This window comes from Mesorhizobium denitrificans (assembly GCF_003403035.1).
Lineage (GTDB): Bacteria > Pseudomonadota > Alphaproteobacteria > Rhizobiales > Rhizobiaceae > Mesorhizobium_G > Mesorhizobium_G denitrificans.
Map to the genome: position 1 here is coordinate 1 of NZ_QURN01000006.1, position 56,923 is coordinate 56,923.

General features: G+C 58.2%; 58 protein-coding genes, 1 tRNA gene and 1 pseudogene (1 of these 60 cut by a window edge). 52 read left to right on the forward strand and 8 right to left on the reverse strand.

Annotated features, from left to right (window positions below):
- Positions 1-112 precede the first annotated feature (112 nt).
- Positions 113-1,360: an amidase gene (locus DY251_RS08540; RefSeq protein ID WP_281004450.1), complete on the forward strand. Its 1,248-nt coding sequence runs from the start codon at positions 113-115 to the stop codon at positions 1,358-1,360.
- 3 nt (positions 1,361-1,363) lie between these two features.
- On the opposite strand, the gene DY251_RS08545 is transcribed toward DY251_RS08540, so the two are convergent.
- On the reverse strand, positions 1,364-1,981 hold the full coding sequence (locus DY251_RS08545; protein WP_116623479.1) for a TetR/AcrR family transcriptional regulator: 618 nt from the start codon (positions 1,979-1,981) through the stop codon (positions 1,364-1,366).
- Between the two features lie 430 nt (positions 1,982-2,411).
- Between DY251_RS08545 and DY251_RS08550 the strand changes: the two genes are divergently transcribed.
- The 12 genes from DY251_RS08550 to DY251_RS08605 all read left to right on the forward strand — a co-directional run bounded on the left by DY251_RS08550 (position 2,412) and on the right by DY251_RS08605 (position 14,804).
- Positions 2,412-3,218: an amino acid ABC transporter ATP-binding protein gene (locus DY251_RS08550; RefSeq protein WP_116623480.1), complete on the forward strand. Its 807-nt coding sequence runs from the start codon at positions 2,412-2,414 to the stop codon at positions 3,216-3,218.
- A complete protein-coding gene (locus tag DY251_RS08555; RefSeq protein WP_116623481.1) occupies positions 3,215-3,859 on the forward strand; it encodes an amino acid ABC transporter permease in 645 nt (214 codons plus the stop codon). The genes DY251_RS08550 and DY251_RS08555 overlap by 4 nt, the downstream gene beginning before the upstream one ends.
- Positions 3,856-4,515, forward strand: a complete 660-nt coding sequence (locus DY251_RS08560) for an amino acid ABC transporter permease (RefSeq protein ID WP_116623482.1) — start codon at positions 3,856-3,858, stop codon at positions 4,513-4,515. Before DY251_RS08555 ends, DY251_RS08560 begins: the two co-directional genes overlap by 4 nt.
- Positions 4,516-4,569: 54 nt before the next feature.
- Complete coding sequence (locus DY251_RS08565; protein ID WP_116623483.1) at positions 4,570-5,391, forward strand: substrate-binding periplasmic protein; 822 nt, start codon at positions 4,570-4,572, stop codon at positions 5,389-5,391.
- 104 nt (positions 5,392-5,495) lie between these two features.
- Positions 5,496-6,746: an aromatic ring-hydroxylating oxygenase subunit alpha gene (locus tag DY251_RS08570; protein ID WP_116623484.1), complete on the forward strand. Its 1,251-nt coding sequence runs from the start codon at positions 5,496-5,498 to the stop codon at positions 6,744-6,746.
- An 89-nt stretch (positions 6,747-6,835) separates the two neighbouring features.
- A complete protein-coding gene (locus tag DY251_RS08575) occupies positions 6,836-7,156 on the forward strand; it encodes a non-heme iron oxygenase ferredoxin subunit (RefSeq protein WP_116623810.1) in 321 nt (106 codons plus the stop codon).
- A gap of 37 nt (positions 7,157-7,193) precedes the next feature.
- On the forward strand, positions 7,194-7,985 hold the full coding sequence (locus DY251_RS08580; protein ID WP_116623485.1) for an aspartate/glutamate racemase family protein: 792 nt from the start codon (positions 7,194-7,196) through the stop codon (positions 7,983-7,985).
- A gap of 154 nt (positions 7,986-8,139) precedes the next feature.
- Complete coding sequence (locus DY251_RS08585) at positions 8,140-9,390, forward strand: NAD(P)/FAD-dependent oxidoreductase (RefSeq protein ID WP_116623486.1); 1,251 nt, start codon at positions 8,140-8,142, stop codon at positions 9,388-9,390.
- Positions 9,387-10,529: an aromatic ring-hydroxylating oxygenase subunit alpha gene (locus tag DY251_RS08590; RefSeq protein ID WP_116623487.1), complete on the forward strand. Its 1,143-nt coding sequence runs from the start codon at positions 9,387-9,389 to the stop codon at positions 10,527-10,529. Before DY251_RS08585 ends, DY251_RS08590 begins: the two co-directional genes overlap by 4 nt.
- 124 nt (positions 10,530-10,653) lie before the next feature.
- Positions 10,654-11,880, forward strand: a complete 1,227-nt coding sequence (locus DY251_RS08595; protein ID WP_199498809.1) for a M24 family metallopeptidase — start codon at positions 10,654-10,656, stop codon at positions 11,878-11,880.
- An 84-nt stretch (positions 11,881-11,964) separates the two neighbouring features.
- Entirely contained in the window at positions 11,965-12,258 is a 294-nt protein-coding gene (locus DY251_RS08600; protein WP_116623811.1) for a DUF1330 domain-containing protein, read from the forward strand.
- A 518-nt stretch (positions 12,259-12,776) separates the two neighbouring features.
- Positions 12,777-14,804 (forward strand): alkyl/aryl-sulfatase, encoded by a 2,028-nt coding sequence (locus DY251_RS08605; RefSeq protein WP_116623489.1) that lies wholly within the window; start codon positions 12,777-12,779, stop codon positions 14,802-14,804.
- A 216-nt stretch (positions 14,805-15,020) separates the two neighbouring features.
- Here DY251_RS08605 and DY251_RS08610 read toward each other — a convergent pair whose 3' ends face one another.
- Positions 15,021-15,458: an RrF2 family transcriptional regulator gene (locus DY251_RS08610; RefSeq protein WP_116623490.1), complete on the reverse strand. Its 438-nt coding sequence runs from the start codon at positions 15,456-15,458 to the stop codon at positions 15,021-15,023.
- 181 nt (positions 15,459-15,639) lie between these two features.
- Between DY251_RS08610 and DY251_RS08615 the strand changes: the two genes are divergently transcribed.
- The 9 genes from DY251_RS08615 (at position 15,640) to gdhA (ending at position 23,032) form a co-directional block, all read left to right on the forward strand.
- Entirely contained in the window at positions 15,640-15,915 is a 276-nt protein-coding gene (locus DY251_RS08615) for a hypothetical protein (protein WP_116623491.1), read from the forward strand.
- Positions 15,912-16,871, forward strand: coding sequence for a c-type cytochrome (locus tag DY251_RS08620; RefSeq protein ID WP_116623492.1), 960 nt, complete (start codon positions 15,912-15,914; stop codon positions 16,869-16,871). The genes DY251_RS08615 and DY251_RS08620 overlap by 4 nt, the downstream gene beginning before the upstream one ends.
- Positions 16,872-16,874: 3 nt before the next feature.
- Positions 16,875-18,560, forward strand: coding sequence for a cbb3-type cytochrome c oxidase subunit I (locus DY251_RS08625; protein ID WP_116623493.1), 1,686 nt, complete (start codon positions 16,875-16,877; stop codon positions 18,558-18,560).
- Positions 18,561-18,609: 49 nt separating this feature from the next.
- Positions 18,610-19,302 (forward strand): iron-sulfur cluster repair di-iron protein, encoded by a 693-nt coding sequence (ric, locus tag DY251_RS08630; protein ID WP_116623494.1) that lies wholly within the window; start codon positions 18,610-18,612, stop codon positions 19,300-19,302.
- 24 nt (positions 19,303-19,326) lie between these two features.
- Positions 19,327-19,683 (forward strand): YbaN family protein, encoded by a 357-nt coding sequence (locus tag DY251_RS08635; protein WP_116623495.1) that lies wholly within the window; start codon positions 19,327-19,329, stop codon positions 19,681-19,683.
- A gap of 82 nt (positions 19,684-19,765) precedes the next feature.
- Entirely contained in the window at positions 19,766-19,996 is a 231-nt protein-coding gene (locus DY251_RS08640) for a hexameric tyrosine-coordinated heme protein (RefSeq protein WP_116623496.1), read from the forward strand.
- A 79-nt stretch (positions 19,997-20,075) separates the two neighbouring features.
- Positions 20,076-21,326 carry an MFS transporter gene (locus tag DY251_RS08645; protein ID WP_245415906.1) on the forward strand — a complete coding sequence of 417 codons (1,251 nt, stop codon included), beginning with the start codon at positions 20,076-20,078 and terminating at the stop codon, positions 21,324-21,326.
- A 59-nt stretch (positions 21,327-21,385) separates the two neighbouring features.
- Positions 21,386-21,658: a hypothetical protein gene (locus DY251_RS21255; protein WP_137113607.1), complete on the forward strand. Its 273-nt coding sequence runs from the start codon at positions 21,386-21,388 to the stop codon at positions 21,656-21,658.
- Between the two features lie 18 nt (positions 21,659-21,676).
- Positions 21,677-23,032 carry an NADP-specific glutamate dehydrogenase gene (gene gdhA / locus DY251_RS08650; RefSeq protein WP_116623498.1) on the forward strand — a complete coding sequence of 452 codons (1,356 nt, stop codon included), beginning with the start codon at positions 21,677-21,679 and terminating at the stop codon, positions 23,030-23,032.
- A gap of 276 nt (positions 23,033-23,308) precedes the next feature.
- On the opposite strand, the gene DY251_RS08655 is transcribed toward gdhA, so the two are convergent.
- A tRNA-Ser gene (locus DY251_RS08655) sits at positions 23,309-23,398 on the reverse strand.
- Positions 23,399-23,877: 479 nt separating this feature from the next.
- Between DY251_RS08655 and pqqB the strand changes: the two genes are divergently transcribed.
- The 7 genes and pseudogenes from pqqB (at position 23,878) to DY251_RS08690 (ending at position 28,586) form a co-directional block, all read left to right on the forward strand.
- On the forward strand, positions 23,878-24,807 hold the full coding sequence (pqqB, locus tag DY251_RS08660; protein ID WP_116623499.1) for a pyrroloquinoline quinone biosynthesis protein PqqB: 930 nt from the start codon (positions 23,878-23,880) through the stop codon (positions 24,805-24,807).
- Entirely contained in the window at positions 24,804-25,562 is a 759-nt protein-coding gene (gene pqqC / locus DY251_RS08665; protein WP_116623500.1) for a pyrroloquinoline-quinone synthase PqqC, read from the forward strand. The genes pqqB and pqqC overlap by 4 nt, the downstream gene beginning before the upstream one ends.
- Entirely contained in the window at positions 25,559-25,858 is a 300-nt protein-coding gene (pqqD, locus tag DY251_RS08670) for a pyrroloquinoline quinone biosynthesis peptide chaperone PqqD (protein WP_116623501.1), read from the forward strand. Before pqqC ends, pqqD begins: the two co-directional genes overlap by 4 nt.
- Positions 25,855-26,949 (forward strand): pyrroloquinoline quinone biosynthesis protein PqqE, encoded by a 1,095-nt coding sequence (pqqE, locus tag DY251_RS08675; RefSeq protein WP_116623502.1) that lies wholly within the window; start codon positions 25,855-25,857, stop codon positions 26,947-26,949. Before pqqD ends, pqqE begins: the two co-directional genes overlap by 4 nt.
- Before the next feature lie 175 nt (positions 26,950-27,124).
- Positions 27,125-27,556: pseudogene (rplU, locus tag DY251_RS08680) on the forward strand (50S ribosomal protein L21); the annotation flags it as partial.
- A 49-nt stretch (positions 27,557-27,605) separates the two neighbouring features.
- Positions 27,606-27,875, forward strand: coding sequence for a 50S ribosomal protein L27 (gene rpmA, locus DY251_RS08685; protein WP_116623504.1), 270 nt, complete (start codon positions 27,606-27,608; stop codon positions 27,873-27,875).
- A gap of 123 nt (positions 27,876-27,998) precedes the next feature.
- Positions 27,999-28,586, forward strand: a complete 588-nt coding sequence (locus DY251_RS08690) for a GNAT family N-acetyltransferase (RefSeq protein WP_116623505.1) — start codon at positions 27,999-28,001, stop codon at positions 28,584-28,586.
- A gap of 89 nt (positions 28,587-28,675) precedes the next feature.
- On the opposite strand, the gene DY251_RS08695 is transcribed toward DY251_RS08690, so the two are convergent.
- Entirely contained in the window at positions 28,676-29,545 is an 870-nt protein-coding gene (locus DY251_RS08695; protein ID WP_116623506.1) for an endonuclease/exonuclease/phosphatase family protein, read from the reverse strand.
- 71 nt (positions 29,546-29,616) lie between these two features.
- Between DY251_RS08695 and obgE the strand changes: the two genes are divergently transcribed.
- The 12 genes from obgE (at position 29,617) to DY251_RS08755 (ending at position 41,791) form a co-directional block, all read left to right on the forward strand.
- On the forward strand, positions 29,617-30,615 hold the full coding sequence (gene obgE, locus DY251_RS08700; RefSeq protein WP_116623507.1) for a GTPase ObgE: 999 nt from the start codon (positions 29,617-29,619) through the stop codon (positions 30,613-30,615).
- On the forward strand, positions 30,615-31,742 hold the full coding sequence (gene proB, locus DY251_RS08705) for a glutamate 5-kinase (RefSeq protein ID WP_116623508.1): 1,128 nt from the start codon (positions 30,615-30,617) through the stop codon (positions 31,740-31,742). Before obgE ends, proB begins: the two co-directional genes overlap by 1 nt.
- A gap of 3 nt (positions 31,743-31,745) precedes the next feature.
- Positions 31,746-33,026 carry a glutamate-5-semialdehyde dehydrogenase gene (locus DY251_RS08710; protein WP_116623509.1) on the forward strand — a complete coding sequence of 427 codons (1,281 nt, stop codon included), beginning with the start codon at positions 31,746-31,748 and terminating at the stop codon, positions 33,024-33,026.
- A 56-nt stretch (positions 33,027-33,082) separates the two neighbouring features.
- On the forward strand, positions 33,083-33,676 hold the full coding sequence (locus DY251_RS08715) for a nicotinate-nucleotide adenylyltransferase (RefSeq protein WP_116623812.1): 594 nt from the start codon (positions 33,083-33,085) through the stop codon (positions 33,674-33,676).
- Positions 33,677-33,801: 125 nt separating this feature from the next.
- Positions 33,802-34,200 (forward strand): ribosome silencing factor, encoded by a 399-nt coding sequence (gene rsfS, locus DY251_RS08720; RefSeq protein ID WP_116623510.1) that lies wholly within the window; start codon positions 33,802-33,804, stop codon positions 34,198-34,200.
- Between the two features lie 38 nt (positions 34,201-34,238).
- Positions 34,239-34,721, forward strand: a complete 483-nt coding sequence (gene rlmH / locus DY251_RS08725; protein ID WP_116623511.1) for a 23S rRNA (pseudouridine(1915)-N(3))-methyltransferase RlmH — start codon at positions 34,239-34,241, stop codon at positions 34,719-34,721.
- 136 nt (positions 34,722-34,857) lie between these two features.
- Positions 34,858-36,177, forward strand: coding sequence for a murein hydrolase activator EnvC family protein (locus DY251_RS08730; protein WP_116623512.1), 1,320 nt, complete (start codon positions 34,858-34,860; stop codon positions 36,175-36,177).
- A gap of 1 nt (position 36,178) precedes the next feature.
- Entirely contained in the window at positions 36,179-37,504 is a 1,326-nt protein-coding gene (locus DY251_RS08735) for a S41 family peptidase (protein ID WP_170971349.1), read from the forward strand.
- Positions 37,505-37,619: 115 nt separating this feature from the next.
- Positions 37,620-38,786, forward strand: a complete 1,167-nt coding sequence (locus DY251_RS08740; RefSeq protein ID WP_116623513.1) for a divergent polysaccharide deacetylase family protein — start codon at positions 37,620-37,622, stop codon at positions 38,784-38,786.
- Between the two features lie 7 nt (positions 38,787-38,793).
- Positions 38,794-39,309 carry an RNA pyrophosphohydrolase gene (locus tag DY251_RS08745; RefSeq protein ID WP_116623514.1) on the forward strand — a complete coding sequence of 172 codons (516 nt, stop codon included), beginning with the start codon at positions 38,794-38,796 and terminating at the stop codon, positions 39,307-39,309.
- Between the two features lie 81 nt (positions 39,310-39,390).
- A complete protein-coding gene (gene alr / locus DY251_RS08750) occupies positions 39,391-40,515 on the forward strand; it encodes an alanine racemase (protein WP_116623515.1) in 1,125 nt (374 codons plus the stop codon).
- Between the two features lie 22 nt (positions 40,516-40,537).
- Positions 40,538-41,791, forward strand: a complete 1,254-nt coding sequence (locus DY251_RS08755) for a D-amino acid dehydrogenase (protein ID WP_116623516.1) — start codon at positions 40,538-40,540, stop codon at positions 41,789-41,791.
- A gap of 237 nt (positions 41,792-42,028) precedes the next feature.
- Here DY251_RS08755 and DY251_RS08760 read toward each other — a convergent pair whose 3' ends face one another.
- Positions 42,029-42,910: a LysR family transcriptional regulator gene (locus DY251_RS08760; protein WP_116623517.1), complete on the reverse strand. Its 882-nt coding sequence runs from the start codon at positions 42,908-42,910 to the stop codon at positions 42,029-42,031.
- Positions 42,911-43,050: 140 nt separating this feature from the next.
- Here DY251_RS08760 and DY251_RS08765 point away from each other — a divergent pair, with 140 nt between their 5' ends.
- The gene (locus DY251_RS08765) at positions 43,051-44,547 is read left to right on the forward strand and encodes a CoA-acylating methylmalonate-semialdehyde dehydrogenase (RefSeq protein WP_116623518.1); all 1,497 of its coding nucleotides are present in this window, start codon (positions 43,051-43,053) and stop codon (positions 44,545-44,547) included.
- Between the two features lie 64 nt (positions 44,548-44,611).
- On the opposite strand, the gene DY251_RS08770 is transcribed toward DY251_RS08765, so the two are convergent.
- A complete protein-coding gene (locus tag DY251_RS08770) occupies positions 44,612-44,998 on the reverse strand; it encodes a DoxX family protein (protein ID WP_116623519.1) in 387 nt (128 codons plus the stop codon).
- A 75-nt stretch (positions 44,999-45,073) separates the two neighbouring features.
- Positions 45,074-45,733, reverse strand: a complete 660-nt coding sequence (locus DY251_RS08775; protein ID WP_116623520.1) for a GntR family transcriptional regulator — start codon at positions 45,731-45,733, stop codon at positions 45,074-45,076.
- Between the two features lie 84 nt (positions 45,734-45,817).
- On the opposite strand from DY251_RS08775, the gene DY251_RS08780 reads away from it, so the two are divergent.
- From DY251_RS08780 to DY251_RS08820, 9 genes are all read left to right on the forward strand, one after another.
- Positions 45,818-46,711: a dihydrodipicolinate synthase family protein gene (locus DY251_RS08780; RefSeq protein ID WP_116623521.1), complete on the forward strand. Its 894-nt coding sequence runs from the start codon at positions 45,818-45,820 to the stop codon at positions 46,709-46,711.
- 37 nt (positions 46,712-46,748) lie between these two features.
- Positions 46,749-47,996, forward strand: a complete 1,248-nt coding sequence (locus tag DY251_RS08785) for an NAD(P)/FAD-dependent oxidoreductase (protein ID WP_116623522.1) — start codon at positions 46,749-46,751, stop codon at positions 47,994-47,996.
- Positions 47,997-48,006: 10 nt separating this feature from the next.
- Positions 48,007-49,008 carry a 4-hydroxyproline epimerase gene (locus tag DY251_RS08790; protein WP_116623523.1) on the forward strand — a complete coding sequence of 334 codons (1,002 nt, stop codon included), beginning with the start codon at positions 48,007-48,009 and terminating at the stop codon, positions 49,006-49,008.
- Positions 49,009-49,281: 273 nt separating this feature from the next.
- Positions 49,282-50,184, forward strand: a complete 903-nt coding sequence (locus DY251_RS08795) for a branched-chain amino acid ABC transporter permease (protein ID WP_116623524.1) — start codon at positions 49,282-49,284, stop codon at positions 50,182-50,184.
- 3 nt (positions 50,185-50,187) lie between these two features.
- Positions 50,188-51,567 (forward strand): high-affinity branched-chain amino acid ABC transporter permease LivM, encoded by a 1,380-nt coding sequence (gene livM, locus DY251_RS08800; RefSeq protein WP_116623525.1) that lies wholly within the window; start codon positions 50,188-50,190, stop codon positions 51,565-51,567.
- The gene (locus DY251_RS08805; protein ID WP_116623526.1) at positions 51,567-52,961 is read left to right on the forward strand and encodes an ATP-binding cassette domain-containing protein; all 1,395 of its coding nucleotides are present in this window, start codon (positions 51,567-51,569) and stop codon (positions 52,959-52,961) included. Before livM ends, DY251_RS08805 begins: the two co-directional genes overlap by 1 nt.
- Positions 52,961-53,689 carry an ABC transporter ATP-binding protein gene (locus DY251_RS08810; RefSeq protein ID WP_116623527.1) on the forward strand — a complete coding sequence of 243 codons (729 nt, stop codon included), beginning with the start codon at positions 52,961-52,963 and terminating at the stop codon, positions 53,687-53,689. The genes DY251_RS08805 and DY251_RS08810 overlap by 1 nt, the downstream gene beginning before the upstream one ends.
- Positions 53,690-53,748: 59 nt before the next feature.
- Complete coding sequence (locus tag DY251_RS08815) at positions 53,749-54,096, forward strand: DUF6867 family protein (protein ID WP_116623528.1); 348 nt, start codon at positions 53,749-53,751, stop codon at positions 54,094-54,096.
- A gap of 134 nt (positions 54,097-54,230) precedes the next feature.
- Positions 54,231-55,346 (forward strand): branched-chain amino acid ABC transporter substrate-binding protein, encoded by a 1,116-nt coding sequence (locus DY251_RS08820; RefSeq protein ID WP_116623529.1) that lies wholly within the window; start codon positions 54,231-54,233, stop codon positions 55,344-55,346.
- A gap of 81 nt (positions 55,347-55,427) precedes the next feature.
- Here DY251_RS08820 and DY251_RS08825 read toward each other — a convergent pair whose 3' ends face one another.
- Positions 55,428-56,462, reverse strand: coding sequence for a class I SAM-dependent methyltransferase (locus DY251_RS08825; RefSeq protein ID WP_116623530.1), 1,035 nt, complete (start codon positions 56,460-56,462; stop codon positions 55,428-55,430).
- A 318-nt stretch (positions 56,463-56,780) separates the two neighbouring features.
- Between DY251_RS08825 and DY251_RS08830 the strand changes: the two genes are divergently transcribed.
- Positions 56,781-56,923, forward strand: the start of a protein-coding gene (locus tag DY251_RS08830) for a putative bifunctional diguanylate cyclase/phosphodiesterase (RefSeq protein WP_425373290.1). Its footprint extends 1,819 nt past the window's final position; 143 of the gene's 1,962 nt are visible here — the first part of the coding sequence; its start codon is at positions 56,781-56,783; the stop codon falls past the right edge of the window.

Sequence of the window (56,923 nt, forward strand, 5' to 3'; positions counted from 1 at the left end):
AACCGGAAGCATCTTGATGACCCCACGTTAAGGGGTCCCGTTTGGACGAAAATCACCCCTTAAGCAGGGTCCTCATTCCACGAAAAATCACAGACTGGCTGCAGAGGCTAAGCTGAAGGGCACATTCGGTGCCGTGCCGTTCCTTCTCAAGGACTCCGGGCTGGCCTCGACACAACTTGCCTCCGATGTGGGATCGCGCCTGTTTGCCGGCCTGAAGGCGAAGATAGATTCCACGCTCAATACCCGCTTCGTCGCCGATGGCTTTCTTTCATTCGCGAGAACGACCGTCCCGGAATTCTGCATGGCGCCAACCACCGAAGCCGTACAGAACGGAGGGCCGACACTCAACCCTTGGGACCGTACGCGTTCGGCCGGCGGATCGAGTGGCGGCGCCGCGGCCGCCGTCGCGTTGGGCGTCGTGCCGATCGCGCATGGAAGCGATGGCGGCGGTTCCATACGTATTCCAGCATCATGCTGCGGCGTCTTCGGGCTGAAGCCTTCTCGCGGTCTCATACCGTATGGCCCCGCCCTCGGTGAAGGATGGAGAGGCCTGGCTGTCGATGGCGTTTTGTCGCGCACGGTTCGTGACACCGCAGCCGCACTCGATGGGATAGCCGGCATGGAACTCGGCCAGCCTTATGCGGCGCCGGCGCGCCCTGCATCATATCTGAGGTTCATCGAAGGTGAATTCGATCGCCCGCTCAGGATTGCGAAGTGGACGCACAGCTGGAACGACATCGATGTTGCGCCTGAATGCCTCGATGCGGTTGCCGCTGCCGAGCGTCATCTCCTGGCTCTGGGTCACGAGGTGATCGACGCACCGCTTCCTCCGTTGAAATACGACGCATTCGTGGATGCGATCATCGACGTGATGGCCGCAAGCGTGACCATGACGGTCAATGGCTATCTCCGACTTGTCGGTCCGAAGCATCTGCCGGCCCTTCTCGAGCCAGCCATCCTCGATGCCTATCGCTTGGGCGAGGCCATGCAAGCGGAGACGTACGCCTTGGCGATCAACCGCTTTCATTCGGTTGCCCGCCTGATGGAGACTTATATCGCTGCCTGCGATGTCATTTTGACGCCAACGCTGACCCAGCCACCCGTCAAGCTCGGCGAAATTTCCATGGACAATGATTTCAGGTCGTTCCGCAGGAAAGCAGGTCGCTACACGACCTTCCTTGCTGTCATCAACGCATCGGGCCAACCCGCCGCAAATGTGCCGCTCCATTGGACCGATGGGAATTTGCCAATCGGAGTACAGCTTATCGGTCGGTTTGGCGCGGAGGCGACGCTTCTGCGATTGTCCTCCAACCTGGAGGGCATCGCGCCATGGCGGGATCGACGGCCTCCGCCTTCGTAGAGCCTATGAGTTGGCCGGTACGCGGCATCCGTCCAGGACGAGGCTGGCATAGTAGTCTGCGATCCTGTCAGGTGTCAGCGGGCCACCCGACTTGTACCAGGCAGGGGTAGAGTTGCAGATGCCGATAATGCTGTTCACGACAAGCGTCGTAGGAATGTCCTGAAAAATGCCCTGCTCGACACCTTTTTGGTAGACCTGCTTGAACAGCTGGTCATATTCCCTCTTGCGCTTGGTAATAACCTTCTGCTGCGCGTCCGTTAGTTCACCTTGGTCGCGGAAATAGATTGCCGACCAGGCCGCGCGATCCAGTACGTTGAGAGCATGCTTGCGGATCATGGAGGCGAGCATCGCATCTGGAGCATCGTCGGTATCGACGAGCGTTTCCATATCCGCCCACCATGCGTCATGGATCTTGGTGAATATCTCCCACAACACCTGATTCTTGTTTTTGAAATAGTAGTAGACGACAGACTTGGTGTACCCAAGGCTGGAGGCGATATCGTCAATAGTGACACCTCTGATGCCGCCGTCAGCGAAGAGTTTGGCCGCAGTTGCAAGGATCTCATCTTGCACGTAGGCCTGCTTTTTCGCCTTCAGTTCTTCCCGCAGTGTCAGATTCATAGCAGCTCACCCATCGATCTGTCCCGCCGACGCGATTGCTGAACATAGCAAATCATCCGTCGTGCATATCGTCGAACTTATAGAAATTCTGACCCGCGCGTCAATGAATTCCTGCCTTGGGTCGAAAAATCCGGGTCTTAATGGGGCTCTAGGGATATCTTTCGTCGGCCAATGCCGATGAAAGTCGCCGGGCTGTCGCAGCATCTGCGGCGCAATGTTTCCGGGATTGCAGATTGGCTGCGCACCCTTGCATTTCTCCAGTCTCGAAGTGGAATGCTTGCAGCGTAACGCGGGCTTTATGTCAGGCCAGCCTCAACTTTTCGTTCTGCTTCAAGGGCCTATGGATTTCCCGAGCAATTCTGTTGACTGATCGGAATTTTTTACATACTCTCGGGTCAAATAAGATGTCCGACGGATATCAGGCCAAGTTATGAACCACATCCCAGACACCGTAAATCTGTCTCGAATGCACCCGGTCGGAGAACCCGACAAGCCGATCTTGCGGCTCGAGGCGATCCGAAAGAAGTTCGGCGAGCATGTCGTTCTCGACGATGTGAACATCTCGCTCAAATCGGGCGAGGTGGTCGCGATTATCGGGCCGAGCGGTTCCGGCAAGAGCACCTTGCTGCGCTGCGTCAACATGCTCGGGCCCGCGACCAGCGGTCGCGTTGTCATCGGTGACCTCGTCATCGACGAGGCTGTCCCGCCAACCGCACAACAGCTGACCCAGTTGCGACGCTCAGTCGGAATGGTGTTTCAGTCCTTCAATCTGTTTCCGCATATGTCGGTTTTGCGGAATGTCAGCCTTCCTCAAGAACGCGTTCTTGGCCGGTCCCGCAAGGATGCCAACAAACGATCTCTGGAACTGCTGGCGCGGGTCGGTCTGGAAGACAAGGCGGACCAGTATCCGGCCAGGTGCTCGGGTGGCCAACAGCAGCGTATCGCGATTGCCCGCGCTCTCGCGCTTGAGCCTCAGATCATGCTTTTCGACGAGCCCACCTCTGCGCTCGATCCCGAACTCGGCCTCGAGGTCCTCGCAGTCATGCAGGAACTGGCGCGCTCGGGCATGACCATGCTGGTCGTTACTCACGAAATGAACTTTGCGGAAACGGTCTCCGACCGTGTGATCATCATGGCTGATGGTAAGATTATCGAGGAAGGCGCAAGCAGGGAGGTCATAAGAAATCCCACGTCCGACCGGGCAAAGCGCTTCCTCAAAGCGGTGAAAGACCGGTGAGCGCCGATATGATCCACGGCGTGGCGTTGGGGATCCCTTGGACCCTTGCAGTGACTGCTGCCGCCTTCCTGATTGGCGCCGCTTTGGGGCTGCCACTGTGTGCGATGCGTATGTCCAAACTTCCGCCGCTTCGCTTCATCGGGCTTGCATACATCATCCTCTTCCGGTCCATTCCGCCGCTTCTGTTGGTGTTCTTTTTCTTCTTTGGACTCGGATCGGGTTTCTTGCCGATTTCGGCATTCCAGGGCGCGGTTCTGGGTCTGGGGCTGATCACCGCAGCGAATATGGCAGAAATCTACCGGGGTGCGCTGAGTGCAATCCATTTCGGTCAGTGGGATGCGTCAGAAGCGCTCGCTTTACCCTCTTACAGCACCTACATCGATATCATCGCCCCGCAGCTTATCAGGGTTTCCCTTCCGTCGGCGGCAAGTTATGCCGTGGGGTTGTTGAAGGAATCTGCAATCGCCTCAACCATTGGCGTTACCGACATATCTTTCAACGCCAACTATATCGCGAAATCTACCTACCAAGGTTTGACTGTATTTGGGATAGCGGCGCTGTTCTATATTATGATCAGCCTGCCTATTGCTGCATTGGCGCGCTTTGCTGATCAGAAGCTAAGAGCGAGGGTCGCGCTATGAGCGATATCGCTGCTTTCTGGCTCGACAGCTTGCCACAGTTGCTGGCCGGACTTTCTATCAGCCTGCAGGTCACCGGTGCCGCTCTGGCGATCGGCTTCCCGCTGGGTCTGCTGCTTGCTCTTGGCGTGCAGTCCAAGGTCAAGGCCGTAAAACTGCCCAGTCTTTGCCTTGTTGAGATAGGCCGCGGCGCGCCTGCGCTCGTCGTGCTGCAGTTCGCGTATTTTGGGTTGCCGCAGGGTGGCCTGACGCTGTCGGCATTTGCTGCGGCTGTCTTTGCCCTGGCGTGGAACACCGGCGCTTACACCAGTGAAATCATTCGTGCGGGGCTCGAGTCCGTGCCGTTCGGAGAGATCGAAGCGGCCTCGGCTATGGGGATGCTCCCGCGGGATACACTGCGGTTTGTGATAATTCCCCAAGGCTTAAGAGTTGCCGCGCCAGCGTTGCTCGGTTTTGCCGTTGCAGTACTTCAGGCCACGTCGCTTTGCTTTGCTATCGCGCTGCCTGAGCTGACCAGCAACGCATATATGATCGGAACGATTACGTTTCGTTACATGGAAATACTTTCACTCGCAGGGATTCTCTATGCCGCTATCTGTGTACCAGCGACCATAGCGGTTGGAGTGCTGGAGCAACGGCTAGGCAAACACGCTCTGTAGCCGAAGCAAGAACGACACCGGGATAAACATAAACTGTAATGGGAGATCCAACCAATGGCCAAGCTTAGACTTCTCGCCTCTGCCGCCCTTATTGCGGTATCGACAGGGGCTTATGCCCAAGATTGCAAGCCTGCGCACGAATTCAAGACGGTGACGCCCGGCAAGCTCACAATGGCTATCTACAACTATCCACCGTTTACGATGATAACGTCCGACAACAAGGCCTCCGGCATTGACGATGAGATGATCAAGCTCACTGCCAAGGCAAACTGCCTGGAAGTGGTTCCGCTGAATCTTGCACCGGCGGCTGTCGTCCAGTCAGTTATTTCCGGCAAGGCGGATGTCGCCGTGGGTGCCTGGTACCGTTCGGAAGAAAGAAGCAAGGTGTTGGGCGTAACGCTTCCCACCTACATCGATCCCATGACATCGATTTCGAAGGATGGAGTCGACACGGTCGATGGCATGATGGGAAAGAGCGTCGGTACGGTCCAGGGTTATACCTGGAATGGTACGCTCCAAAAGGTCTTCGGCACCAACTTGAAGCTCTATCCTGATGGCCTTGCCATGTACACAGATCTTGAAGCCGGTCGCCTCGATGTGGCCTTGGACGGATCCGTGGCTCCTGTCGAAGCTATGAAGGGCGGGCGCTTGGTTGGTTTCAAAACTGCACTCGTGAAATCAGACGAGCGCATACCTGACACGGTCCAGCCGCCACAAAGCACGATCCTCTATACATTTGGCAACAAGGGTCTTGGCGAGGCGCTCGACGAAACCGTCACCAAGGTCCACGAGGACGGTTCGCTTGCCAAGTGGCTTACAGATGCGGGCTACGATCCCAAGATGGGTGATGTGGGCGAGCCGCGGTTCGTCAAGTAGACACAGGCAACGGGAGCACCTGGCGCGTTCAGGTGCTCTTTCACCGCGTATTCGGGCGCGGACGTCGCTGTTTTAGCGAGAACGTCCAATCTGGAGGCAAGTCAATGAACGAAATCGCCAAAGTAGAGAACGGTGACCCGGTAGAGGGAGGCACCAGAACATTTGTCGAAGCGCTGTTGCGCCAGCAGCGCAAAGATTTCAGCCTCCGGCCGGAATTCCACCTTTCCGACGAGATTTATCGCCTCGACATTGATCGAGTGCTTATGCCGCACTGGCAGTGCGTCAACCACGTCACCGCCATTCCCAATGTCGGTGATTACATTGTCTTTCACTACGATCGCGAGTCGGTCATCGTCGTGCGCGGCGCTGACAATGAGATCAGGTCTTTCGCCAATGTCTGTCGCCATCGCGGCTCGCGCATATGCGAAACGTCCGGACATGCACGCGGCGGCGTGCTCGTCTGCCCATACCACGCATGGTCCTATGGCCTCGATGGCTCGCTGGCACATGCACGCATGATGCCGCGGGATTTCGATAAGGCCAGCTACGGGCTAACGCCTATCGCGACCAAAGTTGTTCAAGGTCTTATCTTTGTCAGCTTGTCGGACGACCCGCTCGGGTTTGATGATTGCGAGGCCAACATCAATGCCACGCTCGGTGTTTATGGGTGGGCAGATGCGAAAGTCGCGCATCAATCGAGTATCGTGTTTTCTGCCAACTGGAAATTGGCTCTGGAAAATCAGGTCGAATGTTACCATTGCGCGCCCTCCCACCCGGAGTTTTCGGTCGTTCATGGGCAATCGACCGCGAGCGAAAAGAAGCTCATTGCCCAGATGAACGCGAAGGCCGATGCGCAGGGTATACGCGTCGAGACACGCGACCATTGGGCGCTTGCAGCACTTGAGGGGCAGGAGCAGGCCTATTCCGAACGCTATCCGATGAGTGCGAACGCATGCACGGCCAGCAAGGACGGTTCACCGCTGGGTCCCTTGATGGGCGAATTCAAGCAATATGATAACGGCATGGCGGTCTGCTATGTCGGGCCAATGAACCATTGCCTGAGCTATGGCGATTACGGCGCTATTTTCCGGTACACGCCGCGCTCGGTTTCGGAAACGGAACTTGCCGTTGTCTGGCTTGTGCGCGGGGACGCGGTCGAGGGCAAGGACTACAATCTCGACGACCTGACATGGATGTGGAAGGTCACAGCAGCGGCCGACAAGAAAATCGTCGAAGAAAACCAGCTCGGGGTTTCATCCCGGTTCTACAAGCCCGGACCCTACGCGCTGCCGATCGAAGAAAAGACGGTTCGCTTCACGGAATGGTATCTGCAGTCACTTGCGGATGCGATCTGATTTCTGACGGTGCGTCTAGTTCGACAGTTGTAAAGCCACACGTGTCGCGATGGCCTCGCCCGCGCATGAGGTTACCCGGAGGTGAGGATATGGAGCAGGCTGACACCACGTGGATTGATGTGTGCAGCATCGACGACATCGACGAAGGCGGCATGTACGAGTTCCAGCATGATGCGAACAGGATCGTCATCTATCGTCTGGAGGACGGACTTTTTGCCACCGATAACGTCTGCACGCACGAGTTCGCGCTCCTGTCGGAAGGATGGCTCGAAAACGGGACGATCGAATGTCCTCTGCACGGTGCGTTGTTCGACGTAAAAACCGGCCGGGTCGAACGCGGGCCCGCGGACTGCGCTTTGAAAACCTATGCCGTCCGGACTGAGGGGACGAGGGTGCTGTGTTCCGTCTGAAATTGCGAAGCGCGTTCAGTTTCCAGAGAGGCCGACTATGTCGCGACGTATAAACTTCATCAATCCGTTCGGTTCATCAGTGTATGACGAGCTGATCAAGAAGACGCTCGGTCATTTCTGTGCCGCCGACACCGTGATGGAGGTTACCCATCTCGATGCGTGCCCGCCCGACATCGACTTCTTCTACTCCAAACACATGATAGAGCAGTCGCTATACGAGAGCGTCATGGTGTCTGAGGAGCAGGGCTATGACGCGGTGATCGTCGGATGCCTCTACGATCCCGGCGTCCGCGTCGCTCGCGAACTCGTGGACATTCCAGTGATAGGCCCCCTCGAAGCATCGTTCCAGATGGCCGCCTATTATGGCCATTCGACCATGGTGCTAACGGACCATCGCAAGGCGGTGCCATACCTTTACGACGAAGCGCAACGCAACGGCCAAGGCAATTCTGTGCGCGGGGTGGATGCTATCGATTGGTTCGTGAAGGACATGATCAACGACCGTGCTGCCGTCGCTCGAGACGTCGTCAAGCTTTCAAGGGAGGCGGCGAACCGGTTCGGTGCTGAAACCGTTATCATGGGTTGCACGATCATCGCTGCGATCTACCAGGAATACCTGATGGACGGCGGCGAGCCATCCGAGGTGCCAATCATCAATCCCAACCTGATGGCCCTCAAAATGGCTGAGGGCTTGGCGGATCTGAAGCAGAAGGGCGGCTACTTCATCGCACGACAAGGCTACTATATGAAGCCGACGGGTCACTTTGCCGACGAGTTCGCGCGCGCTCGCAAAGTCTGGAATTCGAATAAGCCCGATTTCAGCGCGTAGCCCGTTCACTGCCGCGAAGGGCGCGATGCATGACGCCGTAAGTCGAAATTTGACTATTTAGTATGTTTAAAAAAACGAATAGACAGATTTAATACTAAGCGGTATCTTCTGCTTGTTGGGTTGATACGCGAATGAGGTCGGAAGGGTTGCGGCGGTGGAAAAACTTGTCGTCGTCGGAACGGGCCACGCTGCGAGCGCGCTGCTATCCAGCCTAGCCAGGCATCACTATCAGGGGCGTGTCACCCTCGTAGGCGACGAGACGCATCCACCCTACAATCGGCCGCCACTTTCCAAGAAGTTTCTGAGCGAGGAGATCAATCCCGCCGAGTTATATTTCCGACGCCCCGAGCAACTCGCCGCAAGCGGAATAGATCTTCATCTCGGTGATGGTGCCGCAAAACTGGATACGGACCGTCGAACCATTACCTTGGCGTCCGGAAGCTCAGTTGAGTATTCCGTTCTTGTGCTGGCGACCGGGGCTTTGCCACGCAAGTTGCCGATCGGGGTGGATGAGAGTGGCGGTGGAGTCCATGTGCTAAGGAACATCGACGACGCACTTCGTCTCAAGGCAGATCTCCGCGCTGCCCGGAGCATCGTCGTCATAGGCGCTGGCTATGTCGGTCTTGAAGTCGCCGCCTCATGCGCGTTGCTCGGCAAGGAAGTCACCGTTGTGGAGGCCGCGACCCGCGTTCTCGCCCGCGTGGCTGGCAGCGAGCTGGCAGGCATTATCCAGCACGTTCACGAAAGCCATGGCGTATCGTTCCTGCTGGAGACAACAGTCACGCGTGTGAGCAAAGCGGCGGGTAAATTCAACTTGGAGTTGAGTGGCGGCGACCGGTTGACGGCTGACATCGTGCTTTGCGCAATCGGAGCGGTGCCGAACATCGATTTGGCCGAAGCCGCGGGACTCGCCATCGACCGCGGGATAGTCACCGACACGCACTGCTTGACCGCGGACGACCGGATTTATGCGATCGGCGATTGCGCGACCTTCCCTCGGGATGGAACATTTGTTCGGCTCGAGTCCGTTCAGAACGCGTCCGATCAAGCAGAGACGGTCGCCCGTCGCATCTGCGGGCTTGATGCCGAGTACGACCCGTTGCCATGGTTCTGGAGCGATCAATACGATCTGAGGCTGCAGTCGGTCGGACTCGCGACAGGCGCGGAGGGCTCGATCATTCGCTCCAGAGAAAATAGCCATTCGATCTGGCACCATCGCGACGGACGGATCATCGCTCTCGATACGATCAATGCTTCGCGTGATCACATGTTGGCGCGCAAGGTGTTGGCTCGCGGCGAGTTGCCTCTCAATTTGTTGCAGCAGGTCGAGTTCGATCTGTCGCGAATCTGGGCGGCGCCAAACCAAAGGTCGAACGCCGTTTCTTCCGAAAGGGTATCGTCATGAACAATATGGAAAGACCGAAACGCGCCCCGGTTCCTCGTGCCACCGATACGACGCTCACGCGGGAATATTATGTTTCGCCGGAGATCTTCGAGCGGGAGATCGAGAAGGTTTTCTTCAAGCAATGGACGTTTGCGGGCCATGTCTCGCAGATACCCAATGTCGGCGATTACTTTCTCCACACCTTCGCGGGCGAAAGCCTCATCATCGTGCGCGAGAGCGCCGAAATCGTCAGGGCGCATCACAATGTCTGCCGCCATCGCGGCTCGCAGTTGACCAAGGCGGAGAGCGGCAACGTCAAGCTCTTCGTCTGCCCTTACCACCAGTGGAGTTATGCACTGGACGGTGGGCTGAAGCGTGCGCCGATGATGCCTGATGTCGAATGCATTGATTACGACAAGCTGGCCCTGAAATCGGCCTCAGCCGAAGTGTGGGCGGGAATGATCTTCATCAACCTGTCGCCAAAACCAGAGCAAACGCTAGTCGAAGCGCTTGGCGAGCCACCGGCAGGACTGCTCAAGCTGGAGCCGGAAAATATCAGGGAAATTCGCCGCGATCAGCTCGTCGTGCGCGGCAACTGGAAGACGCTCCTGGAAAACTATCTCGAATGCTATCATTGCGCCGGCTCTCATCCTGAACTCGGCATCGCGTTCGATATCCAATCGTCGTTCGACCAGACCGCCACGTGGGGTGGAGCCTGTTTCCTTGGCGGCGAGCCTTTGAGAAAAGGTTTTGTAACCGTTTCGATGACCGGCGATCTCGTCAGCAAGCCGCTTGGCCGTCACGCCGAGGATGCGAACCTTCAGCTTGAAGTGGCAGAAGGGCTTGGGTTGCTACCCGTATTGACGCGTGTCCTGTTCCACGTAGACCACGCGATCATTCACGTCATGAACCCGCTCTCAGTGAACGAAGTGCAGTGGACCACGATCTGGTATGTTCGCAAGGATGCCGTCGAAGGCGTCGACTATGAGGCCGACCGTGTGACGGAGGTCTGGCGCGCCACCAATCTGGAAGACAAGGAACTGTGCGAGCGCAACTACAAAGGAGTGCTTTCACGCACCTTCGTGCCTGGGCCGCTCAATCCACGCGCCGAAGGTGCGGTGCGCCCGGTCCTGAACCACTATCTGGAAATGATGGAGTGATACCGCACGTCTGCGTCGCGAGACAAAGGAACGGGGCGCCACAGTGGAGTTCGCAGTCGTCAATCCTCTGCATGTGATCCGCCACGCGCGTGAGAATAGTCAGTACGGTAGCAAGGAGTCATTCGTGACCAGCCCAGATGCGCATATCCTGAACGACGATTGGAGCGACCTCTCTCGTATCCGACCGCTTCCCGATGTCGATCATGCCCGGCTCTATGCATACCGGACTGAATGCATGCGGGCGTCGCTGCGGCAGCATGGCGCGGCGATGGTCATGCTCGTGAATCCAATCAGCCTGCGATATGCGCTCGACTATCGGACCTACCCACTTTGGCAGGCCCATGCGCACACGACGTATGCGTTCTTTCCAGCCGAAGGGCCGATCGTCGCCTACAATGTCTATGGCAACCCGCCGGGTGCCGATGATGTCCGCGTCGGTCGGCAAAATACCTATTTCGACGGCGGTACGGAGCTACCCGAGAACGCGCGGCTGATCGCGCAGGACGTCTGCGATTTCCTTGCTGAGATAGGCACCGATAACCGGCGCGTCGCAATTGAGTACGTCAACCCAAGCTTGACGCAGGCGCTTCTGCAACGCGGGCTGGAGGTCATAGATGGTGTCGCCGTGGCCGAGGAAGCGCGCATCATCAAATCTCCCGACGAGATATTGTGCATCAAATGGGCCGTTGAGGTCGCCGAACACGGGATCGCCCAAGTGAAGGCCGCACTGCGCCCCGGCGTGTCTGAGGTTCAGCTCTGGGGCCTGCTGAACTACACCAACCTCGCCAACAGTGGCGACTGGCACAACGGCCGCATGCTTGCTTCCGGACACCGCGTCAATCCATGGCTGCAGGAAGCGACCGACAAAAAGGTCGAAGCGGGCGACCTGGTGGCCTTCGACACTGACATGGTCGGGCCGTTCGGCTATTTCGCCGACATATCCAGGACGTTTTTTTGCGGGCCCGGAAAGCCCAGCAGTCGGCAGAAGCAACTTTACCGACTCGCTCTGGAAGAGATCGAATATAATTCGAAGCTGGTTCGACCGGGCGTAACGCTCAGCGAAATCCAGGAACGCGCCTGGAAGACGCCCGATCAATACAAGGAGAATGCATATTGCTGCGTGCTGCACGGCGTCGGCATGACGGACGAGTACCCTCGAGTGAATCCGATCTACCGCGGGCCCAATCCGTATGACGGTGTAATTCAGGAAGGCATGGTCGTGTGCATCGAAAGCTACATGGGCGGGGTCGGAGAGCGAGACGGCGTAAAGCTTGAACAGCAGGTGCTGGTGACCTCGGATGGCATCGAACCGATCTCGACATACCCTTGGGAATCCGAATTCCTGGAATGAAGCAAAAGCTCGACCATCAGGCGCAAGTGCATTCTTCGGCCGATGTCCGCTGGATCGATCAACAAGCCAAGTGGAGCGCGAAATATGAAGGGCTACTGGCTAATTCTAGGAACCGAAATCCTGGATCAGAGCGCTCAAGACGAATATGTCAGGCTGTGGAAACCGATTGCCGAGAAGTACCAGGCCAAAGTCAAACCTGACAGCACTCGGTCGTTGCTGATGGAAGCGCGCGATACCCGTCGCGTGGTCGTTGTCGAGTTTCCTTCATACGATGCAGCAAAGACTTGCTACGACGATCCTGCGTATCAGCTCGCTCTCAGCCACGCCCTCCAAGCCTCAAATCGCGAACTTCTAATCTTGCAGGGGGACATAGCGTAGTTTGCTGGCAAGCGCCCGTACTCTGAGTTCGGAAGGCGCAAAGCACGTCGATTGGCACAGGCCATGATTGCGACGGATTGCCACCATCGGGCTGCCAAATTCCGGGTCTGATTGATTGGGATTTGGCACCTTACCGGATTGACCTCGCACGTCGCCGAAGGCATCGAAACCGCCTTCAATCTTACATTGTACGCCAGCGCAAGTGATGCAACTATAGGCTGCAGGCCATCACGCCCAGATAAGCTTTAATTGATTGATTTCAAATAGAAAAATAGTTGCAGGCGCGCGCCTGTAACTTCGCCGTAGCACACGGTGGTTTCAATGGAAAGACGCCCTGCGAGGCGCTCCATGGAAGCTACAATTTTGATCAGATGTCCCGAGAGAGCCCGCCGCTTGCAATCGGGGTCAAAAAGACCCCTGGCACAATTGCTTTGCAAGATTGCACCTATTGAGGACGGTCCCCCCTTTGCGGATGTATTGAGAGAAATTGATCCAGCATGCTCGGGGGGGCGCAGCGTATGACCATCCATGACAACAACATCGTTGGCACATTTTCATCAAGAAAATCGACAAGGTCTCGCAAGTATTCTCGCCTCTTGCTTACCAGCAGTCTGCTCGCGTTCGGTCTGCCTCTTTCGGGTGGGTTCGCCTTTGCAGATCCTGCAACAGAGGCAACAAAGGCCTCGAACAAGGCGGTGCTCGAAGCACTGCCATTCAATGATAGGCAGGATTTCGAGGACGCGCAGCGCGGCCTGCTGAGAAAGCCCGAGACGCTAATCATCAAGAAGGACAATGGCGACGTCGTCTGGGATCTTGAAAGCTACAAGAAGTTCATCGCGATCGAGAACCCCGCGCCGGATACCGTCAATCCGAGCCTTTGGCGCAACGCCCAACTTAACGTTCAGTATGGGCTCTACGAAGTGGTCGATGGCATCTATCAGGTCCGCGGCTATGACCTCGCCAACATCACCTTCATCCGTGGTGACACAGGCTGGATCATCTTCGATGTGGGCAGTGCGTCCGAGACTGCGAAGGCGGCCTATGATCTGGTCAGCGAGCAGTTCGGCAAGCTGCCGGTCGTCGGCGTCATGTACAGCCACTCGCATGGCGATCACTACGGCGGCGTCAAGGGCGTCGTCTCCGAGGAGGATGTGAAGTCCGGCAAAGTACCCATCATCGCGCCGGAAGGCTTCATGCAACATGCGGTCAGCGAAGGTGTGATCGCCGGGAACGCGATGAGCCGCCGCGCCACCTACATGTACGGCGTCTTCCTCCCTAGGAACGAAGAAGGAAGCGTCGGTGCGGGCCTGGGTCTCACCAATCCACTCGGCACATTCACACTGATCGCCCCAACCGAAACGATTACCGAGACGGGACAGACCCTCACCGTCGACGGCGTCGAGATGGTGTTCCAGATGACGCCCGGCACAGAGGCACCATCTGAGATGAACATCTACCTGCCGAAGTTCAAGGCGATGTGGATGGCCGAGAACACCACCAACACGATGCACAATATCCTGACGCTGCGCGGCGCGCAGGTGCGCGATGCCTTGAACTGGGCGAAATATATCAACCAGACGATCGAGCTCTACGGTGACAAGGTCGACGTGAAGTTCCAGAGCCATCATACGCCAAAATGGGGCCAGGATAACATCATCGACTATCTGAAAAGGCAGCGCGATCTCTACAAGTTCATCCACGACCGCTCCGTCAATCTCATGAATCAGGGATACAACGGCGAGGAGATCTCGGAGGTTATCAAGCTCCCGGCAAGTCTCGAAAGCCTGTGGAGCGGTCGCGGTTACTACGGCACTTTGCGTCACAACGCCCGCGCCGTGTATCAACGCTACATGGGCTGGTACGATGCCAACCCCTCCGATCTCAACAACCTACCGCCGGTCGACGCCGCGAAGAAATATGTCGAGTATATGGGCGGCGAGGATGCGATCTTGAAAAAGGCGCAAGCCGACTTCGACAAAGGCGAATATCGGTGGATAGCCACTGCGCTGAAGCATGTGGTCTTCGCCAATCCGGACAGCGAAGCAGGCAAGGCAATGCTTGCCAGGACCTACGAACAGCTTGGCTATCAGGCCGAATCCGGGCCTTGGCGTTCAGTCTACCTCCAGGGCGCTTTCGAACTGCGCAACGGCGTTCCCAATATCAAGGCGCCGAGCAGCGCCAGCCCTGACGCAATCCGGGCGATGGACCCCGAGATGCTATTCGACTTCCTCGGCGTCCGCTTGAATGCCGAAAAGGCGGAGGGCAAGAAGCTCACGCTTAACATCAACTTCACCGATATCGGCAAGAAGTACACGGTCACCGTCGAAAACTCGGTGCTGAATTACACCGAAAAACAGGTGACTGATGCGGACGCCACGGCGACCTTGACCAAGGTCGCGCTCGACGATGTCCAGCTTGGCACTGCGACGATCGAACAGAAGATCCAGTCCGGCGACATCAAGATGGAAGGCAATCAGGAGACTTTGCCACAATTCCTCGGCTTGTTCGACAATTTCGAATATTGGTTCAACATCGTAACCCCTTGATCCACGCAGGATGGATCCTCACCAGTTACGGTCAAGCGGCTGAGTTTCGGCGATCCCGAGCCTTGGCTGTTCGACCGGCTGGTCAAGCTGAACGGCGAGGTTGTCGAGCCGTTCGCGGCACGGACCTTCACATTATTTGCCGGTTTTAACCGACCGAGCGGCGTTGGAAAGTTCTTGTTCCCCAGCTTCCCGAAAGATTAACCGACTACCTCCCGATCATATCGCCACACGTGAGGGCTTGCTCGTCGCGGATCCGGGATAGGCACAATCGGCGAGGCTGGTCTTGTCGAGCTCGATAAGGAAGGCTTCACGCGCTGCAACCAGTTGCGGCTTCAGCCGGCAGAGCGGGTTGAGCAGGCAGGCGCCACCGTCCGCCCGGAAACACTCCACCATGTCATATCGGCTTTCCAGGTGGCGAACGACCTCGCCCAGCGTGATCGCATTAGCCGAGCGCGCCAGCCGGATGCCGCCGCCGGCACCGCGCTGGGTCGTAACGAAGCCGCCACGAGACAAATCCAGCACGACCTTGGTGAGATGGTTGTAGGGGATCTGGAATTCCTCAGCGATCCCTGCGGTGGTCAACGGCTCGCCCGGCGTACCGGCGAGCCGCATCAGCACGCGCAATCCGTAGTCGGTAAAGGCGGCAAGTCGCATAAGGGTCCCTTAATCAGCATTTACAATGCGAATTAATGCAGTTATGAATTGACATTCTGAATACCTATTTCTGGCGTGCTTGTCCATTTTGTCATGCACGCCGTTGAGGACGTGCATCCGGCGATCTGGATCGCATTGCAGCGCTGTCCAGTAGCCGGGCAACTTTCGCGTGGAGGGGGAAATGTCTGCACAGCACATCATCCGGCTATCGATAGCGGTTGTGGCCAGCGGCGCAAGCCTTGCGTTGTCTTGGCCCTATTGGCGTGATTTCGGCTATTGGGCGGAATCGCGCTCCATGTGGCTCGCTTACTTCATCGTGGGGTTCATCCTCGCTGTCTACGTCTTTTATGCCTTCCTCGATAGTTTGCGCACGCTGTTTGAGCATGACGCGCTGGAACGCGAGAAACAGCCAACTTGCAGCTGTGGTGAAACCACCGGCACGGAGGACGCGTCATGAGTTGCAAGCCGGGCGAACTTTGCTACGAGGGTGTGAAGCGCCGGCGTGCGCTCGCTGTCCTTGGTCTGATGGCGCTCATTTTCGTGGCGCTATCGGCAGTTTCTTTTCTCGATTCTCGCGGGCAGGCGGTTCCTTCGGCGATCGAATATGCCGGCCTTGATGCCGTCGCCGGCAAACGTGTGTTCCAAGCCTATAATTGCATGGGTTGCCACACCATCGTCGGCAACGGCGCCTATCTAGGACCGGATCTCACAAATCTCTACGAGCACACCGGGCCGGCTTGGCTCGCAGCTTTCCTGCCGTCCGCCGGAAGTTGGCCGACCAACGGCGCGGTGAAGCTGCAATTGCAGGACAAGGCCGTCGCGACTGAGTCCGGCGTCGAAACCATCGAAGCCTATCTCGAAAAATATCCGGCAGCCGCCGAGCGCATCGCGCGGCGTGGCGGGCAGTCGTCCCATATGCCGAACCTGCCGTTCAGCAGGCAGGAGGTCTATGAGCTGATCGCTTTCCTCAAATACACCTCCGCCATGAACACCGAAGGCTGGCCGCCGGTGCCCAAGGTGAACGGACTGACATTCCCGGCTGCGACGCCAATGCCTGTTGCCGTGCAGGAGGCGGCGCTTGCCCCGGCGGAAACGTCGATCGCAGCGCCGGTATCTGCGGCGGCGCATGGCGCCGAACTGGCCGAGGCGAACGGCTGCACCGCTTGCCATGCGCCGACGACGGAAAAACTCGTCGGTCCCGGCTGGGCTGGGCTCTACGGCTCGACCGTGAAGCTCGCCGACGGCTCCAGCGTAGTCGTCGACGATGCCTATCTGACCGAAAAGATACTGAAGCCTGACGCCAAGCTCGTCGAGGGTTACGAGCCGGGAGTCATGCCATCCTTCGCCGAACTGCTCGATGCGGACCAGATCGCCGACGTCGTTACCTACATCCGCAGCCTTGGGGGGAAGTGAGCCATGTTCAGGATCGAATACCAGACACAACGTCTTTCCCTGCGCTTCTTCGTGGTCATGCTGGTGCTGTTCTTCTTCCAGACAGCCTTTGGCCTCCTGTTGTCGGCCCAGCATATCGATCCGGCGCTGCTGGCCGGAACGCTGAACTTCAACGTCATCCGCACCCAGCATCTCAACCTGGCGATCTTCTGGATATTGTGCGGTTTCATCGGCACCATCCTGTTTGTCGGTCCGCTTTTGTCGAAGCGTGAGTTGGCCGCACCGTGGCTGATCAAGTTTTTGTTCTATGCGCTTCTGGCAATCGTCGCGTGGAACCTGTGCACCCAGATACTGGCGCAGAAAGGTATCGCCGGCTGGTGGATGGGCCAGCCCATGTTGCAGGAAGGGCTGGAATATCTGGAAGCCGGTCGCGTCGCCGATGTGTTCATCCTCGTCGGTTTCGCCATCCTTTGCTATGTGGTGCTGCGCACCTTCCCGCCAGTCTCGCAATGGAACGAAATCCATTGGGGCCTCGGGCTCGGCGTGCTGGCGCTGACGCTGGTGTGGGTGTTCGGCATGTTCTTCGTCGAGAGACTGGACGTGCAGGAATATTTCCGCTGGTACGTCGTCCACTACTGGGTCGAGGGCGTGTGGGAGGTTATCCACATCTCGCTGGTCGGCTTCCTCCTGGTGCTCTTGTTCAAGGCTGACGTGAAGTCGGTCGGCTACGCCGTATTCTGGGGTGTCTCGCTGGTTTGGCTGTCCGGCCTCATTGGCAATGCGCACCACTATTTCTGGATCGGCACGCCAGAATTCTGGCAGTTCTGGGGTTCGCTGTTTAGTGCGCTGGAGCCGCTGCCGCTGATCTTCTGCTTCTGGCACATCTATCTTGACGCCCATCAGGACGGGAAGCCGATCCTCAACATGCCGGCCTTCGCTTTCCTGCTCGGCTCAGTGGTGCTCGAGCAAGTCGGCGCGGGTATCCTCGGCTTCACCATGACGTTTGCGCTCACCAATGTGTGGTCGCACGGCACTTGGGTGACGGTATCGCACGCGCATCTGGCTCTGTTTGGCACATTTGGGATGCTTGGTCTGGCGGCTGCCTACTATGCTATCCCGATCATGCGCGGCGCGGCGAACTTCGACCAGAGGCTGGGCAAACTGGCCTTCTGGCTGGTCTTCACCGGCATATTGGGACTAGGCTTCGCCTTCGCCATCGGCGGCACCGTGCAAGTGTATGTCTATCGCACTCTGGGGCTGGACTGGTTCGGCGGCGATGTAGCGCCCGCAATGCTGTTCGCCAAGGCCATGGTGCCACTGTTCGGCATCGTTTTCACGGCAGGCGTGGGGCTGTTGACTTATGACCTGCTGACGCTCGGCCTGCGCGAGGAGCCTGCGGCACCGGGCGAAGCCAGCTATCCTGTCGCTGCAGGTTGGGGTCGGCCGCTGAGCGGTTGGGAAACCGGCATATGGCTGCTCGCCATGTGGTTCTTCGGTGGCGTCATCACGCTCGGCCTATTGTCCTTCAACCTCGACACCGTGCGGCAGGGCAGCGCGCTGCTGCCATATGTCATGGGCGGCGTCGGCTATCCGGGTCTGCTCCTGGCGACGTTGTTCTTCGTCTGGCGTTTTCTCCATTCGCTGGAAGCGCGTGGCCATGCGCACCTGACACCCTTCGCAGGTGTGCCCGCGCCCGCCGGCACGACCTGAAATGGTCGTGCCGGCTTCTTTTTACCGACTTTAAACATGGAGTTTTGTCATGAGCCTCGAGATCACAGGACAGAAATTGGGGGAACGCACTGTAGGCGACATCGCTGCGACCTTACCTGGAGCGACCGGCGTCTTCCGCAAGTTCAAGATCGATTTCTGCTGTAATGGTGACCTTACCCTCGATGACGCGGCGCAGACACGCGGCGCTGATCCGGACAAACTTATACTGGCGCTGCAAGCTTTGGATCACGCCAATCCTGCGGCCGCACCGGCTGCCATGAAAAGCGATGAGCTGATCAGCCATATCCAGACCCGTTATCACGAAGCCCATCGCCGTGCGCTGCCGGAGCTCATTGCCCTTTCGCATAAAGTTGAAGCGGTTCATCGTGAGCACCCGATGGTGCCGACCGGTCTTTCCGATGCGCTCCGGCAGATGCACCGCGATCTGGAAGTGCACATGGCCAGAGAGGAAGAGACGCTGTTTCCCGCGATGCGGCAACAAGGCGCCATCAAGCTTGACATCTCGATAGACGAGCTGCGTCACGAGCATGACGGGCAGGGGACACAGCTTCGCCTGCTTGAAAGCCTGACCGACGATTTTACCCTACCAGAGGGCGCCTGTCGCTCCTGGCAGGCGCTCTACGTCGGCACGGCTCAGTTTGCTGAAGATTTGATGGAGCACATCCATCTGGAAAATAACGTCCTGTTCCCCCGCTTCGCGGTTGTGGAAAGTGTGGCGTAGAAACGGACGGGCGCAAACGGCGACATGCGTATTGTCTGGCTGATTTCTGGCTTGGCGAGTCTGGCGCTGGGCGGGCTTGGTGTGGTGTTGCCGTTATTGCCCACTACGCCGTTCGTGCTGCTGGCGGCTTTCTGCTTTGCCAGATCATCGCCCGCCCTGCATATCTGGTTGCTGCGCAACCCGACTTTCGGCAAGGCAATCCGCGACTGGCGAACCAACCGCGCCATCAGCCGCGGGGGCAAGACTACGAGCACGCTCGCAATGGTATTGTCGCTTGCCGTTTCGCTTGCACTCGCCGTGGATCCGGTCATCATCATCGTCCAGGCGCTAGCGCTGTCCGGCGCTGCCACCTACATCCTAACGCGCAATACAGCGGCGTGAATTCAAGTGGTATGAAATTCAGGCTCGCGTAGTCCGATACAAATCTTCAAACAGGCAATGCAGAATTGGAAAGGAACATTTCATGGCTGAAACCTGGCTTCCTACGCTGAAGACCGCGACGCCTCAGGAGGGCTTCGAGCTCGCCACGAAGCTTGCCCGCATCGGCGTCAAGGTCACCCAACCCTCGGCCGAACTGCGCGACAAGCTACGTGCTGCCTATGAACAGGATACCGCTCAGTTGATTGCATCCTCCCACGTGATCGCCACCCATTTCCAAACAGTGGCAGCCGCCAACAACTATTGGCGCGATTGAGGCAGCTACCGGCGAGCCGGTTCTGACCCATCGGCACACGGGTTGGGAGTGATCCGATCGTGAAGCCGCGAGGATTTCCGTGAAGGACGTTCGTCTCTCGATTGCGCCGATCGCCGCGCTGCTTGCCAGCGTCGGCCTGCTGGTGCTCGGCAATGGACTATTGGGAACGCTGCTGGTTGTACGCGCTGGCAACGAAAATTTTGCTGGTGAGACGATCGGCATCATGATGTCGGTGTACTTCGCTGGCTACGCTCTTGGTTCCGTCCTGCTGTCGCGCATCATCGTTTCGACGGGTCATATCCGCGCTTTCGCCGGCTTCGCGTCGGTCGCCTCGGTGACTGCCCTGCTACATCTGCTCTTCATAAACCCGCTGGTATGGACGCTACTGCGTGCGGTAACAGGTTTCACCTATGCGGGGCTGATCCTTGTGGTGGAGAGCTGGCTCAACGCCCATGCGGTCACGGCGACGCGTGGCCGATTGCTCTCGCTCTATGGTGTCGTCACGATGGGCGTTTGGGCGCTCGGCCAAGGATTGCTGAACCTATCATCGCCGGATGGGATCGTGTTGTTCCTTGTCGTATCCATCCTGCTCTCTCTTGCATTGACGCCGATCACACTTTTGCCCAGCCGTCCGCCGACGATTCCGCAGCAAGAGCGGCTGTCATTGTATCGAATGCTGACGCTATCGCCTCTCGGCACACTCGGCGCCTTCCTGTCTGGTCTTGCGCTCAGCGCCTTCTGGGGCATGGGTCCAAATTTCGCGCAGCAGAACGGCCTCGATACGGCTGGCATCTCCATCTTCATGGCGTCTGTTCTGGCGGGCGCGCTGGTTTTGCAATGGCCACTGGGCTGGCTGTCCGATCATGCCCCGCGCCGGTTGGTCATTGCGGGCGCGGCTTTGGCGGCCGCGGCCGCCGCAGCTGGCTTCGTTCTGGTCGGCACGGCCGGGCTTCCAGTCCTGCTCACCCTTGGTTTTCTGTTTGGAGGCTTCGGCATTCCGCTCTACACGCTTTGCGTGGCTCATGCCAACGACAGGCTCCAGGTCGGTGAGATGTTGGCCGCGGCGCGGGGCCTCTTGCTTCTCAACGGTCTCGGGGCGGCAATTGGGCCGTTTATGGCCAGCCTGTTCATGAGCCGACAAGGCCCTTCCGGCCTGTTTGCCTATGCAGGCGCTCTTCTGGTCGTTCTGGCGACGGTCGCATTGCTGCGGCGCGCGCAGGGTCAGGTGGAAACGGCTGTGGCGTCCCCGCTACCCTGCACACCCCAGATCGCGCTCGCGCTCGACACCCGAGCCGGTGATGGGGGACCGGGTAAACCGTACCGCAGTTAACGCTTTAACGAACGTCTCTATTCAAGAAAAAAACCTCATGAAGCGGATAGGTTTAAAGAATGACAGGCGCTGAAGAAGATCCGCCTCAGCGGGAAGGTGACCTCCATGTCGGGATGACTGCAATCTATGCGAATTGCCAGATGGATGTGAGCCTTTGTGAAGGTTTTCAAATTGCCCGCAGAGGCCACTGTCGCGGGATCGGGCAAACTGGCAGGTCAAGTCTTATTTTGCACAACAAAGTACTGAAAGGCCATTCAATCTGCCTGAAAATTGATCTAGCGAAGGGGGTGGCCCTGCCCAAAGCATTCTTGTCCCGAAGCATTCTTGTCTAACGTCCCGAAAGTGCAGCGATGAACACGATTGATGAAAAGCTTCAGCCTATCCTGGCCGAAGTGACGCGGCGCAATGCCGGTGAGCCGGAATTCCACCAAGCCGTGCACGAGGTTCTGGAAAGCCTGGGCCGCGTGGTGGCGAAGCATCCGCAATACCTCGACCTTGCGCTGATCGAGCGCATCTGCGAGCCGGAGCGGCAGATCATATTCCGCATTCCCTGGGTCGACGACAAGGGTCGGGTGCAGATCAATCGGGGCTTCCGGGTACAGTTCAACTCGGCGCTTGGCCCCTACAAGGGTGGCATGCGGTTCCATCCGTCGGTGAATGTGGGCATCATCAAGTTCCTGGGCTTCGAGCAGACCTTCAAGAACGCGCTGACGGGGATGCCCATCGGCGGTGGCAAGGGCGGTTCGGACTTCGATCCCAAGGGCAAGTCCGATGGCGAGATCATGCGCTTCTGCCAGTCGCTGATGACTGAGCTGCACCGCCATCTGGGTGAGCAGACCGATGTGCCGGCGGGCGACATAGGCGTGGGCGGCCGCGAGATCGGCTATATGTTCGGCCAGTACAAGCGGCTGAACAATCGCTACGAGGCGGGCGTATTCACCGGCAAGGCGCTGGCCTATGGCGGGTCGCGCGCCAGAACCGAGGCTACGGGCTACGGCAACACCTATTTTGTTCAGGCTATGCTGGCGACGAAGAAAACCGCGTTCGAGGGAAAGAGGGTCGTCGTTTCGGGCTCAGGCAACGTGGCCATCTACACGATCGAGAAGGTGCAGAGCTTCGGCGGCAAGGTGATCTCCTGTTCAGATTCCAGCGGCCATGTCGTGGACGAGGCGGGGATCGACCTTGGCTTGCTCAAGGAGATCAAGGATGTCCGGCGCGAGCGGATTTCCGAATATGCCCGCCGCCGGGGCGCGGGGGTGCATTTTATCCCAGCCGACAAGGGTAGCGTCTGGGACGTGCCCTGTCAGGTCGCCATGCCGTCCGCCACCCAGAACGAGCTTTCGGGCAAGGATGCGCGGGCGTTGGTGAAGAACGGCGTCATGGCGGTGGGTGAGGGCGCGAACATGCCCTGCACGCCCGAGGCGGTGAAGGTATTCCAGGAGGCAGGGGTTCTGTTCGCGCCGGGCAAGGCCGCGAACGCCGGTGGCGTCGCCACCTCGGCGCTGGAGATGCAGCAGAATGCCAGCCGCGACAGTTGGACCTTCGAGCAGACCGAGGCGCGGCTGGCTACGATCATGCGCAACATCCATGACACCTGCCACCAGACGGCCGAGGAATATGGCGCGCCGGGCGACTATGTGCTGGGCGCCAACATCGCCGGCTTCGTACGCGTGGCGGAAGCTATGCGGATGCTGGGCGTGATTTAAGGCGGGAGCGCCCGTAGGGTGGGCGAACTGCCCACCCGGCTGACTGTTGCACCTCGCGCAGCGCCACCTTCACGCGGCTGGTTCTGGAGATTGGCCGCCCGGGTCGACTGTCACGTCATGGACGGCTGAAGAATAGGCCAATGCGCCATAAGCTTCGAAAAGGGCCAAGGAGACCGGACTGCGCCGGTCGATGCCGATATCGAGCCCTGGGGGCAGCTATCCAAGCCGCTTCCAACAATCTAATATAATCAACCACTTGGATCATATATTAGTAACTGGCGGAGAAGGAGGGATTCGAACCCCCGATACCCTTGCGAGTATGCCGCATTTCGAGTGCGGTGCTTTCAACCACTCAGCCACTTCTCCGGGCCGTTGAGACATTCACAAATTCGAAAGGGCGTTGGTGGTTGGCAACGTCCATTATTCATCAAATTCGTATTTGAATGCGTCAGACGCGCGCCTCTTAGCGCTAACAATAGGGCTTCGTCAACGCGTTAGAATGCAACTTTCCATATTCGTCGAGCATCTATTGTGCCGCTTCGATTTCGACACATGCGGGGTCTGCGTTCCGAAGCGATATGAAGCGGAGCAATCTCCTCCATTTTTCCACTTGCCCCATCGGTTGTTGATGTTACCTTGTCTTCGGGCACCGCATTGAAAATTCATTGTGGAGGAATGAGATGAAAAAATCCTGGGCCAAGCCGCAGATGTGCCAGGTTTCCGCTGGTTTCGAGATTTCTCGCTATCAGTCCTCGGAACTTGAAAAGAAATAGCTGTGAGCCGGGCGCCCGCTACAGGCTCCTGATTTTACAAAGTCAGTTGTTTTACCGGGCGCCGGTCCTACCGTGCGTGTCAGGGTTTTAGGCTCCGCCGCTGGCGGTGGGGTGCCTCAATGGAATTGCAATTTTACTTACAGCCGCCGGGCGCGATTGGGCGACGGTGACGTTCCGGTTCGTCTGCAATCGAGCATTGCTACATCGAATAGTAATGGCTGGGTCATCTTCAACGCCTCGCCGGATATTCGTCAGCAGGTCGCCGCGACACCAAGCCTGCAGCCAGACCCGAACGGCGCGCTGCGAACCAGTCCTATCAAGGCCATCGTGCTTACTAACGCGGATATTGATCATATTGCGGGGCTTCTCAGCCTTCGCGAGCGGCAGCCGTTCAATCTTTACGCTACCGAGCGGGTGTTAGGTGTGCTGATGAACAACGCAGTTTTCCAGGTGCTCGACCCCGCATATGTGCGCCGAATCCCCCTCCAGCTTGACCAGCCAACAACAATAACAACGACCGACGGCGAACCGTTGCTCGAAGTCCAGCTTTATAGCGTACCGGGCAAAGTCGCGCTCTATCTTGAGACTGGTGAGGCCGCGAAAGATTTCGGCGCAGACGACGGCGACACCATTGGCGTTCGCATCGCTGAAATAGGCGGTCGCTCGTGCCTTCATTATGTTCCCGGCTGCGCATCCGTAACTCCGACACTCAAGCGTCAGATCGAGGGCGCTGATTTCCTGTTTTTCGATGGCACAGTGTTTCGCGATGACGAAATGCGCACTGCAGGCGTAGGCGAGAAAACGGGCCAGCGTATGGGGCATCTCGCCATCGATGGACCTGAAGGATCGATGGCAGCGCTCGCGTATGTCTCGCTGGGCCGCCGTTGCTATATCCACATAAACAACACCAACCCGATACTGGATCAGCGCTCGCCTGAGCGCGCGCAGGTCGAAAATGCGGGCTGGATGGTAGCGTTCGATGGCATGGAGTTCGATCTGTGAAGCGCTCGTTTGAAATAGACCGCATTCTGGAACGTCGCCAGCTGGAAGCGCTTTTGCGGCAGGTTGGCGAGGAGCGCTATCACATCAATCACCCGTTCCACCGGCTCATGGTCGAGGGCAAATTGAGCAAAGGCCAGATGCAGGCCTGGGCGCTCAATCGCTATTGTTATCAGGCCGCAATACCGCGAAAAGACGCGATCATTCTTTCGCGCCTGGATGATCCTGAACCGCGCATCGCGTGGCGCGAACGCATCATCGATCATGATGGCGACGGCACTAAGCCGGGCGGCATCGAACGCTGGCTTAAATTGGCCACCGGTTTGGGCCTGAACGTGGATATGGTGAAGGCGCAAATCTATGCGCTTCCGGCGACCCGCTTTGCCGTTGGTGCCTATGTAACGCTGGTTGAGAAACGCAGCCTGCTTGAAGCGATAGCGTCATCGCTAACGGAGCTTTTCTCTCCCAAAGTGATCAGCGAGCGAGTGCCCGCAATTCTCAAGCGATACGACTACATCACGGAAGACACGCTTTCCTATTTTTCGCCGCGTCTGCATCAAGCGCCGCGCGATGCCGAGTTCGCGCTGGCTTATGTTTTGGAACACGCGAAAACCGCCGAGGAGCAGCAAGCCGCCGTCGATGCTCTGATCACGAAATGCGATATTCTCTGGGCCATGCTGGATGCGCTGCATTTCGCCTATGTCGAACCGGCTCTGTGTGCACCGGGGGCATTTGTCCCGGAGGATCATCCGAGATGACACCACTTGACGCTGCTCGTCCGCTCGCAAAAGCCGATAGCGCCCCTCGCTTGCCGCGTCATGTGCGGCTGCACTTCGACCAGATACGGGGAGCTTGGGCGCTGCTGTCGCCGGAAAAGGTGCTCTGGCCTGACGAGGTAAGTCTCTCCATTTTGAAGCTATGCGACGGCAGGCGCTCGATTGCGGAAATCTGCGGTGAGCTTGCGATCCAGTACGAAGCGGACGTTGACGAAATACAGACCGATGTCCTCGCCTTCGCGCAGGATTGGTCAGACCGCATGGTCCTGCGGTTATGAGCGCCTCCGGTCCGCCCATTGGCATATTGGCAGAGCTTACGCATCGCTGCCCTTTGCAATGTTCTTATTGCTCGAACCCGCTGGAGTTGTTGAAAGCAAATCGCGAACTGGGCACGCAGGAGTGGCTTTCCATATTCCAGCAAGCTGCAGAGCTTGGCGTGCTTCAGGTGCATCTCTCGGGCGGCGAGCCGACCCTGCGTCCAGACCTGATCGAATTTGTCGCCGCGCTTTCCGCGCGTGGAATTTACACCAATCTCATCACCGCCGGCGTTGGTGTGCGCGATGGCTTGATGGATGAGTTGGCGCAAGCCGGGCTCGATCATGTGCAGCTGAGTTTTCAGGGTGCGCTGCCGGAAACGACCGAGACTGTCGGCAATCATCGCGGCGCGCACCAGAAAAAACTGAACACCGCGCATCGCGTGCGTGATGCTGGACTTCCGCTGACTCTGAACGCGCCGATACATCGCAAGAACATTGCCGAGGTGGAACGCTTTATCGAAATGGCGCTGGAACTCGGGGCGGAGCGGTTGGAAATCGCCAACATACAATATTACGGTTGGGCGCTGCTCAATCGGCAGGCGCTAATGCCGGAGCGCGATGATGTGATGCGCGTTGCAGCGCTGATCGAAACTGCGCAGCACGAGTTGCGCGGTACGCTCGCAATCGACTTCGTTGCGCCGGATTATTACGCACGGTTTCCCAAGCCATGCATGGGCGGCTGGGCGCGCGATGCATTCATGATTGCGCCGAATGGTGACGCTATGCCGTGCCACGCGGCTGCCTCGATCCCGCATCTGGCTTTTGAGAATGCGGCGCAAACGCCACTCGCCCAGATCTGGGAAAATTCCGCCGCATTCAATGCCTATCGCGGCTTTGATTGGATGAAAGAGCCGTGCCGGTCTTGCGAGCGTCGCGAGATCGATTTTGGCGGATGCCGCTGTCAGGCTATGCTGTTGGCAGGTGATGCGAGCGCCACCGATCCCGCTTGCTCGAAATCGCCGATGCATGATCGCATTCTGGAGCTGGCAATCCGGGATTCGTCGAACGGCGCGGCCGAAGTTACTTATCGGCGGATTGGCGTGTTCGACTAGGGCACTTATCTGGCTGTGCTTGGTTGACTTTGGGGAGGCGGCAAGCTAAATGCGCCGTGCTTGCGGCGTGGAGTCCGTCTCCGCGCCGTTTGCTTTGAACCCGAAACGACTGATAAAAAGACGGTGAGATGGCCTTCGCGGCTGTTTACGCCGGAAGAACAGCGAAAGGCAAAAAATGTTCGCAGTCATCAAAACGGGCGGCAAGCAGTATCGCATTGCCGCCAACGATCTGTTGAAGGTCGAGAAGGTCGCCGGCAATGTCGGTGATACAGTGGAATTTGGCCAGGTTCTGGTTTTCGGTGAAGGTGAAAACGTCACAATCGGCGCTCCCTTCGTTGAAGGTGCTACAGTCGTCGGCGAAGTGGTGGAACAGGGCAAGTCCCGCACCGTCGTCGCGTTCAAGAAGCGCCGCCGTCAGAATTCGCGCCGCAAGATTGGTCATCGCCAGTTGTTGACCACGGTCAAGATCACTGAGATCCTGACGGGTGGAGCAAAGCCTGCGAAGAAGGCCAAGTCTGAGTCCAAGGCGGAAGCGGCTCCGGCTGCTATAGCGGCGGAAAAGCCTGCAGCGCCAAAGCCTGCGGCACCTAAGCCGGCAGCGCCGAAGAAGGCCGCTGCCAAGGACGCAGAATAAGAGAGACTGAAGGAGAACCACGATGGCACATAAGAAAGCTGGCGGTTCGTCGCGTAACGGTCGCGATTCGGAATCGAAGCGCCTTGGCGTAAAGAAGTTCGGCAGCGAAGCAGTCGTCGCCGGCAACATTATTATTCGTCAACGCGGCACCAAGTGGCATCCCGGCGTGAACGTCGGCATGGGCAAAGACCATACGCTTTTTGCGCTAGAAGCAGGTGTTGTGGCCTTTAATAAAAAAGCCAATGGCCGAACCTACGTGTCGGTAAACCCGATGCCAAAGGCCGCAGAGTAGCCGGTTCTGCACTAAAACACCGGCGCCCCATCTCGGGAACCGGTGTCTGGTGAAGCCAGGAAAAGGATCAGGGGAGATGGGTCGCCGCCCAGCTCCCCTTTTTCTTTACCTGGAGGAAATCACATGGTTGCCGAGAAGGAAGACCTCGACGACGAAAGTTACACGATAGATTGCCCGATCTTGTTGACCGAGCGTCTTGTTCTGCGCCCACCGCACGAGGACGATATAGAGGATCTCGTCCGTCTGGCAGACAATCGCCGCATTGCCGAGATGCTTGCGCGTGTACCTCATCCCTATACCGAGCGGGACGCCCGCGCCTTCCTTGCCATCACCAGCAACGCCATCGGCGGCGGCGCCACCTATGCGCTCACCTTGGCCGATACGGGTGCCTTCATCGGCACTGCCGGGCTTGTCTCTCGCGACCACGGTCTTGAGTTGGGTTATTGGGTTGGCGAACCTTATTGGGGTAATGGCTATGCGACCGAAGCCGCTCACGCGTTGGTCGATCTGGCTTTCCGCGCGACCTTGACCAACACTCTGCATGTGTCGTGCCGGGTCATCAATCCGTCCTCCCGCCGGGTCATCCACAAGTGCGGCTTCCAGTATGCGGGGCAGGGCATGTTGGACTCCATCGTCTCCGGCAAGGTTCCGGTCGAGCGCTACCGGCTTGATCGCAAGACCTGGGTCAGCTTGCGTACGTGGAAAAGTTGAGAAGTTGGCAGCTTCCACCCATCCGGCCCTGCGGGCTTCCCCCCTTGATGGGGAGGATGGCCTGAAAGGTCGGGTGGGGTGAACTCAACTCACGCCAGCTCAACCCACACCGGCAGGTGATCGGAGCCGACGGCTTCCCGGTCAACGCGATATGATTTCAGCCTGTCGGCCATGAAAGGGCTCGCGAACACATAGTCGATGCGCTTCATGCGCGCTTCATCCTTCGGGTCGTTCGGATCGACCCATGTAACGGGATGGTCTTCCAGCGCGCCGAGATACGCAGCGACATCGACAGCGTGGCGGGCGTTGAGTGTCAGCCCGAAAATGGCGTCGGGCGTGCCGCAAAGAGCGGCATGTTCCGGCGTGTCGGACAGCATGTTGAAATCGCCCATGACGATGAATTCGTTGGGCGAGGGCGGTTCGGGCAGGCCATATTCGGCAAGCCCGGTCAGTCCGCCACCTTCGACAGGATAGTTGAATATCCGGTCTTTTAGAAAGCGAATTTGCTCCAGACGTTCGTCGGGGCTGCGATGGTCGAGATGGGTCGAGTAGAAGCGAACATAGCCGGAGGGCGTTTCAATCAGGGCTTCCAGCGCGCCGCGTTGAAAGTTGGCGTAATCGAACGTGCGCGTGCGGGGCAACAGCAGGTTGCGCGAGAGCAGGATGGGCTTGCGCGACAGGATCATGTTTCCGAACTGGAATGTGGTGGTCACCGCTTTGCCGTTCGCGATCCGCGAACCCATATCGGCTTCGAAATTGGGCCCGTAGACGCTGAAATAATCCGGCAGCGCGTGGTTGATCGCGGCAACCATGTCGTGCCCGCCATTGCTCGGATTGTTGCGGCTCACTTCCTGCAGACAAATAATGTCCGCGCCGCGCACTGCATCGATGATCCGGCCAATGTCATACTGGTAATCAAGACCAATTCCGTACTGAATATTATAAGAAACGCACTTCATGGATGCTTGCTCTCGCCCTTTTGCGCATCCTGCGATAGAGCGTAGCGCTAAAACAAGGCGGCATCTGTCACATGAAATTTCTCGATCAAGCCAAAGTTTACATCCGCTCCGGCGACGGAGGCGCGGGCGCGGTGTCGTTCCGGCGCGAAAAATTCATTGAATTCGGCGGTCCGGACGGTGGTGACGGCGGTCGCGGTGGCGACGTTTGGGTAGAAGCGGTCGAAGGTTTGAACACACTTATCGACTATCGCTATCAACAGCATTTTCGCGCGCAGATCGGCGTTCACGGCATGGGCCGCAACCGAACGGGCGCAAAGGGCAAGGACATAACGCTCAAAGTGCCTGCCGGGACGCAGGTTTATGCGGAAGACAATGAGACGCTGATTTGCGACCTCACCGAGGTCGGCCAGCGTTTTCGCCTTGCGGCGGGCGGCAATGGCGGTTTCGGCAACCAGCATTTCAAGACCTCGACAAATCAGGCGCCGCGCCGCGCCAATCCCGGCTTGCCGGGCGAGGAGTTGACCATCTGGCTGCGGCTTAAGCTCATTGCCGATGCCGGTCTGGTCGGTCTACCCAATGCGGGCAAGTCAACCTTTCTGGCAACCGTCACAGCCGCGAAGCCGAAGATAGCGGATTACCCGTTCACGACGCTGCATCCGGGCCTTGGCGTGGCGCGTGTCGATGGGCGTGAATTCGTGCTGGCCGATATTCCCGGCCTTATCGAAGGCGCGCATGAAGGCGTCGGGATTGGCGACCGTTTCCTCGGCCATGTCGAGCGCACGCGCGTGCTTCTGCACCTCGTTTCGGCACAGGAGGAAAGCCCCGCCAAAGCTTACAAGATCGTGCGCGGCGAACTCGAAGCCTATGGTCACGGCCTTGCGGACAAGCCTGAAATTTTCGCGCTGAGCCAGGTCGATATTCTTGATGCCGCCGCGCGTAAGAAGAAAGTCGCATCGTTGAAGCGAGCTGCAGGCCGTGCGCCAATCCTTCTGTCAGCGGCCACCGGCGAGGGTGTTCAGGAAGCGTTGCGCGCGCTGATGCACGAAATCGAAGGCGTGCGGGAAGACTAATGACGCAGTCGCTCAAGAAATATCGCCGCATCACCGTAAAGGTCGGTTCGGCGTTGCTTGTAGACCGCGCCGCCGGCCTGAAACGCGAGTGGCTTGCCTCGCTGGTGAACGACATTGCCGATCTGGTCGAGCGCGGGGCAGATGTGCTCGTCGTTTCCTCCGGCGCAATCGCGCTTGGCCGCACAATATTGGGCCTCAAGGGCAAGGCGCTCAAGCTGGAAGAAAGTCAGGCCGCTGCCGCTGTCGGCCAGATCGAGCTATCAAGCGCCTGGTCCAATGAGCTTGCGCGGCGGGGGCTGAAGTCAGGGCAAATTCTGCTCACGCTTGGCGATACGGAGGAGCGCCGCCGCTATCTCAATGGTCGCGCCACCATCTCCACGCTGCTCAAGATGAAAGCCGTCCCCGTCATCAACGAAAACGACACGGTGGCGACGTCTGAAATCCGCTACGGCGACAACGACCGGCTTGCCGCGCGCGTCGGCACCATGATGGGTGCGGACTTGCTGGTGCTGTTGTCCGACATTGACGGGCTTTACACCGCGCCGCCGGCTAAGGACCCCAACGCTGAATTCTTGCCGGTTGTGGAGCGCATCACGCCTGAAATCGAGGCGATGGCGGGTGCTGCCGCGTCGGAGTTTTCGCGTGGCGGCATGCGCACCAAGCTGGACGCGGGCAAGATCGCCAATGCGGCGGGCGCAACGATGATCATCACCTCCGGCACGCGGCTTTCGCCATTGCTTGCCATTGAACGCGGCGAGCGTTGCACCATCTTCAAGCCTAGCGGCAATCCCGTCAAAGGTTTCAAGACCTGGATTGCGGGTAATCTCGAACCGGCTGGCAGGCTGACGGTCGATGCTGGCGCAGTCACGGCGCTCAGCGCGGGCAAGTCGCTGCTTCCGGCAGGTGTTCGCACCGTGGCTGGCAATTTTTCGCGCGGCGATACGGTCGCTATCGTGGATGCCGATGGCCGAGAAGTGGCTCGCGGGCTGGTTGCATATGATGCTGCCGACGCTGTAAGAATTGCCGGGCGCAAGACTGCGGAGATTGAAGCTGTGCTCGGCTATGAGGCGCGCGCGGCGATGGTTCACCGGGATGATCTCGTGATGAGCCACAGCAGGGAAGGATGAGCCATGCTGAACAAGCATGAGATGGGCGACACGGTCGCTCTGATGGCGGAAGTCGGACGCAAGGCTCGCGAAGCCTCCCGACCGCTTGCCATCGCATCCGACGAGCGCAAGCACGCGGCTCTCATCGCTATGGCCGATGCCATTCGGCGCAATCAGGAGATAATCCTGCAAGCCAACGCACTTGATATGGCGAATGGCGAGGAAGCTGGCCTGTCACCGGCGATGATGGATCGCCTCAAGCTCACGCCCGACCGCATCCGCGCGATGGCCGATGGCATTCGCGCCATTGCCGATCTGCGCGATCCCGTTGGCGAAATCATTGCTGAATGGGATCGCCCCAACGGCCTGCACATCGAGCGTGTGCGCACGCCGCTTGGCATTATCGGCGTCATCTTCGAGAGCCGCCCGAACGTCACGGCTGATGCCGGTGCGCTTTGCCTCAAGGCGGGCAACGCCGCGATCCTTCGCGGCGGTTCGGACTCCATCAATTCATCGTCGGCCATTCATGTCGCACTTGTCGAAGGCTTGAAGGCTGCGAAGCTCCCCGAAGATGCAATTCAGCTTGTGCCGGTCACAGACCGTGCCGCCGTGGGCGAAATGCTGAAAGGGCTCAACGGCAATCTGGATGTCATCATCCCGCGCGGCGGGCGCAGTCTTGTCGAGCGCGTGCAGAACGAGGCGCGCGTGCCGGTGTTCGCGCATCTCGAAGGCATCTGCCACGTCTATGTCGACAAGTCCGCCAAGCTGGACATGGCCGTTTCGGTTGTCCGCAACGCCAAGATGCGGCGCACGGGCATTTGCGGCGCTGCCGAAACGCTTTTGATCGACCGCGCGGTCGCCAGCACCTTCCTGCCACCCATACTCGATGCTCTTGCCGAGGCAGGCTGCGAGATTCGCGGCAGCGAGGAAGTTGTCGCGATCTATCCGAATGCCGCGCCTGCCGGCGAAGCTGACTGGCGCACCGAATATCTCGACGCGATCATTTCCGTCGCGCTGGTGGATGGCATCGAAGGTGCAATCCGCCATATCGAGAAATATTCATCGCATCACACAGAGGCGATCGTCGCGGAGGACGCAAAAGCGGTGGAGCGCTTCTTCAACGAGGTGGACTCGGCCATTCTGCTGCACAACGCATCCACGCAGTTCGCGGATGGCGGCGAGTTCGGCATGGGTGCGGAAATCGGCATCGCGACGGGGCGCATGCATGCGCGCGGTCCGGTGGGGGTCGAGCAATTGACCTCGTTCAAATACCGCGTGCGCGGCAACGGGCAGGTTCGCCCGTGACCCTTGTCTGTGTCTGACACATGCTGCTGCAAGGCGTCCCAGCGCGCTATTTGCGCATGCCCTATGTCGCAAAGGGCATGCAGGTCGGCCTGTTTGGCGGCTCGTTCAACCCGCCCCATGCGGGTCACGCGCTGGTCGCGGAAATCGCGCTGCGCCGACTGGCGCTCGATCAACTCTGGTGGATAGTTACGCCCGGCAATCCGCTGAAAAGCACCCGCGAACTTGCGCCGCTTTCGCAGCGGCTGCGCCTGCCGCCGGCCGTCGCCGCGAACCCTCGCATCAAGCTCACCGCGTTCGAGGCCAGCTATCACGTCCGCTACACCGCCGACACGCTGGCCCTTATCAAGGCGCGTAATCCCGGTGTCGATTTCGTCTGGATCATGGGCGCGGATAATCTGCGTGATTTTCACCGTTGGCAGCGCTGGCGCGAAATTACCATGACGATGCCGATTGCGGTGATCGATCGACCCGGCGCAACGCTGTCGTTTTTGTCGTCGATTATGGCCAAGACCTTTGATTATGCGCGCGTGGACGAAGCCGACGCGCCGCGTCTTGCGCGCATGAAGCCGCCCGCATGGACGTTCATTCACGGCCCCCGCTCGCTGCTTTCATCGACCGCAATCCGCAATGGCGAACTGTCGGCAGACTGAATTGTTTTACTTCATTCGTCTGAGTCGTCTTGAAAGCTTCATGCGACTCTGCCTATCTTAAGGCTGTAACCCATTGAGGTTACGTCGTTGTTCTTGATGCGAAAGGAAAGAAACTGAGAACAGCATTGCGGAAGAAGGCCGATTCTGCGCCTTCACCGGCCGAGGTTAGCGGGCAGATTGCCGCCAATCAGGCCCTTCAGACCGTCCTTGTCAGTTTGGATGACTCCAAGGCGGAAGAGATTGTAACCATCGACATTCACACGAAATCGAGCCTGGGTGACTATATGGTCATCGCTTCAGGCCGTTCGCATCGCCATGTCGCGGCGGTGGCGGATCACCTGTTGAAGGCACTTAAGGACAACGGCTATGGCAATGCCCGCGTCGAAGGGCTGCCAGGCGCGGATTGGGTGCTAATCGACGCGGGTGATGTGATCGTTCACGTTTTCCGTCCAGAGGTGCGCGAGTTCTACAACATCGAAAAGATGTGGCAGGCTCCTGACCTTGAGGAAGAAACGATCCACTAGCGATCTGCGGCAATAGCCGCAGACGCTGCGAGGCGGCGATGAAGATCGGTATTTGTGCTGTGGGCCGGATGAAGGCCGGACCAGAGAAAGAGCTTGCCGATCGCTATATCGAGCGTTTTTCAAAAGCCGGACCCTCGCTCGGTCTGGAATATTCCGGTTTGGCTGAAATTACCGAGAGCCGCGCGGCCAATGTCGATGAGCGCCGCCGCGATGAAGCTGCCCGTTTGCGCGCTGGCTTCCCTGCAGGCGCTGCGCTGGTGGTGCTGGACGAGCGCGGCAAATCCATTTCCTCGGAAAGCTTTTCTGATCGATTGGCTGGCTGGCGCGACAGCGGCCAGAAGCACTGCGCATTGCTGATCGGCGGGCCGGATGGTCACGACGAATCATTGCGCGCTGAGGCATCATTGCTGCTGTCGTTTGGCTCCATGACATGGCCGCACCAGCTTGCGCGCATCATGCTGGCCGAGCAGCTTTACCGCGCCGCCACCATCCTCTCCGGCCATCCCTACCATCGAGCGTGATCGAACGCCCAACCCGGCCTTTCAGGCCACCCTCCCCATCGATGGGCCGGGTGGGGTGCCGCTCACCACAAAACCGATGCTCAAAAATTTATGGTTGATGGTTCGTTAAGAAAGCCGAGGCTAATGTCATTGCGAAATGATTGCCGCGAGCTTGCGAACCTTCTGGAAAAAGCCGTGGGCGCTGTGCCTTGCCGCAGCGCTGATGTTCGCGCACGCGCCCGTGCATGCACAGGAAACCGCGTCAATCGACCGTTCCGCCGACAGTGCGCGGTCTGAATATGATCAGGTTCTTCGCGAAATAACGCTGTCTGACTCAAGGGTCGCCGGTTTGCGCGCCGACATGGCGAAGCTGCGCAAAGACGATGCCACGCTCACCGCAGCGCTGGTTCAGGCAGCCAAAACCGAAAAGAAACTGAGCGAGGATGTCGAGGCGATCACCGCGCGAATCGGGCCGCTGAAAGAACAGCAAACCATCGTGCGCAAGTCCCTGATGGAGCGCCGCGATGTGCTCGCCGAAGTGCTCGGCGCGCTGGAACGCATGGGCCTGAACCCGCCGCCCGCCATTCTCGTAAGCCCCGACGATGCGCTTGCATCGGTACGCAGCGCGATCCTGCTCGGTGCTGTGGTGCCTGAAATGCGTGCTGAAACCGGCAGCCTTCTCGCAAAACTCACCGAACTTGCCCGCCTTGGCGATGAGATCGAGGCCGAGCGCAAGCGATTGGCCACTGCCGTCGAAGATCAGGTTACAGAGCGCCAGCGCCTCGTATTGTTACAGGATGAAAAGCGTCGTTTGCAGGAAAAGAACGCCGTCGACATCGATCAGGAGCAGCAGCGGTCTGCCGATCTGGCAAAGAAGGCCAAGAGCCTGAAAGACCTCATTGCCTCGGTCGAACGCGAAGCGAAACGCAAGGCTGATGAAGAAGAAAAAGCGCGGCGCGAAGACGAAAAGCAGCGGCAGAAGCAAGAGGAACTGGCCTCTGCACCTATCCCGGAAGGCAACAGCCTGATCGGCGCGATTCCGTTTGCCACCCTCAAAGGGCAGGTGTCGCTACCCGCTACGGGCCGAATTTCGCAGAAGTTCGGTTCGCGCAACAGTAACGGCTCGGTGATGCTTGGTGACACGGTTGCGACACAATCAGGGGCAATTGTGACCGCGCCGGTTGACGGCAGCGTTCTTTATGCTGGACCATTCCGGTCATACGGGCAACTCTTGATACTTGATGCAGGCGATGGATATCATATCGTGCTTGCAGGGTTGGGCCGAATAACCGTAATGCAAGGACAAATGGTGCTTTCGGGCGAGCCTGTCGGGTCGATGAGCGAGAGCAAAATTGTAAGTGCGGCATCGGATTTGCCGAAAGGTGCGAATCCGGAACTCTACATAGAATTTCGTAAGGACGGGAAGTCGGTCGATCCGTCCCCTTGGTGGGCGAGCAGGATTTCTGGAAGGACATGAAATGATGCGCAAACTTTCTCTGCTGGCCGCGGGCGCCCTGATGGGTGCGAGCGCTTTGGCCATTGTGCAGGGAGGTATTGGATCGCCAGCCAATGCGGCTGCGTCCGAAACCTACAAGCAACTCGCAATTTTTGGCGATATTTTCGAGCGTGTGCGCAGTCAGTACGTCACGCCGCCGGATGAAAAGTCGCTCGTTGAGAACGCAATCAACGGCATGTTGACTTCGCTCGATCCGCACTCATCCTACATGAACGCTGAAGCCGCGCAGGACATGCGCGTGCAGACCAAGGGCGAATTCGGCGGTCTCGGCATCGAGGTCACGATGGAGAACGATCTCGTCAAGGTCATCACGCCTATTGATGACACGCCCGCAGCCAAGGCTGGCGTTCTGGCCGGCGACTACATTGCCAAGATCGATGGCGAAGAAGTGCGTGGCATGACGCTGAACGACGCCGTCGACAAGATGCGCGGTCAGGTCAATACGCCCATCAAGCTGACGATTCTGCGTCAGGGCGCGGACAAGCCAATCGACGTGACCGTCGTTCGCGATATCATCAAGGTCAAGGCCGTGAAGTACCGCGTTGAGAACGACGTCGGTTACATGAAGATCACGTCGTTCACCGAGAAGACCTATGACGATCTGGAAGACGCAATCGCGAAGATCAAGGAGCAGATCCCGGCTGACAAGCTGAAGGGCTATGTGCTCGACCTCCGTCTGAACCCCGGTGGTCTGCTTGATCAGGCAGTCAGCGTTTCTGACGCGCTGCTCGACCGTGGCGAGATTGTCTCCACCCGTGGGCGCGATCCGAAGGATATTTCCCGCTTCGATGCGCGCGCTGGTGATGACTTTGGCGGCAAGCCGGTGATCGTGCTGATCAATGGTGGCTCGGCGAGTGCGTCGGAAATCGTGGCTGGTGCGCTGCAAGATCATCGCCGTGCGACGATCCTCGGCACGCAATCCTTCGGCAAGGGCTCTGTGCAGACGATCATCCCGCTCGGCGAAAATGGTGCGCTGCGCCTTACCACCGCACTCTATTACACGCCGTCCGGCAAGTCCATTCAGGGCAAGGGCATCACGCCTGACATCAAGGTCGAGCAGCCTTTGCCGGATGAACTCAAGGGGCGTGATCTCACGCGCGGCGAGTCAGACCTCAAGGGCCATATCAAGGGTGTGGAAGAGGGCGAGGACGGTTCCGGTTCTGCAGCCTATGTGCCGCCGGAGCCGAAGGACGATATCCAGCTCAACTACGCGCTTGATCTGCTGCGCGGAATCAAGACCGATCCGTCATTCCCGCCAAATCCTCAAAAGGCGGTACTCAACCAGTAGTAATTCAAAGGGCGGCCCATGGGTCGCCCTTTTCGCTTGCAGAGGGCCGTTTCCGCTTTAAATCATATGTTGGGGAACTAAACAGTGATTCGGCCTGTGCCGGCGGAGCGCATGCTTGCTGCCTGATGATCTCGACAAGCCTCTTGGGCAAAATCTGCCGCCCGCGCGAAAGCGCGGTCGCATAAATCGTATTGCCGGATGGAGCGCTGCTCTCGGCTTGCTTTTACTGATTATTTCTTCCGGCATTGCTGTGCGTGAGCGGCCATTCCGTACCGTCGAACCCGAAAAGGTTGCCACCGTCGCGGTGAAGCATGGCAATGCGCAAGGAGCGCAGTCCAACGCGAAATCGCCGTCCGTAACCGTGACATCCGGTGGAAGTGGGGGCGGACCGTCGATCATCAAGGTCAACCCTTCCACTGATGCAACCAGCACGGGCGCTATCGTCATTTCTGACCCAAGCGCCGTTCATCAGGATTCGCGCGTCGCCCATATCCCCGACAGAGCCCTTCTGGAGGATAGCAGCGACGGGCCGCTGCCGATCCGCGCTGCCGATGGCCGCAGACCATTCGATGTCTATGCCCGTCCCTGGTCCGGCGCGCGCGGTGCGAGAATCGCGATTGTCATAGGCGGTCTGGGTGTCTCGCAAACAGGCACGCAACAAGCCATCGAGTCGCTGCCACCTGAAATAACGCTCGCTTTCGCTTCTCAGGGAAACAGCATTGGCCGCTGGATGCAGGAGGGCAGGCGCACCGGCCACGAAATCATCATGCAGGTTCCGCTGGAGCCGTTCGACTATCCGAACGTCAATCCGGGCCGCCACACATTGACCGTAGACGCCGCGCCTGATGCGAACATCCAAAATCTTCTTTGGACCCTTTCGCGCACCACCAATTACACCGGCGTCATGAACTATATGGGCGCGCGCTTCACCAGCGATGCGCAGGCCATGCAGCCTTTCATGACGGAGCTTGGCAAGCGTGGCCTGCTTTATCTGGATGATGGAACGTCTGCACGCAGTGTTGCGCCTGAACTCGCCAAAGAAAGCGGCGTGCCGTTTGTCGCGGCGGATGCGGTGATCGACGTCGCGCAGGACCGCAACGCGATTCTCGAAAAGCTTGACCAGCTTGAGCGCACGGCGCGCGCCAAGGGCTTTGCTGTCGGCACAGGTTCGGCATTCAACGTGACGGTGGATGCGGTGCGTTCCTGGGCTGCTGAGGCGCGTCGTCGCGGCATAGAAATCGTGCCCATTTCGGCGGTCGCACAAGATCCCCAGCAAGGTTGAACTCGGCATGGCCAAGAAAAAGAAGGCTGGCGAACTGCCATACAGGCCGTGCGTCGGCATCATGGTCTTGAACGCTCAAGGTTTGGTGTGGACCGGTCATCGCAAGGTTGAAGGCGACAGCGAAATGACAGGCGCGTCGCAGCTTTGGCAAATGCCGCAGGGCGGCATCGACAAGGGCGAGGAACCGATTGAAGCGGCACGGCGCGAAATCTTCGAGGAGACGGGCATGGAAAGCCTCACCCTCATTGCCGAGGCTCCCAACTGGATAAATTACGACCTGCCCGCAGATCGCATCGGCATAACATGGGGCGGCAAATATCGCGGCCAGACGCAGCGGTGGTTCGCGTTTCGCTTCGAAGGCGATGAAACCGAAATCCGTACCGATCCGCCGCCCGCAGGTCATCGGGCCGAGTTTGACAGTTGGGCGTGGAAACCCATGGCGTCGCTGCCCGACATTGTGGTCCCGTTCAAGCGCAAGGTGTACGAAGAGGTTGTGGCAGCTTTCGTGCACCTTGTGCGTTAATTGTCTGGGCCAACTGACCCATATTGCAGTGCGGCAATTGGCATACTAGTAACAAGCCGACTTGGTGATGAGTGGGCAAGAATGCCGGAACGACCGACTGCTGTAGTTTTTAATGATCCGGCGCTTGCTGGTGCAATCCTCACAATTGACCTTGATGCTGTCCGCGAAAACTATCGTCGGCTAAAGACGCGCCTCGGTTCAGCGCAGTGTGCTGCGGTGGTTAAAGCGAACGGGTATGGCCTGGGCGCAGTCGAAATAGCGAAAGCTCTGCGCGGCGAAGGTTGCCAGGATTTTTTCGTTGCGCATGTGGGCGAGGGGCTTTCGCTTCGAAGCGCGTTGGGTTCCGGTCCTGCAATCTATGTGTTGAACGGGCTTCCTCCGGGCAGTGAAGATGAAGCTGCGAACGCGAGCCTCGTGCCGGTTTTGAACAGCCTTGAACAGTTGGCCGCATGGCGCGCCACTGCACATCGCTTGTCTCGCAAACTCCCTGCGGCCTTGCAGGTCGATAGCGGCATGTCGCGGCTCGGCATGGCCCCGTCCGAAGTCGATCAGCTGGCAGGCGACGCAAATGCTTTTCACGGGCTGGATATTGTTCTGGTGATGAGCCATTTGGCCTGCGCTGATGAGCCGGAGCATTCCGCGAACGAATTGCAGCGCCAGAGCTTTGAAGCGTTGCGAAGCAAGCTTCCGGCTGCGCGCGCGTCGTTTGCAAATTCTTCGGGCATTTTTCTTGGCAAGCCGTTCCACTTTGACCTGGCCAGACCCGGTGTGGCGCTATACGGCGCAAACCCGACGCCGGGCAAGGAAAACCCGATGCTTCCGGTCGTCAGGCTTGAAGCCAAGGTGATCCAGACGCGCGAGATCGGCGATGGTGTCGGCATTGGTTATGGCCATGCCGCGCGTGCCCGGCTCGATATGCGACTTGCCACCGTATCACTCGGCTATGCGGATGGGTGGCACAGAAATGCGGCGGGCGCGGCTTGGTTCAAGGGCGTTAGGTTGCCATTTGCCGGCCGTGTGTCCATGGATAGCATTATTCTGGATATATCCGCCCTTGGGCAAGGTGTGCTCAAGGCCGGCGATCTGGTTGAGTTTATTGGACCGGATCAGGACGTCGATGACGTTGCAGGTTTTGCCGGCACCATCGCTTACGAAATACTGACCGGTCTGGGAGATCGGTTCGAACGCAAATATCTGGGCGCTTAGCCCAAAGCTTGAGGGGGCCTAAATGAAGGTTCTTATTTTGGGTAGCGGCGTGATTGGGGTCACCGCCGCATATTATCTCGCGCAGCAGGGCCATGAGGTCGAGGTCATCGACCGTCAGCCAGCCCCCGCAATGGAAACCAGCTTCGGCAATGCCGGCGAAGTGTCGCCCGGCTATTCGTCGCCCTGGGCTGGCCCCGGCGTGCCGATCAAAGCCATCAAGTGGCTGCTGATGCATTTCGGGCCGCTCGTCATTCGCCCGAAGGTGGATATGGCGATGCTTAAATGGGTCACGCAGATGCTGACCAACTGCACGTCGGCCCGCTATGCCATCAACAAAAAGCGCATGGTGCCCATCGCCGAATACAGCCGCGATTGCATCAAGCAACTGCGTGCCGATATCGGCATCGAATATGACGAACGTGCGCTGGGAACGCTCCAGCTTTTCCGCACGCAATCGCAGGTCGATCACACGGGCGGCGACATTGAAGTGCTGCAGCAATTCGGCGTGCCTTATGAAGTGCTGGACCCTGAAGGCTGCATTCGCGCCGAACCGGCCCTGGCCAATGTGCGCGGCAAGTTCAAGGGCGGCTTGCGCCTTCCCGGCGACGAAACGGGCGATTGCAAGATGTTCACCGAGCGTCTCGCCGAACATGCGCGCAAGCTTGGCGTGAAGTTCCGTTTCGATACCACGATCAAGGGCATCGCTACGCAGGCAGGCAAAATCGCGGGCGTGGATACCAGCGCCGGCTTGCTCAAGGCAGATATCTATGTTGCCGCGCTTGGCAGCTACACGCCGCTCATCGTCAAGCCGCTTGGGCTCAATGTTCCCGTATTTCCCATCAAGGGGTACTCCATCACGGTGCCGATCACCGATGCGAGCGGCGCGCCGGAATCGACCGTCATGGACGAGACGTACAAGGTCGCTATTACGCGCCTTGGCGACCGTATTCGCGTTGGCGGTACAGCCGAAATCGCAGGTTACGATCTTGAGCTTCGCACAGGTCGGCGCGCGACGTTGGAGCATTCCGTCACGGATCTGTTCCCCAAGGGCGGCGATGTATCGAAGGCAAGCTTCTGGTGCGGCCTGCGGCCTATGACGCCGGATGGTCCGCCGATCATCGGCAAGACCCGTTACGACAATCTCTATCTCTCCACCGGCCACGGCACGCTCGGCTGGACGATGGCCTGCGGTTCCGGTCGGGTGCTCGCGGATACCATATCCGGCCGCAAGCCGGAGATCGATATTTCGGAGCTGAACCTGACCCGCTACGGCTGATGAAGGCTTAATTTGCCCCTCATCCCGCTGCCGCGACCTTCTCCCACAAGGGGAGAAGGGGGCAATTGCAAGGCTCGGCCTTTACTTGCTTCTCCCCGTAAACGGGGAGAGGCGGGCGGTGGCAACGCTGGTTTCAACTAACAGCGTTGCAGAATGAGGCGAGACATCCAAGTTATCTGCATTCTCCCCTTGAGGGACAAGGCGCCGGTAGGCGGGTGAGGGGTGCCCTGCACCACCCTACAAAAACAGCGAGCGTTCTTTCTCGACTGCTTTTGATATGAACGCCGCCACGGCCTGCACGCGGCGCAGGGTGCGCACGCTTTCATGATAGACCAGCCAATACGACCGCCGGATTGGCGCGACGCAATCGACCTGCACGAGTTCGGGAATCGACCGCGCTATAAACGAATGCAAAATCCCGATGCCCGCGCCCGCGCGCACCGCCTCGGTCTGTCCCATGGCGGACGAAATCGCAAAGCCGGAATCCCAGTGCGGGCTGAACTCCGCCGCATAATCAAGCGAGGCATTTATCACCAGATCGGGCACATAGCCGACAAGTCTGTGCGCACTCAACTCATCGCGGCTCTGTGGCATTCCGTATTGCTCGAGGTAATCGCGCGAGGCAAACAGGCCCAGCGTGTAATCAACCAGCTTGGCCGCCACGAGCCTGCCCTCTGCGGGTCGTTCAACGGTTATGGCAATATCTGCCTCGCGGCGCGAAAGTGAAAACGAGCGCGGCACCGGCACAAGCTGGATTTTCAGTTCGCTGTGCTGCGCGGTCAGCGCACCAAGCCGAGAGGCCAAAAACGTTACGCCGAACCCGTCCGGCGCGCCGATTCGCACCGTGCCTGTCAGGTTTTCGCCTTCGTCGGCAATCTCCGACCGCGCAGCGATCATGTCGGCTTCCATCCGCTCTGCGACTGCCAGAAACCGCTCACCAGCGGGGGTGAGTTCGCTGCCGGTCGTCAACCGCCGAAACAGTTTTGCCTTGAGCGATTCCTCCAGCGCGGCTACCCGCCGCGAGACGGTCGCGTGGTTCAAATCGAGCCTGCGGGCCGCGCCCAAAATCTGGCCAGCCCTCGCTACGGCGAGAAAAATGCGGACGTCATCCCAATTCATGTTGCTAATATTAACTTGCAAAAATCAAAGCTCAATCGTGCGTCGAGCATTATTTTGTGCACAACGGTTGGGATTCCGGTCGCGTTGCATTTCGTCGCGGAAGGGAGAAAATGCGAGCATCGAATTCTAGGGAGAGAACCATGATTGAGTATGGTCATTTCATCGGCGGCAAGCGCGTCGCCGGAAAAAGCGGTCGTAAGCAGGATGTAATGCAGCCTATGGATGGCACTGTGCGCGGCACGGTTGCCCTCGCATCCGCTGCTGAGTTGCGCGCAGCCGTCGAGAACGCCAAGGAAGCACAGCGCGGCTGGGCAGCTACCAATCCGCAGCGCCGCGTGCGCGTGCTGATGAAGTTCCTCGAACTCGCCAACAAGGAATACGACTCTCTGGCCGATATTCTTGCGCGCGAGCATGGCAAGACCATTGCCGACGCAAAGGGCGACATTCAGCGCGGCCTTGAAGTTGTTGAAGTGTGCATCGGCGCGCCGCACATGATGAAGGGCGAGTTTACCGATGGCGCAGGCCCCGGCATCGACGTTTTCTCCATGCGCCAGCCGCTTGGCGTCGTCGCAGGCATCACGCCTTTCAACTTCCCGGCCATGATCCCGCTGTGGAAAATCGCTCCGGCAATCGCATGCGGCAATTCCTTTATTCTCAAGCCGTCCGAGCGTGATCCCGGCGTGCCGCTCCGCATCGCTGAACTGTTCGTCGAAGCCGGTCTTCCGGCAGGAGTGCTGAACGTCGTGAACGGCGACAAGGAAGTCGTTGACGCTATCCTCGACGACCAGGACATCAAGGCAATCGGCTTTGTCGGCTCCACGCCAATCGCTCATTATATTTACTCGCGCGGTTGCGCAGCCGGTAAGCGCGTGCAGTGCTTCGGCGGTGCGAAGAACCACATGATCATCATGCCTGACGCTGACATGGATCAGACCGTCGATGCGCTTATCGGCGCTGGTTACGGTTCGGCTGGCGAGCGCTGCATGGCGATTTCGGTTGCCGTTCCGGTTGGTCACGAAACCGCAGAGCGCCTGATGGAAAAGCTCGTCCCGCGCGTCGAGAGCCTGAAGGTTGGCCCGTCCACGGATTCGTCCGCTGATTTCGGCCCGGTGGTCACGCAGCAGGCGCTGGAGCGCATCAAGGGCTACGTCGATATCGGCGTGAAGGAAGGCGCGAAGCTCGTTGTCGATGGTCGCGGCTTCAAGATGCAGGGCTATGAGAACGGCTACTACATGGGTGGCTGCCTGTTCGACAACGTCACGCCGGACATGCGCATCTATAAGGAAGAGATTTTCGGCCCTGTTCTCTCAGTGGTCCGCGCTCCGAACTACGAGAACGCAATCAAGATCACAAACGAGCACGAGATGGGCAACGGCGTGGCCATTTTCACCCGTGACGGCGATGCGGCACGCGATTTCGCAAGCCGCGTTCAGGTCGGCATGGTTGGCGTGAACGTGCCGATCCCGGTTCCGATTGCTTACTACACGTTCGGCGGCTGGAAAGCGTCGTCCTTCGGTGACCTGAACCAGCACGGCCCGGATGCATTCCGCTTCTACACCAAGACCAAGACGGTCACGTCGCGCTGGCCATCCGGCATCAAGGACGGTGCGGAATTTGTTATTCCGACGATGAACTGATCGGCCTTGTCGCTCAAAGAAAAAGGCGCCCTTTCGGCGCCTTTTTTGTTCGCGCAAGGCTAGCCTACTTCCTGAATGGAAACAGTGCGCGCAGTGCGGAGTCACGCAGCCATAATCCGCCCCACATGAACAGCCCGAGATAGATGCTGAATAGCTGATGGCTGAGCAGCGGGCTTCCGGCGCGCATCTGTGTGGCCATCGCGCCGCCGAACAGGCCCATGAAAAGCACGGCGCCTAGAATATTGGTGCGCGGGTAAATGTAGAGCAACGTCAGCACCAGCTCCAAAATCCCAATGTAAAACGAGTAGCCCGCAGGCCATCCCAGCTGTGCCATTATCTCTTCGGCTACCGGCATTCCGAGCAGCTTCGGCGTTACGGATGCGCCCAGCATGAACAGCACAAAAAGACCGGACAGCACATAGCCGGTCCGCGTCATCATTTTCTCGCTCATTATATTCCCCTTGCGTTCGATCTGGACCTAGGACGGATGGCTCACTCCGATCCCGACAGGCCCGTATCGAATATGTCAGCCGCGCTGTAGCAGCGCTTGGCGCATTAGCAAGTTGATAAGGTGGCTCATCTCCTCGCCGGCGGTCCGCTCATCCTTTGCCAGCATCGCGCGAATGACGCCGACATGCCCGTCGACAGACTCGCGCAGGCCGCCCGGCGTTCTGTAGCGATACCAGAAGCGGCGGCTGTGAGCTTGTAGTGGCGTGGCAACGCGCGCCGCAAATGGATTGTCGGTTATCTCGGTCAGCGCATCGTCCAGCATCTTGTCCGCGTCCAGAAAGCCGGCAAGATCTTCCGCTCCAGCCGCCTTATGCATTGCGTTCATGGCGGCCTCGAACCGTCCAGACATTGGCTCTGCCATCAGGCGCGCGGCAGAGCGTGCAAGTATGATTTCCGGCCCGCGCCGCGTTTCCAGAACGCGCGGCCAATCGGCAGGGTCGAGCGGTGCGATCTGAAGGCCCGCGCGCGGGCGCACACTCATCAACCCTTCCCATGCGAGGCGCTGGATTGCCTCGCGCACAGGTGTCCGGCCCAGCCCGATGCGGTCGATCAGCGCGCCCTCCGTAACCAGTGAACCGGGCGCTAGCTCGAGCGTCACGATCTGCCGTTCCAACTCACGATATGCGCGCGAGGCTGCGGGCAGGGCATCTGTCAACGTCGTCTGAATTTCGCTCATTTAATTGATATATCACACCGCAAAAACCATTGACAGGCCGGATTTATAGAGATATACCACTGATATATCACAGGAGCAACCACCATGTGGACCGGCGTTTTTCCCGCAGTTACGACCAAATTCACCAAGAATGACAAGCTTGATCATGCTGAGATGGAGCGCTGCTTCCAGCTGCAGATCGATGCTGGCGTAGACGGCATCATCGTCTGTGGCTCGCTGGGCGAAGGCCCGATGCTGAGCCATGACGAGAAGATTGAGGTGCTCAAGACGGCACAGAAGATCGCGGGCAAGAAGCCTGTTTTGCTGACGGTCAACGAAGCTGGCACACGTGAGGCGGCATCGCTCGCCAAGCGCGCAGCCAAGGAAGGCGCAGATGGCCTTATGGTTGTCCCGAGCCCGATCTATCACACCAATCCAGACGAGACTGTCGCTGCGCTCCGCGCTGTCGCAAAGGCTGGTGACTTGCCGGTCATGATTTACTCCAACCGGCTGGCCTATCGCGTGGACGTAACCTGCGACGACATGGAAAGGCTCGCCAAGGATGAGCGCTTCGTCGCCATCAAGGAATCGTCGGACGACATTCGTCGTACCACCGAAATCATCAATCGCTTTGGCGATCGTTTCGACCTGTTCACCGGCGTCGACAATCTCGCTTTCGAGGCTCTCTCGGTCGGTGCCATCGGTTGGGTCGCCGGTCTGGTAACAGCCTTCCCGCGTGAGACTGTCGCCATCTATCAGTTGATGAAGCAAGGCCGTCGTGAAGAAGCGCTGGCGATCTATCGTTGGTTCCGTCCGCTGCTCGACCTCGATGTCTCGACCTATCTGGTGCAGAACATCAAGCTTGCCGAAGTGTTCGCAATCGACACCAACGACCGTGTTCGCATGCCGCGTCAGCCGCTTTCGGGCGCCCGTCGCAAGGCGGTGGAAAAGGTTGTAAAGGATGCGCTCGGTGTGCGTCCGAAACTGCCCAAGTTCTGAGCGCTACCATCGCTGTTGATCTTCGACGAGGCGGGTTTTGTCCAAGGACAATCGGGACATTGCAATTATCGGCGGCGGCATCATCGGGATTGCCGCTGCTGCCTATCTCGCGGAAGCGGGGCGCAAGGTCACTGTGTTTGATCGTACCGGCATTTGCGAGGAAACCAGTTCCGGCAATGCCGCCGCTTTTGCTTTCTCCGATGTGCTGCCGCTTGCCCACAAGGGCATGATGCGCAACCTGCCGCGCTGGCTGAGCGACCCGCTCGGCCCGCTGGCAATCCCACCCAGCTATCTGCCAAAACTTCTGCCGTGGCTGTTTCGTTTCTGGCGTGCGGGCTCCAGGGCCAATTATGAAAATGCGCTGGCCGCGCAGGTTGCCTTGATGCAGCTCGCAGAGGCGGAATGGGGCGCGCTTATGGATCGCTCCGGCACGCGGTCCTTTCTGCGTGAAGATGGTTCGTTGGAGCTTTATGAGAGCGAGAGCGAATTCCAGTCCGCATTGCCGGGCTGGCAGGCGCGCGCACGGTTCGGCATCAATTTCGAGCATGTTGCGCGCGATGATCTTGGCAAACTTCAGCCGGGCCTGTCGCCGCGCTTTATTCGTGGCACGTTTGTTTCGGGCTGGAAGACGGTCAGCAACCCGCAGGATCTCGGCAAGGCCATCTGGCGCTATGCGGAATCCAATGGCGCGCGTTTCGTCCACAACCTGGTCAAGGACGCCACGCCCAGCGGCAACGGCGTAACGCTCACGTTTGATGACGGCAAAACCGTAGAGGCGTCTCGCCTGATCATTGCCGCTGGCGCGTGGTCACATCTGCTTGCGCGCAGCTTTGGCGACAGCGTGCCGCTGGAAACGGAACGCGGCTACAACACGACATTTCCTGCCGCCGCCTTCGACATAAAGCTTCAGCTCATCTTTTCCAGCCACGGCTTCGTCATCACCCCGCTGCAAGGTGCGGTGCGCGTCGGTGGAGCGGTGGAGCTTGGCGGGTTGCGCCTGCCGCCAAATTACAAGCGCTCGAAAGCGATGGTTGAGAAGGTCAAGGCATTCCTGCCGGGCTTCGACAGTCGCGATGGTCGCGAATGGATGGGCTATCGGCCATCCTTGCCCGATTCGCTTCCCGTCATTGGTGCATCGCGCGCAAATTCATCGGTACTTTATGCCTTCGGTCACGGGCATCTTGGGCTGACACAGGCTGCGGCGACAGGGCGCTTGATCCGCGACCTTGTGCTCGGCCAAACATTGCCTGTCGATCTGAAACCTTTTTCGGCCCAGCGTTTCTAATGGAGTAAAAATGGCCCGCAACACCTTCACTTGCATCGATGGGCATACGTGCGGCAATCCTGTGCGCCTCGTGGCGGGCGGTGGTCCGCTGCTCCAGGGCAATTCCATGATGGAGCGCCGCGCGCATTTCCTCGCGGAATTTGACTGGATACGCACCGGCCTCATGTTTGAGCCGCGCGGTCACGACATGATGTCCGGGTCGATCCTTTATCCGCCGACACGCGATGATTGCGACATCGGCATCCTGTTCATTGAGACGTCCGGCTGTCTGCCCATGTGCGGGCATGGGACTATTGGCACCGTCACGATGGCAATCGAGAACGGGCTGGTGCGACCCAGAACGCCGGGCCGTCTCAATCTTGATACGCCTGCCGGTCTGGTCGTCGCCGAATACAAGCAGGTCGGGGACTATGTCGAAGAAGTGCGAATCACCAATGTCCCGTCATTCCTTTATGCGGAGGGGCTAACCGTCGATTGCCCTGTGCTGGGCGAAATTGTTGTGGATGTCGCCTATGGCGGCAATTTCTATGCCATCGTCGACCCACAGAAGAACTTCCGCGACATGGCGGATTACAGCGCTGGCGAGTTGATCGCATGGAGCCCAATCGTACGCCAGCGCCTGAACGAGAAGTACAGCTTCGTTCATCCAGAGAAGCCCGAGATTGACCGGTTAAGCCATATGCTCTGGACCGGCGCGCCCATCACGCCGGAAGGCGATGCGCGCAACGCGGTGTTCTATGGCGACAAGGCTATTGACCGTTCCCCCTGCGGTACGGGCACGTCGGCCCGCATGGCGCAACTGCACGCCAAAGGCAAGCTCAAGGTCGGCGAAAACTTCAATCACGAGTCCATCATCGGGTCGCTGTTCAAAGGCCGCGTCGAGCGCGAAGTCACTGTCGCAAACAAGACCGGCATCATTCCGTCGATTGGCGGCTGGGCGCGCATGACCGGCTACAACACGATTTTCATCGACGACCGCGATCCGTTTGCCCAAGGGTTCATCGTCAAATAATGCGCAAAAATGCGCAAGAATACACAGGTTAAAAAGTTTCTTTGTGAGGAGGTGCTAAAATATCTGGATTCCTGTTTCGGTTTGCGCTAGCGAAGCGCCGAAATTGGGAGAGGGGATAGAAAATAGGACTGCAACAGCGAGTCGCGGCTTCATCAGAGTTGAAGAAGCCGGCAAGAAATGGCGTTGCATTCCTTAGCCAATCGCTTAGGACTATCAGAACAACATAACGGAATGCGACCGGCAACGGCGACATTCCTGGGGAGCAATGCAGCTATGCAGTACTTTATCCAGCAGCTTGTGAATGGGCTGACGCTGGGGGCTATCTATGGTTTGATCGCGATCGGCTATACGATGGTCTACGGCATCGTCGGCATGATCAACTTCGCTCACGGCGATATTTTTATGGTTGGCGCATTTGTCGCGCTTATCGTCTTTCTCATCCTCACATCGGTCTTCGCCGGAATAAACGTCGTTTTGTTCCTGCTGATCATGATGGTCGTCGCGATGGTGATGACCAGCCTGTACAATTGGACGATTGAGAAGGTCGCTTATCGGCCACTGCGCGGATCGTTCCGCCTCGCGCCGTTGATCACCGCGATCGGCATGTCGATCGTCCTGTCCAACTTCGTGCAGGTTACGCAGGGTCCGCGCAACAAGCCGATCCCGCCGCTCATCACCGAGGTTTACAACGTCGGCGGTATCTCGATCTCGCTCAAGCAGTTGGTGATCGTTGTGGTTACGGCGCTGTTGCTGGCGGTGTTCTGGTACCTGGTCAACAAGACGGCTCTGGGTCGTGCGCAGCGCGCTTGTGAGCAGGACCGCAAGATGGCGTCTTTGCTTGGCATCGATGTGGACAAGACGATCTCGATCACCTTTATCATGGGTGCTGCGCTCGCCGCCGTCGCGGGTACGCTCTACCTCATGTACTACGGCGTGGTGTCCTTCTCCGATGGCTTCGTTCCGGGTGTGAAGGCGTTTACCGCCGCAGTTCTAGGTGGCATAGGCTCGCTGCCGGGTGCCGTCATCGGTGGTGTCCTGATCGGTCTAATCGAATCTCTTTGGTCAGCCTATTTCTCGATCGACTACAAGGACGTTGCTGCGTTCTCGATACTTGCGATCGTGCTGATCTTCCTGCCGTCCGGCATTCTTGGCCGGCCTGAAGTTGAAAAGGTCTGACCCATGGCCGCTGTTGAAAAAAGCGAACCAGAAAACAATTTTGCGTTGGCGTTGCGCGAGGCATTTTATGCCGGGCTGCTTTCCTTCGGGTTGTTCTTCCTCTTTGTCGGTCTTGAAACCACGCAGAATATCCGGAACGAGTTGATCCTCGTTCAGCGTTGGGGCCTGCTGGCAACTCTTGTTGCGCTGGTAATGGTTGTCCGCTTCGTGTTCGTTGCGTTCATCCTTCCAGCGGCGGAGCGTCGCAAGGCGCACAAGGCTGCTTCGAATGTTGTCGCGGAGCCGAATTTTGTGAGCCGGAATTTCTCCAAGCTCGCAATCGCGTTCCTTGTCATTTTCCCGGCCATTGCGATCACTCTTTCGGGGCTGCAAGGCTCGCTGAAGTGGATCGACAATTTCGGCATCCAGATCCTTATCTATGTGATGCTTGCATGGGGCCTGAATATCGTTGTCGGCCTCGCTGGTTTGCTTGATCTGGGATATGTCGCCTTCTATGCGGTTGGTGCTTATTCCTATGCGCTGCTCGGGCACTATTTCGGTCTATCCTTCTGGATATTGTTGCCGATGGCCGGCATTCTCGCCGCCTTCTGGGGGGTGATCCTCGGCTTCCCGGTGTTGCGTTTGCGCGGTGACTATCTTGCAATCGTCACGCTGGCTTTCGGTGAAATCATCCGCCTCGTGCTCATCAATTGGCGCGAAGTCACCAATGGTGCGGCTGGTATATCCGGCATTCCGAAAATCAGCTTCTTCGGGCTCTTCACGTTCAACGTTTCGGACCCGAATTACATCGCCAAGGTTTTCGACCTTCCAACGTCGAGCGTGTATTACAAGATATTCTTGTACTATCTCATCCTCGCGCTGTGTCTGCTCACTGCCTATGTGACCATTCGGCTTCGTCGTATGCCAATCGGTCGCGCATGGGAGGCGCTTCGTGAAGACGAAATCGCTTGCCGCTCGCTGGGCATCAATACGACGACAACGAAGCTGACGGCGTTCTCAATCGGTGCAATGTTTGCAGGGTTTGCCGGTTCGTTCTTTGCTGCTCGCCAGGGTTTCGTGAGCCCAGAATCCTTCATCTTCATCGAGTCTGCAATCATTCTTGCGATCGTTGTTCTCGGTGGCATGGGATCGCTCATCGGCATCGCGATTGCTGCGGCGGTTATGATCGGCGGCACCGAGCTTCTGCGCGAATTGCAGTTCCTCAAGGTAGTGTTTGGCCCAGACTTTACGCCTGAACTCTACCGCATGTTGCTGTTTGGTCTGGCGATGGTTGTGGTGATGCTGTGGAAGCCGCGTGGCTTCGTCGGTAGCCGCGAGCCCACTGCCTTCCTGCACGAGAGAAAGACTGTCTCTGCCTCCTTCACCAAGGAAGGACACGGCTGATGAATACGAGCGTATCAGGCATGAATGAACCCATACTCAAGGTCGAACATCTGTCGATGAAGTTCGGCGGACTGGTCGCGATCGGTGACCTCTCGTTCGAAGCCAGGCGCGGTGAAATTACCGCGCTGATTGGCCCGAACGGTGCCGGCAAGACAACGGTGTTCAATTGCATCACCGGTTTCTACAAGCCGACTGAGGGCATGATAACCCTCACCTCGAAAGACGGTACCCAGTATTTGCTGGAACGTCTGCCGGGCCACGACATCAACAAGCGCGCGAAAGTCGCGCGTACTTTCCAGAACATCCGCCTGTTCTCGGGCATGACCGTTTTGGAAAATCTTCTGGTTGCTCAGCACAACAAGCTGATGAAGGCTTCCGGCTTTACCATCATGGGCCTGCTCGGCATTGGTGGTTATAAAGCAGCGGCCAATGAATCGATCGAGTTGGCGAAGTTCTGGCTCGACAAGGCGGATCTGACAAGCCGCGCGGATGATCCAGCCGGTTCGCTGCCATATGGTGATCAGCGTCGACTCGAAATTGCACGTGCAATGTGCACGATGCCGGAACTGCTTTGTCTCGACGAGCCGGCTGCAGGTCTGAACCCTCGCGAATCCCTTGCGCTCAACACCTTGCTCAACGACATCAAGGACACGACCGGAACGTCGATCCTTCTCATCGAGCATGACATGTCGGTCGTCATGCAGATTTCCGACCACGTCGTGGTGCTTGAATATGGTCGCAAGATTTCGGATGGCGACCCGTCGTTCGTGAAGAGCGATCCGCGCGTTATCGCCGCCTATCTCGGCGTCGAAGACGAAGAGGTGGAGGACGTGCTCGTCCAGGTCGGTGACGAGGAAGTCATCGAGCAACTGGACGGTGAGCCGGATCCGGCCCATGGTCCGGGTGCGTCGTCCTCCTTCATGGCCGGGCCGATAAGCGACACCATCGGGCACAGCGATCCAGACGGTGAAGTAATGCGGGTTTCGCCCGGCGCTTCCAAGGCGGCACAAGTCGACGCATTGAGCAAGCGGGCAGCCAGTGCTCCGGCGAAAGCGTCGAAGCCGGCATCGAAAAGCGCTGGATCAGCAAGGTCGACCAAGGCATCTAAATCCACAACCGGCTTGAGCATTTCCAACAAGCTGTCAACGCCGCGCGGTGGCAAGCCCGACGATCTCTTGCTCATCAAGGGCATCGGTCCGATCAACAAGCGCAAGCTGAATGAACACGGAATTTATCATTTCGATCAGATCGCGGCGTGGAAGCATGCCGACATCGCAGCCGTCGAGGCTTATCTCGAGTTCGATGGCAGAATTGCGCGAGAGGATTGGATTGGTCAGGCGAAGCAGCTAGCGGCGAAATCCGCCAAGCCGGCCAAGCGTGGGAGCACTAAATAATGTCGAATGGTCCGCTCCTACAAATTCGCGGCGTCGAAACTTTCTACGGCAATATTCGCGCGCTCAATGGCGTGAATGTTGACGTCAATGCAGGCGAGATTGTCACGATCATCGGCGCAAACGGCGCCGGAAAATCCACGCTAATGATGACGATCTTCGGTAGCCCGCGCGCGCGTGCTGGCCAGATCACATTCGATGGCACGGATATCACGAACATGCCGACCCACGAGATTGCGCGGCTTCGTATCGCGCAATCACCGGAAGGCCGCCGCATTTTCCCGCGCATGACCGTTCTGGAAAATCTTCAGATGGGCGCCAGCCTCGATAATCTGAAATATTTCGATGAGGACGTGGAGAAGGTCTTTACGCTTTTCCCGCGCCTCAAGGAACGCATTACACAGCGCGGCGGCACGCTTTCGGGTGGCGAGCAGCAAATGCTTTCGATTGGCCGCGCGCTAATGGCGCGTCCGAAGCTGTTGCTACTCGATGAGCCATCACTCGGTCTTGCTCCCTTGATCGTGAAGCAGATCTTCGAAGCAATCCGGGAACTCAACAAGACCCAGAAACTGACAGTGTTCCTGGTCGAGCAAAATGCTTTCGGTGCGTTGAAGCTTGCGCATCGCGGATATGTTCTGGTCAACGGTAACGTCACGATGAGCGGTTCGGGCAAGGATTTGCTTTCAAATCCGGAAGTGCGCGCCGCCTATCTCGAAGGCGGAAGGCATTGATGTTTCGCTCGGTCTGGTTGCAGGCATGAAGACGGCAAGCAAGGTTTAGGAATCGAACAATGCAAGGAATTCTCTACGAAGAAGCCTCCATCTGGCAGTTCTTTTTCGTGACTCTCGTGCTCGGCGGGTGGGCGGCCTGGATGACGGGCAAGGCTTGTGCGCAGACGTGGCGGCCATATCTTACGCTCGTGCTTTATTTGATGGGGCTGGGTGTTGGCGTGCGCTTCATTCACCACGCGCTTTTCGACGGCACGATGTTCTCGCTGAGATATTATATTGTCGATACGATCGTGCTGCTCGTGTTCGGCATCCTCGGCTATAAGTATACGCGAACCAACCAAATGGTTAGCCAGTACCACTGGTTGTATGAACGTGCTTCACCCCTCAGCTGGAGGGCAAGAAGCTAAGCTTCGCCAATACAACCTCGTAAGGGGGAATTGGCGTGACAAGTGCTGTAAAATCAGCATTGTACCTTTTCTGCGATTGGGTGGGCATCGCCGAAATTCAACCAAACGCCCACTCATTTAATGGGAGCCACTCTATGAAGAAAACTCTTTTGTCCGCCGTTGCCATGACCGCGCTCGTCGCGTTCTCCGGCAGCGCATGGGCGGATATCACGGTCGGTGTCGCCGGCCCGATCACTGGTCCAAACGCCGCTTTCGGTGCACAGCTGCAGAAGGGCGCTGAACAGGCCGCTGCTGACATCAATGCTGCCGGTGGCATCAACGGTGAGCAGGTGAAGGTTGTCGTCGGTGACGACGTTTCCGATCCGAAGCAGGGCATCTCCGTCGCGAACAAGTTCGTCGCTGACGGCGTGAAGTTCGTTGTCGGTCACTTCAACTCGGGCGTTTCGATCCCCGCTTCTGAAGTTTACGCTGAAAACGGCATCCTCGAAATCACCCCGGCTGCTACCAACCCGGTGTTCACCGAGCGTGGTCTCTGGAACGTGTTCCGCACCTGCGGCCGCGATGACCAGCAGGGCGTCGTTGCCGGCAAGTACCTTGTAGACCACTTCAAGGATGCGAAGATCGCAATCGTGCACGACAAGACCCCATACGGTCAGGGCCTTGCAGACGAGACCAAAAAGGCGATGAACGCTGGCGGTCTGCAGGAAGTCATGTACGAAGGCGTGAACATCGGCGACAAGGACTTCTCCGCCCTTATCGGCAAGATGAAGGAAGCTGGCGTCTCGATCATCTATTGGGGCGGCCTGCACACGGAAGCTGGTCTGATCATCCGTCAGGCTGCTGACCAGGGTCTCAAGGCTACGCTCGTTTCGGGCGACGGCATTGTGTCGAACGAACTCGCTTCGATCGCTGGTGACGCAGTTGCCGGTACCTTGAACACCTTCGGTCCAGATCCGACACTGGATCCGGCCAACAAGGAACTGGTTGAGAAGTTCAAGGCTGCTGGCTTCAACCCTGAAGCTTACACGCTGTATTCCTATGCAGCGATGCAGGTGATCGCGGAAGCTGCAAAGGCAGCTAATTCGACCGACCCGCAGGAAGTTGCCAAGGCTATCAAGGCAAACACCTTCAAGACCGTGCTCGGTGAAATGGGCTTCGACGAGAAGGGTGATCCGAAGCTGCCAGGCTACATCATGTACGAATGGGTCAAGGGCGACGACGGCAAGTACACCTACAAGCCGCAGAAATAAGCCTTAGCGCTCAATAAAAAGGCCCGGCGGAGCAATCCGCCGGGCTTTTGTTTTGCTTGCCAGAACGCGAAATCGGGCTGCTTAGCCCTTCATTACCACGCCGTAGATCACGTTGTGGTTGGCCCCGAAATACACATTCGCATCGATGATGGAATTGTCGACGCTGCCTTCGATGATGCTCCACATCTGCTTTTCAGAGCGCAGCAGCAACGGCCAGTTCATGAAGGTTTCCATGAACCCGTCGTCAGCAATCCCCTGCGCGAAATTTGCAAACAGGAAGACGCCGCCGGGCTTGAGAAGGCGCAGGCAGCGTTGCGTCAGCTTGGTGGCGACATTTTGCGCCAGATAGTCATAAAGCCCAGCCGCATAGACCAGATCAAAGGTGCCGATGGAGTTCGTGCTGCCCAGAATGGTGCGCACCGAACCGTCGAGCGGCTCAACTGCGGTGCCTTTCCACTTTTCGCGAATGGTGGCGATGCTTTCGGGATCCTGGTCGAGAGCGACCCAGCGCTTCAGCTTTTTGTTTTTCAGCGCCTTGGAAAGTTCAGCCTCGCGCAGGTGTCCGGCCGCAATGGTGAAAACCTCGGTTCCGGGACCATTTGCCTCGGCAACTTCGTCCACTTTCGCTGCCAAAATTTCCCGGCGCTCGCGCACCGCCTGCGAAGATGCGGAATCGCTCGTGCTGGCATAGAGTTGCTTGCCGAGATCGGAGGCATCTGCCAGGTCATTATCTGCACTCGGGTGGCGATAGATAAAGTCCAGAAGATGTGCGTCGCCGGAATAGCCGCGCGGCTTGGTGAAAGACCAGCGGGTGAAGGGGTCCTGGAGAAAGAAACTTGCAACTGGGTGCTGCTGCGCCAGCGGAATAAGTGCTTGCCAAACGCTCCCGGAATATTTGAGGCGAATTTTGTGGAGTTCTCGCGCGACCCGATTGATAATCGGAGCGGGCTCTGCTTCAGCGACGAATTGCTGATGGGCGAAATTCAGGATCAGCGCCATATGGGCGGCCGCTTCTTCGAACTGTGTTTCGAATGCGACTGGGCGCGGATGTGCGAATTCTCGAAGAAAAGCCTCCGGGGTGATCAGGCTTTTGCCATCAAGTGCGAACTCAGCCAAGTTAGGTACCTTTGTAATAAAAATGCGTGGGGTTTAGTCTCGGCACTCTGTCCAAATTGGCGAATCGAGCCAATCTAGTGCAGGATTGCGCGTGCCTCCTTTTCCTATGACACTTCGCCTTTAAATTAACTAAAATTTGGTTTGCTGCACTAGCATTCCTTAAGACCTGCCCCATTAATAATTTTATGGCGTCAGCGGGTCGCATTCGAGGCAGCAGGAGAGCTCTTTGTTGAATGCCCGTGACGGACTATTTTCACGCTGCTCTGTTGCAGTTGCACGGGCGGGTGGATGAGTCCGCATCTGTATGAATCTGCTGAAATGGAACCGCTCGAGCCGCGTGTCGCGCACTCGGAGAAGGAACTGCGTGCGTTGTATGACGAGCGTGGTGCCGCCGCGCGCAGTCAGGAATCGCGCAGCGGTTTATGGATTTCTGTCGCGGTTTATTTGCTTTTCGCCATCAC

Bases quoted from the DNA above. Each gene is read 5' to 3' on its own strand.
- DY251_RS08545 (WP_116623479.1), bottom strand. From the start codon at position 1,981: ATGAATCTGACACTGCGGGAAGAACTGAAGGCGAAAAAGCAGGCCTAC.
- DY251_RS08550 (WP_116623480.1), top strand. From the start codon at position 2,412: ATGAACCACATCCCAGACACCGTAAATCTGTCTCGAATGCACCCGGTC.
- DY251_RS08560 (WP_116623482.1), top strand. From the start codon at position 3,856: ATGAGCGATATCGCTGCTTTCTGGCTCGACAGCTTGCCACAGTTGCTG.
- DY251_RS08565 (WP_116623483.1), top strand. From the start codon at position 4,570: ATGGCCAAGCTTAGACTTCTCGCCTCTGCCGCCCTTATTGCGGTATCG.
- DY251_RS08570 (WP_116623484.1), top strand. From the start codon at position 5,496: ATGAACGAAATCGCCAAAGTAGAGAACGGTGACCCGGTAGAGGGAGGC.
- DY251_RS08575 (WP_116623810.1), top strand. From the start codon at position 6,836: ATGGAGCAGGCTGACACCACGTGGATTGATGTGTGCAGCATCGACGAC.
- DY251_RS08580 (WP_116623485.1), top strand. From the start codon at position 7,194: ATGTCGCGACGTATAAACTTCATCAATCCGTTCGGTTCATCAGTGTAT.
- DY251_RS08590 (WP_116623487.1), top strand. From the start codon at position 9,387: ATGAACAATATGGAAAGACCGAAACGCGCCCCGGTTCCTCGTGCCACC.
- DY251_RS08600 (WP_116623811.1), top strand. From the start codon at position 11,965: ATGAAGGGCTACTGGCTAATTCTAGGAACCGAAATCCTGGATCAGAGC.
- DY251_RS08605 (WP_116623489.1), top strand. From the start codon at position 12,777: ATGACCATCCATGACAACAACATCGTTGGCACATTTTCATCAAGAAAA.
- DY251_RS08610 (WP_116623490.1), bottom strand. From the start codon at position 15,458: ATGCGACTTGCCGCCTTTACCGACTACGGATTGCGCGTGCTGATGCGG.
- DY251_RS08615 (WP_116623491.1), top strand. From the start codon at position 15,640: ATGTCTGCACAGCACATCATCCGGCTATCGATAGCGGTTGTGGCCAGC.
- DY251_RS08620 (WP_116623492.1), top strand. From the start codon at position 15,912: ATGAGTTGCAAGCCGGGCGAACTTTGCTACGAGGGTGTGAAGCGCCGG.
- DY251_RS08625 (WP_116623493.1), top strand. From the start codon at position 16,875: ATGTTCAGGATCGAATACCAGACACAACGTCTTTCCCTGCGCTTCTTC.
- ric (WP_116623494.1), top strand. From the start codon at position 18,610: ATGAGCCTCGAGATCACAGGACAGAAATTGGGGGAACGCACTGTAGGC.
- DY251_RS08635 (WP_116623495.1), top strand. From the start codon at position 19,327: ATGCGTATTGTCTGGCTGATTTCTGGCTTGGCGAGTCTGGCGCTGGGC.
- DY251_RS08640 (WP_116623496.1), top strand. From the start codon at position 19,766: ATGGCTGAAACCTGGCTTCCTACGCTGAAGACCGCGACGCCTCAGGAG.
- DY251_RS21255 (WP_137113607.1), top strand. From the start codon at position 21,386: ATGACAGGCGCTGAAGAAGATCCGCCTCAGCGGGAAGGTGACCTCCAT.
- gdhA (WP_116623498.1), top strand. From the start codon at position 21,677: ATGAACACGATTGATGAAAAGCTTCAGCCTATCCTGGCCGAAGTGACG.
- pqqD (WP_116623501.1), top strand. From the start codon at position 25,559: ATGACACCACTTGACGCTGCTCGTCCGCTCGCAAAAGCCGATAGCGCC.
- pqqE (WP_116623502.1), top strand. From the start codon at position 25,855: ATGAGCGCCTCCGGTCCGCCCATTGGCATATTGGCAGAGCTTACGCAT.
- rpmA (WP_116623504.1), top strand. From the start codon at position 27,606: ATGGCACATAAGAAAGCTGGCGGTTCGTCGCGTAACGGTCGCGATTCG.
- DY251_RS08690 (WP_116623505.1), top strand. From the start codon at position 27,999: ATGGTTGCCGAGAAGGAAGACCTCGACGACGAAAGTTACACGATAGAT.
- DY251_RS08695 (WP_116623506.1), bottom strand. From the start codon at position 29,545: ATGAAGTGCGTTTCTTATAATATTCAGTACGGAATTGGTCTTGATTAC.
- obgE (WP_116623507.1), top strand. From the start codon at position 29,617: ATGAAATTTCTCGATCAAGCCAAAGTTTACATCCGCTCCGGCGACGGA.
- proB (WP_116623508.1), top strand. From the start codon at position 30,615: ATGACGCAGTCGCTCAAGAAATATCGCCGCATCACCGTAAAGGTCGGT.
- DY251_RS08710 (WP_116623509.1), top strand. From the start codon at position 31,746: ATGCTGAACAAGCATGAGATGGGCGACACGGTCGCTCTGATGGCGGAA.
- DY251_RS08715 (WP_116623812.1), top strand. From the start codon at position 33,083: ATGCCCTATGTCGCAAAGGGCATGCAGGTCGGCCTGTTTGGCGGCTCG.
- rlmH (WP_116623511.1), top strand. From the start codon at position 34,239: ATGAAGATCGGTATTTGTGCTGTGGGCCGGATGAAGGCCGGACCAGAG.
- DY251_RS08730 (WP_116623512.1), top strand. From the start codon at position 34,858: ATGATTGCCGCGAGCTTGCGAACCTTCTGGAAAAAGCCGTGGGCGCTG.
- DY251_RS08735 (WP_170971349.1), top strand. From the start codon at position 36,179: ATGATGCGCAAACTTTCTCTGCTGGCCGCGGGCGCCCTGATGGGTGCG.
- DY251_RS08745 (WP_116623514.1), top strand. From the start codon at position 38,794: ATGGCCAAGAAAAAGAAGGCTGGCGAACTGCCATACAGGCCGTGCGTC.
- alr (WP_116623515.1), top strand. From the start codon at position 39,391: ATGCCGGAACGACCGACTGCTGTAGTTTTTAATGATCCGGCGCTTGCT.
- DY251_RS08755 (WP_116623516.1), top strand. From the start codon at position 40,538: ATGAAGGTTCTTATTTTGGGTAGCGGCGTGATTGGGGTCACCGCCGCA.
- DY251_RS08760 (WP_116623517.1), bottom strand. From the start codon at position 42,910: ATGAATTGGGATGACGTCCGCATTTTTCTCGCCGTAGCGAGGGCTGGC.
- DY251_RS08765 (WP_116623518.1), top strand. From the start codon at position 43,051: ATGATTGAGTATGGTCATTTCATCGGCGGCAAGCGCGTCGCCGGAAAA.
- DY251_RS08770 (WP_116623519.1), bottom strand. From the start codon at position 44,998: ATGAGCGAGAAAATGATGACGCGGACCGGCTATGTGCTGTCCGGTCTT.
- DY251_RS08775 (WP_116623520.1), bottom strand. From the start codon at position 45,733: ATGAGCGAAATTCAGACGACGTTGACAGATGCCCTGCCCGCAGCCTCG.
- DY251_RS08780 (WP_116623521.1), top strand. From the start codon at position 45,818: ATGTGGACCGGCGTTTTTCCCGCAGTTACGACCAAATTCACCAAGAAT.
- DY251_RS08790 (WP_116623523.1), top strand. From the start codon at position 48,007: ATGGCCCGCAACACCTTCACTTGCATCGATGGGCATACGTGCGGCAAT.
- DY251_RS08795 (WP_116623524.1), top strand. From the start codon at position 49,282: ATGCAGTACTTTATCCAGCAGCTTGTGAATGGGCTGACGCTGGGGGCT.
- livM (WP_116623525.1), top strand. From the start codon at position 50,188: ATGGCCGCTGTTGAAAAAAGCGAACCAGAAAACAATTTTGCGTTGGCG.
- DY251_RS08805 (WP_116623526.1), top strand. From the start codon at position 51,567: ATGAATACGAGCGTATCAGGCATGAATGAACCCATACTCAAGGTCGAA.
- DY251_RS08810 (WP_116623527.1), top strand. From the start codon at position 52,961: ATGTCGAATGGTCCGCTCCTACAAATTCGCGGCGTCGAAACTTTCTAC.
- DY251_RS08815 (WP_116623528.1), top strand. From the start codon at position 53,749: ATGCAAGGAATTCTCTACGAAGAAGCCTCCATCTGGCAGTTCTTTTTC.
- DY251_RS08820 (WP_116623529.1), top strand. From the start codon at position 54,231: ATGAAGAAAACTCTTTTGTCCGCCGTTGCCATGACCGCGCTCGTCGCG.